The 56101-nt window shown below is 53.7% G+C and carries 57 protein-coding genes, 1 tRNA gene and 1 pseudogene (1 of these 59 cut by a window edge); 28 read left to right on the top strand and 31 right to left on the bottom strand.

Annotated features, from left to right (window positions below; genetic code table 11):
• The 4 genes from citG to BEI65_RS18600 all read left to right on the top strand — a co-directional run.
• Positions 1-755: the 3' portion of a triphosphoribosyl-dephospho-CoA synthase CitG gene (gene citG, locus BEI65_RS18615; RefSeq protein ID WP_099064583.1), read on the top strand. It extends 130 nt beyond the left edge of the window; the window shows 755 of its 885 coding nt (coding positions 131-885); the start codon falls outside the window, past its left edge; it ends in the stop codon at positions 753-755.
• A gap of 28 nt (positions 756-783) precedes the next feature.
• The gene (locus BEI65_RS18610; protein WP_099064582.1) at positions 784-2247 is read left to right on the top strand and encodes an anion permease; all 1464 of its coding nucleotides are present in this window, start codon (positions 784-786) and stop codon (positions 2245-2247) included.
• A 150-nt stretch (positions 2248-2397) separates the two neighbouring features.
• Entirely contained in the window at positions 2398-3627 is a 1230-nt protein-coding gene (gene agp, locus BEI65_RS18605) for a bifunctional glucose-1-phosphatase/inositol phosphatase (RefSeq protein ID WP_099064581.1), read from the top strand.
• A 103-nt stretch (positions 3628-3730) separates the two neighbouring features.
• On the top strand, positions 3731-4426 hold the full coding sequence (locus BEI65_RS18600; protein WP_099064580.1) for a 4'-phosphopantetheinyl transferase: 696 nt from the start codon (positions 3731-3733) through the stop codon (positions 4424-4426).
• Between the two features lie 25 nt (positions 4427-4451).
• On the opposite strand, the gene rarD is transcribed toward BEI65_RS18600, so the two are convergent.
• Entirely contained in the window at positions 4452-5345 is an 894-nt protein-coding gene (rarD, locus tag BEI65_RS18595) for an EamA family transporter RarD (RefSeq protein ID WP_099064579.1), read from the bottom strand.
• A 141-nt stretch (positions 5346-5486) separates the two neighbouring features.
• On the opposite strand from rarD, the gene alkB reads away from it, so the two are divergent.
• Entirely contained in the window at positions 5487-6134 is a 648-nt protein-coding gene (gene alkB, locus BEI65_RS18590; RefSeq protein WP_099064578.1) for a DNA oxidative demethylase AlkB, read from the top strand.
• On the opposite strand, the gene BEI65_RS18585 is transcribed toward alkB, so the two are convergent.
• Positions 6117-7052, bottom strand: a complete 936-nt coding sequence (locus BEI65_RS18585) for a LysR family transcriptional regulator (RefSeq protein ID WP_198404479.1) — start codon at positions 7050-7052, stop codon at positions 6117-6119. The two genes, alkB and BEI65_RS18585, sit on opposite strands and share 18 nt — an antisense overlap.
• Positions 7053-7261: 209 nt before the next feature.
• Between BEI65_RS18585 and BEI65_RS18580 the strand changes: the two genes are divergently transcribed.
• The gene (locus BEI65_RS18580; RefSeq protein ID WP_099064576.1) at positions 7262-7891 is read left to right on the top strand and encodes a hypothetical protein; all 630 of its coding nucleotides are present in this window, start codon (positions 7262-7264) and stop codon (positions 7889-7891) included.
• 27 nt (positions 7892-7918) lie between these two features.
• Here BEI65_RS18580 and idnD read toward each other — a convergent pair whose 3' ends face one another.
• The 3 genes from idnD to BEI65_RS18565 all read right to left on the bottom strand — a co-directional run bounded on the left by idnD (position 7919) and on the right by BEI65_RS18565 (position 11204).
• Positions 7919-8965 (bottom strand): L-idonate 5-dehydrogenase, encoded by a 1047-nt coding sequence (gene idnD / locus BEI65_RS18575; RefSeq protein WP_099064575.1) that lies wholly within the window; start codon positions 8963-8965, stop codon positions 7919-7921.
• Positions 8965-10329, bottom strand: coding sequence for an MFS transporter (locus tag BEI65_RS18570; protein WP_099064574.1), 1365 nt, complete (start codon positions 10327-10329; stop codon positions 8965-8967). Before BEI65_RS18570 ends, idnD begins: the two co-directional genes overlap by 1 nt.
• A gap of 107 nt (positions 10330-10436) precedes the next feature.
• A complete protein-coding gene (locus tag BEI65_RS18565) occupies positions 10437-11204 on the bottom strand; it encodes an SDR family oxidoreductase (protein ID WP_099064573.1) in 768 nt (255 codons plus the stop codon).
• A 337-nt stretch (positions 11205-11541) separates the two neighbouring features.
• Here BEI65_RS18565 and BEI65_RS18560 point away from each other — a divergent pair, with 337 nt between their 5' ends.
• Positions 11542-12795: an enolase C-terminal domain-like protein gene (locus BEI65_RS18560; RefSeq protein ID WP_099064572.1), complete on the top strand. Its 1254-nt coding sequence runs from the start codon at positions 11542-11544 to the stop codon at positions 12793-12795.
• A 42-nt stretch (positions 12796-12837) separates the two neighbouring features.
• Here the strand turns inward: BEI65_RS18560 and BEI65_RS18555 are convergent, their stop codons facing one another.
• A complete protein-coding gene (locus BEI65_RS18555) occupies positions 12838-13554 on the bottom strand; it encodes a FadR/GntR family transcriptional regulator (protein WP_099064599.1) in 717 nt (238 codons plus the stop codon).
• Between the two features lie 301 nt (positions 13555-13855).
• Here BEI65_RS18555 and BEI65_RS18550 point away from each other — a divergent pair, with 301 nt between their 5' ends.
• The gene (locus tag BEI65_RS18550) at positions 13856-15151 is read left to right on the top strand and encodes an MFS transporter (RefSeq protein ID WP_099064571.1); all 1296 of its coding nucleotides are present in this window, start codon (positions 13856-13858) and stop codon (positions 15149-15151) included.
• Between the two features lie 15 nt (positions 15152-15166).
• On the opposite strand, the gene BEI65_RS18545 is transcribed toward BEI65_RS18550, so the two are convergent.
• Complete coding sequence (locus BEI65_RS18545) at positions 15167-15415, bottom strand: hypothetical protein (RefSeq protein ID WP_085117542.1); 249 nt, start codon at positions 15413-15415, stop codon at positions 15167-15169.
• A gap of 241 nt (positions 15416-15656) precedes the next feature.
• Here BEI65_RS18545 and BEI65_RS18540 point away from each other — a divergent pair, with 241 nt between their 5' ends.
• The 8 genes from BEI65_RS18540 to BEI65_RS18505 all read left to right on the top strand — a co-directional run bounded on the left by BEI65_RS18540 (position 15657) and on the right by BEI65_RS18505 (position 25197).
• Complete coding sequence (locus BEI65_RS18540) at positions 15657-17216, top strand: TIGR04028 family ABC transporter substrate-binding protein (protein ID WP_232519119.1); 1560 nt, start codon at positions 15657-15659, stop codon at positions 17214-17216.
• Between the two features lie 10 nt (positions 17217-17226).
• Positions 17227-18171, top strand: a complete 945-nt coding sequence (locus BEI65_RS18535; RefSeq protein WP_099064569.1) for an ABC transporter permease — start codon at positions 17227-17229, stop codon at positions 18169-18171.
• Positions 18168-19058: an ABC transporter permease gene (locus BEI65_RS18530; protein ID WP_085117539.1), complete on the top strand. Its 891-nt coding sequence runs from the start codon at positions 18168-18170 to the stop codon at positions 19056-19058. Before BEI65_RS18535 ends, BEI65_RS18530 begins: the two co-directional genes overlap by 4 nt.
• Positions 19055-20728 carry an ABC transporter ATP-binding protein gene (locus BEI65_RS18525; protein WP_099064568.1) on the top strand — a complete coding sequence of 558 codons (1674 nt, stop codon included), beginning with the start codon at positions 19055-19057 and terminating at the stop codon, positions 20726-20728. The genes BEI65_RS18530 and BEI65_RS18525 overlap by 4 nt, the downstream gene beginning before the upstream one ends.
• A complete protein-coding gene (locus BEI65_RS18520) occupies positions 20718-21764 on the top strand; it encodes a putative FMN-dependent luciferase-like monooxygenase (RefSeq protein WP_099064567.1) in 1047 nt (348 codons plus the stop codon). The genes BEI65_RS18525 and BEI65_RS18520 overlap by 11 nt, the downstream gene beginning before the upstream one ends.
• Positions 21761-22879, top strand: a complete 1119-nt coding sequence (locus BEI65_RS18515; protein WP_099064566.1) for an alkylhydroperoxidase domain protein — start codon at positions 21761-21763, stop codon at positions 22877-22879. Before BEI65_RS18520 ends, BEI65_RS18515 begins: the two co-directional genes overlap by 4 nt.
• A 265-nt stretch (positions 22880-23144) precedes the next feature.
• Positions 23145-24053: a sugar glycosyltransferase gene (locus BEI65_RS18510; RefSeq protein ID WP_099064565.1), complete on the top strand. Its 909-nt coding sequence runs from the start codon at positions 23145-23147 to the stop codon at positions 24051-24053.
• Positions 24031-25197: an O-antigen ligase gene (locus BEI65_RS18505; protein WP_099064564.1), complete on the top strand. Its 1167-nt coding sequence runs from the start codon at positions 24031-24033 to the stop codon at positions 25195-25197. Before BEI65_RS18510 ends, BEI65_RS18505 begins: the two co-directional genes overlap by 23 nt.
• Here BEI65_RS18505 and BEI65_RS18500 read toward each other — a convergent pair.
• Positions 25194-26303, bottom strand: a complete 1110-nt coding sequence (locus BEI65_RS18500; RefSeq protein ID WP_099064563.1) for a glycosyltransferase family 9 protein — start codon at positions 26301-26303, stop codon at positions 25194-25196. The genes BEI65_RS18505 and BEI65_RS18500 overlap by 4 nt on opposite strands.
• Positions 26304-26448: 145 nt before the next feature.
• Positions 26449-27084, bottom strand: coding sequence for a flavodoxin family protein (locus tag BEI65_RS18495; protein WP_099064562.1), 636 nt, complete (start codon positions 27082-27084; stop codon positions 26449-26451).
• 120 nt (positions 27085-27204) lie between these two features.
• On the opposite strand from BEI65_RS18495, the gene BEI65_RS18490 reads away from it, so the two are divergent.
• The 3 genes from BEI65_RS18490 (at position 27205) to BEI65_RS18480 (ending at position 29209) form a co-directional block, all read left to right on the top strand.
• Complete coding sequence (locus BEI65_RS18490) at positions 27205-28086, top strand: LysR substrate-binding domain-containing protein (protein ID WP_099064561.1); 882 nt, start codon at positions 27205-27207, stop codon at positions 28084-28086.
• 86 nt (positions 28087-28172) lie between these two features.
• A complete protein-coding gene (locus BEI65_RS18485; RefSeq protein WP_085117532.1) occupies positions 28173-28760 on the top strand; it encodes a nitroreductase family protein in 588 nt (195 codons plus the stop codon).
• 155 nt (positions 28761-28915) lie between these two features.
• Complete coding sequence (locus BEI65_RS18480) at positions 28916-29209, top strand: DUF2623 family protein (protein ID WP_099064560.1); 294 nt, start codon at positions 28916-28918, stop codon at positions 29207-29209.
• A 27-nt stretch (positions 29210-29236) separates the two neighbouring features.
• Here the strand turns inward: BEI65_RS18480 and BEI65_RS18475 are convergent, their stop codons facing one another.
• A complete protein-coding gene (locus BEI65_RS18475; protein ID WP_099064559.1) occupies positions 29237-29806 on the bottom strand; it encodes an XRE family transcriptional regulator in 570 nt (189 codons plus the stop codon).
• A 39-nt stretch (positions 29807-29845) separates the two neighbouring features.
• Between BEI65_RS18475 and BEI65_RS18470 the strand changes: the two genes are divergently transcribed.
• Together BEI65_RS18470 and BEI65_RS18465 are read left to right on the top strand one after the other, a co-directional pair.
• Positions 29846-30367, top strand: coding sequence for a GNAT family N-acetyltransferase (locus BEI65_RS18470; protein WP_099064558.1), 522 nt, complete (start codon positions 29846-29848; stop codon positions 30365-30367).
• A gap of 22 nt (positions 30368-30389) precedes the next feature.
• Complete coding sequence (locus BEI65_RS18465; RefSeq protein WP_099064557.1) at positions 30390-30833, top strand: DMT family transporter; 444 nt, start codon at positions 30390-30392, stop codon at positions 30831-30833.
• Between the two features lie 55 nt (positions 30834-30888).
• On the opposite strand, the gene BEI65_RS18460 is transcribed toward BEI65_RS18465, so the two are convergent.
• From BEI65_RS18460 to BEI65_RS18450, 3 genes are all read right to left on the bottom strand, one after another.
• Positions 30889-33075: a TonB-dependent siderophore receptor gene (locus BEI65_RS18460; protein ID WP_099064556.1), complete on the bottom strand. Its 2187-nt coding sequence runs from the start codon at positions 33073-33075 to the stop codon at positions 30889-30891.
• A 210-nt stretch (positions 33076-33285) separates the two neighbouring features.
• Complete coding sequence (locus tag BEI65_RS18455) at positions 33286-33885, bottom strand: hypothetical protein (protein WP_099064555.1); 600 nt, start codon at positions 33883-33885, stop codon at positions 33286-33288.
• Between the two features lie 328 nt (positions 33886-34213).
• Complete coding sequence (locus BEI65_RS18450) at positions 34214-35332, bottom strand: NADH:flavin oxidoreductase (protein WP_099064554.1); 1119 nt, start codon at positions 35330-35332, stop codon at positions 34214-34216.
• A gap of 103 nt (positions 35333-35435) precedes the next feature.
• Here BEI65_RS18450 and BEI65_RS18445 point away from each other — a divergent pair, with 103 nt between their 5' ends.
• On the top strand, positions 35436-35810 hold the full coding sequence (locus tag BEI65_RS18445) for a helix-turn-helix domain-containing protein (RefSeq protein ID WP_099064553.1): 375 nt from the start codon (positions 35436-35438) through the stop codon (positions 35808-35810).
• 163 nt (positions 35811-35973) lie between these two features.
• Here BEI65_RS18445 and BEI65_RS18440 read toward each other — a convergent pair whose 3' ends face one another.
• The gene (locus BEI65_RS18440; protein ID WP_099064598.1) at positions 35974-36372 is read right to left on the bottom strand and encodes a MerR family transcriptional regulator; all 399 of its coding nucleotides are present in this window, start codon (positions 36370-36372) and stop codon (positions 35974-35976) included.
• 80 nt (positions 36373-36452) lie between these two features.
• Here BEI65_RS18440 and BEI65_RS18435 point away from each other — a divergent pair, with 80 nt between their 5' ends.
• Positions 36453-36932 carry a DUF2938 family protein gene (locus tag BEI65_RS18435; protein WP_077259153.1) on the top strand — a complete coding sequence of 160 codons (480 nt, stop codon included), beginning with the start codon at positions 36453-36455 and terminating at the stop codon, positions 36930-36932.
• A gap of 47 nt (positions 36933-36979) precedes the next feature.
• Here BEI65_RS18435 and BEI65_RS18430 read toward each other — a convergent pair whose 3' ends face one another.
• Both BEI65_RS18430 and BEI65_RS18425 read right to left on the bottom strand, forming a co-directional pair.
• Complete coding sequence (locus BEI65_RS18430; RefSeq protein ID WP_099064597.1) at positions 36980-37930, bottom strand: GlxA family transcriptional regulator; 951 nt, start codon at positions 37928-37930, stop codon at positions 36980-36982.
• A 25-nt stretch (positions 37931-37955) separates the two neighbouring features.
• On the bottom strand, positions 37956-38732 hold the full coding sequence (locus BEI65_RS18425) for an MBL fold metallo-hydrolase (RefSeq protein WP_099064552.1): 777 nt from the start codon (positions 38730-38732) through the stop codon (positions 37956-37958).
• Between the two features lie 317 nt (positions 38733-39049).
• Here BEI65_RS18425 and BEI65_RS18420 point away from each other — a divergent pair, with 317 nt between their 5' ends.
• From BEI65_RS18420 to BEI65_RS18410, 3 genes are all read left to right on the top strand, one after another.
• Complete coding sequence (locus BEI65_RS18420; RefSeq protein WP_099064551.1) at positions 39050-39505, top strand: GNAT family N-acetyltransferase; 456 nt, start codon at positions 39050-39052, stop codon at positions 39503-39505.
• 35 nt (positions 39506-39540) lie between these two features.
• Positions 39541-39939, top strand: a complete 399-nt coding sequence (gene fos / locus BEI65_RS18415; protein ID WP_099064550.1) for a fosfomycin resistance glutathione transferase — start codon at positions 39541-39543, stop codon at positions 39937-39939.
• 164 nt (positions 39940-40103) lie between these two features.
• The gene (locus BEI65_RS18410; protein ID WP_099064549.1) at positions 40104-40721 is read left to right on the top strand and encodes a dTMP kinase; all 618 of its coding nucleotides are present in this window, start codon (positions 40104-40106) and stop codon (positions 40719-40721) included.
• A 202-nt stretch (positions 40722-40923) separates the two neighbouring features.
• On the opposite strand, the gene BEI65_RS18405 is transcribed toward BEI65_RS18410, so the two are convergent.
• From BEI65_RS18405 to BEI65_RS18370, 8 genes and pseudogenes are all read right to left on the bottom strand, one after another.
• Positions 40924-41640 (bottom strand): antibiotic biosynthesis monooxygenase, encoded by a 717-nt coding sequence (locus BEI65_RS18405; RefSeq protein WP_099064548.1) that lies wholly within the window; start codon positions 41638-41640, stop codon positions 40924-40926.
• Between the two features lie 46 nt (positions 41641-41686).
• A pseudogene (locus BEI65_RS18400) lies at positions 41687-41887 on the bottom strand (flavodoxin family protein); the annotation flags it as partial.
• A 144-nt stretch (positions 41888-42031) separates the two neighbouring features.
• The gene (locus BEI65_RS18395) at positions 42032-42460 is read right to left on the bottom strand and encodes a DUF1330 domain-containing protein (RefSeq protein ID WP_232519117.1); all 429 of its coding nucleotides are present in this window, start codon (positions 42458-42460) and stop codon (positions 42032-42034) included.
• Positions 42461-42562: 102 nt separating this feature from the next.
• Positions 42563-43138: an NAD(P)H-dependent oxidoreductase gene (locus BEI65_RS18390; protein ID WP_099064546.1), complete on the bottom strand. Its 576-nt coding sequence runs from the start codon at positions 43136-43138 to the stop codon at positions 42563-42565.
• A gap of 148 nt (positions 43139-43286) precedes the next feature.
• Positions 43287-44321 (bottom strand): amidohydrolase family protein, encoded by a 1035-nt coding sequence (locus tag BEI65_RS18385; protein WP_099064545.1) that lies wholly within the window; start codon positions 44319-44321, stop codon positions 43287-43289.
• Positions 44322-44405: 84 nt separating this feature from the next.
• The gene (locus tag BEI65_RS18380; protein WP_099064544.1) at positions 44406-45353 is read right to left on the bottom strand and encodes an aldo/keto reductase; all 948 of its coding nucleotides are present in this window, start codon (positions 45351-45353) and stop codon (positions 44406-44408) included.
• Positions 45354-45443: 90 nt separating this feature from the next.
• Positions 45444-46133: a type 1 glutamine amidotransferase domain-containing protein gene (locus BEI65_RS18375; RefSeq protein WP_099064543.1), complete on the bottom strand. Its 690-nt coding sequence runs from the start codon at positions 46131-46133 to the stop codon at positions 45444-45446.
• Complete coding sequence (locus tag BEI65_RS18370) at positions 46130-46453, bottom strand: superoxide dismutase (RefSeq protein WP_099064542.1); 324 nt, start codon at positions 46451-46453, stop codon at positions 46130-46132. The genes BEI65_RS18375 and BEI65_RS18370 overlap by 4 nt, the downstream gene beginning before the upstream one ends.
• A 141-nt stretch (positions 46454-46594) precedes the next feature.
• Here BEI65_RS18370 and BEI65_RS18365 point away from each other — a divergent pair, with 141 nt between their 5' ends.
• Positions 46595-47494 carry a LysR family transcriptional regulator gene (locus tag BEI65_RS18365; protein ID WP_099064541.1) on the top strand — a complete coding sequence of 300 codons (900 nt, stop codon included), beginning with the start codon at positions 46595-46597 and terminating at the stop codon, positions 47492-47494.
• A gap of 48 nt (positions 47495-47542) precedes the next feature.
• On the opposite strand, the gene BEI65_RS18360 is transcribed toward BEI65_RS18365, so the two are convergent.
• The 5 genes from BEI65_RS18360 to BEI65_RS18340 form a co-directional block, all read right to left on the bottom strand.
• A complete protein-coding gene (locus tag BEI65_RS18360) occupies positions 47543-48529 on the bottom strand; it encodes an aldo/keto reductase (RefSeq protein WP_198404481.1) in 987 nt (328 codons plus the stop codon).
• A 261-nt stretch (positions 48530-48790) separates the two neighbouring features.
• Positions 48791-49777, bottom strand: a complete 987-nt coding sequence (locus BEI65_RS18355; RefSeq protein WP_099064539.1) for an aldo/keto reductase — start codon at positions 49775-49777, stop codon at positions 48791-48793.
• Positions 49778-49857: 80 nt separating this feature from the next.
• Positions 49858-50886, bottom strand: a complete 1029-nt coding sequence (locus BEI65_RS18350) for an aldo/keto reductase (protein ID WP_099064538.1) — start codon at positions 50884-50886, stop codon at positions 49858-49860.
• Positions 50887-51048: 162 nt separating this feature from the next.
• Positions 51049-51957 (bottom strand): LysR family transcriptional regulator, encoded by a 909-nt coding sequence (locus BEI65_RS18345; protein ID WP_099064537.1) that lies wholly within the window; start codon positions 51955-51957, stop codon positions 51049-51051.
• Positions 51958-52247: 290 nt separating this feature from the next.
• A tRNA-Asn gene (locus tag BEI65_RS18340) sits at positions 52248-52323 on the bottom strand.
• Between the two features lie 348 nt (positions 52324-52671).
• On the opposite strand from BEI65_RS18340, the gene nac reads away from it, so the two are divergent.
• Positions 52672-53595, top strand: coding sequence for a nitrogen assimilation transcriptional regulator NAC (gene nac / locus BEI65_RS18335; protein WP_099064536.1), 924 nt, complete (start codon positions 52672-52674; stop codon positions 53593-53595).
• A 1-nt stretch (position 53596) separates the two neighbouring features.
• Here nac and BEI65_RS18330 read toward each other — a convergent pair whose 3' ends face one another.
• Positions 53597-55051 carry a heavy metal sensor histidine kinase gene (locus tag BEI65_RS18330; protein WP_157765461.1) on the bottom strand — a complete coding sequence of 485 codons (1455 nt, stop codon included), beginning with the start codon at positions 55049-55051 and terminating at the stop codon, positions 53597-53599.
• Complete coding sequence (locus tag BEI65_RS18325; protein ID WP_099064535.1) at positions 55051-55758, bottom strand: heavy metal response regulator transcription factor; 708 nt, start codon at positions 55756-55758, stop codon at positions 55051-55053. Before BEI65_RS18325 ends, BEI65_RS18330 begins: the two co-directional genes overlap by 1 nt.
• Positions 55759-56101 lie beyond the last annotated feature (343 nt).

Genomic DNA, 56101 nt, shown 5'->3' with positions numbered 1-56101 from the left:
GTCATAACAACGGCGCACACCGGGATATGAACCTCGGTCATTTTTACCGCAGCGCCCGTGCCATTGGCATCTGGCTGCCGCGCTTTATCCGCCAGGGCCGCGACGATGCTTTCCGCCCGGCAGCCGAGCAGTTATTGCGGCTGCGCCCGTTGGGGCTGGCCTGCGAAAACCACATGTTCCAGGCCACGGGCGGCGTCAACACCCACAAAGGCAGCGTGTTTTCACTCGGTCTGCTGTGTGCCGCCTTCGGCCGTTGTGATCAGCAGCAACGCCATATCGACGCCAAAACCTTGTGCGCCGAAGTGGCGACGATGTGTGACGGGCTGGTGGCGCGCGAGCTGCAACAGCACAACGCGCTACAGACTGCCGGTCAGCGGCTGTTTGCTGAGCATGGCCTGAGTGGCGCGCGCGGCGAGGCCGAATCCGGCTTCGAACGGGTGATTAACGGCGCTTTGCCGCTGTACCGACAACGGCTGAACGCCGGTTGTGATGAACAGACCGCGCTGATGGACAGCCTGCTGTGGCTGATGGCCCACAACGATGACACCAACGTCGCTTCGCGCGGCGGCATCGAAGGCCTGCACTGGCTTCAGCAGCGTGCCGCCGGGCTGTTGGCTCAAGGTGGCGCGCAGGGCGAGCAGGGCATACAGCGCCTGCGGCAGTTTGACGCCGACTGCATCATGCGCAACCTCAGCCCCGGCGGCAGCGCCGACCTGTTAATCGTTACCTGGCTACTGGCGCAGTTACCGAACTAAAAACAATATCCCGTCTCTGGAGAAACTTATGTCCGAAACCAAGGAAAAAATCTGGAAAGCGCTGACGCCGTTGCTGGTGCTGGCTATCCTGTTATGGATACCCACGCCGGACGGCATGCCGCCGCAGGCCTGGCGTTACTTTGCCATTTTTGTGGCGATGATTGTCGGCATGATCCTGGAGCCGATCCCGGCGACGGCGATCAGCTTTATCGCCGTGACCCTCAGCGTGCTGAGTGCCAACTGGGTGCTGTTCGGTGCGCAGGAGCTGGCAGAACCGGGCTTTAAGGCCGGTAAAGAAGCGTTGAAATGGGGGCTGGCGGGGTTCTCCAGCACCACCGTCTGGCTGGTGTTCGGCGCATTCATCTTCGCGCTCGGCTACGAAGCGACCGGGCTGGGGCGACGCATTGCGTTGTTCCTGGTGAAGTTTATGGGCAAGCGTACCCTGACGCTCGGCTATGCGGTGGTGATCATCGACATTCTGCTCGCGCCCTTTACCCCGTCCAATACCGCCCGTACCGGCGGTACCGTGTTCCCGGTGGTGAAAAATCTGCCGCCGCTGTTTGACTCCTTCCCCAATGATCCCTCCTCGCGCCGTATCGGCGGCTACCTGATGTGGATGATGGTGGTGGGGACCAGCATCAGCTCCTCGATGTTCGTCACCGGTGCCGCGCCGAACGTGCTGGGGATCGAGTTCGTCAGCAAGATTGCCGGGGTGCACATCAGTTGGATGCAGTGGTTCCTGGCCTTCCTGCCGGTCGGGCTGCTGCTGTTGATTATCGCGCCGTTGATCTCCTATTACCTGTACAAACCGGGCGTGACCCACAGCAGCGAAGTGGCGACCTGGGCCAATACCGCGCTGGCCGAAATGGGCAAGTTGACGCGCAAGGAATACACGCTGATTGGCCTGGTGCTGCTCAGCCTGTGCCTGTGGGTGTTTGGCGGTAAGCTGTTGGATGCCACCACGGTTTGCCTGCTGGCGGTATCCTTGATGTTGGCGCTGCACGTGGTGTCGTGGAAGGAGATCACCAAATATTCCAGCGCCTGGAATACGCTGGTTAACCTGGCGACGCTGGTGGTGATGGCCAACGGCCTGACCCGCTCCGGCTTTATCGACTGGTTCGCCCAGACCATGAGCACCCACCTGGACGGTTTTTCACCGAATATGACGGTGGTGGCGCTGGTGCTGGTGTTCTACTTTGCCCACTACCTGTTCGCCAGCCTGTCGGCACACACGGCCACCATGCTGCCGGTGATCCTGGCGGTGGGTAAAGGGTTGCCGGGGGTGCCGATGGAGCAACTGTCGATGCTGCTGGTGCTGTCGATCGGCATCATGGGCGTGCTGACGCCGTACGCTACCGGCCCTGGGGTGATCATTTACGGCTGCGGCTACGTGAAGTCGAAAGATTACTGGCGCATGGGCGGTATTCTCGGCGTGGTGTATATCGCCGCGCTGCTGTTGATCGGCTGGCCAATCATGCGTTTGTGGCTGTAATTTTTTGAGTTAACGGCGGTCATCTGCGGATGGCCGCTGGGCAGACCTTTCCTTGTGATACTCATCACACACTTTCCCCGTTAACCTCTCCATCATAGCGAAGCAAAAGCTAACACATTAAAAATAATCATTTTCCTGGAGCCTCTGCGGATGAAAAGAAAAGCCTTATTGCTGTGCTTGCCGTTATTAATGACCGGGACTGCCCTGGCGGAAACCAACGACTATCAATTGGATCAGGTGCTGGTGATGAGTCGCCATAACCTGCGTGCGCCACTGGCCAATAACGGCAGCGTACTGGCACAGTCCACGCCTAAAGCCTGGCCGGCCTGGGACACGCCGGGTGGCCTGTTGACTACCAAGGGCGGGGTGCTGGAAGTGTATATGGGCCACTATTTCAATGCGTGGCTGAAACAAACCGGAGTACTGCCGCAGGAAGGCTGCCCAACGGCCGGCAGCGTTTACGTTTATGCCAACAGCCTGCAGCGCACGGTAGCGACCGCGCAGTTCTTTACCAACGGCGCGTTCCCTGGCTGTGACATCAGCGTGCATCATCAGGACAAAATGGGGGAGATGGATCCGACCTTCAACCCGATCATCACCGACAACAGCGACGCTTTCAATCAACAGGCGCTGGGGGCGATGAACAAGGAACTGGCCTCGCTGAAGCTGGATGCGGCCTATAAACAACTCGCGAAAATCATCGATTATAAAGATTCCAGCAGCTGTAAAACCGACAAGCACTGCGATCTGACCAAAGAGGCCAGCAAAATGAGTGCGGTACCGGGCAAAGAGCCGGGTGTCGCGGGTCCGCTGCGGGTGGGCAACTCGCTGGTGGATGCCTTCATGCTGCAATATTACGAAGGCTTCCCGATGAAGGACGTGGCCTGGGGCAAAATCACCACGCCGCAGCAGTGGAAACAGTTGGCGCAGTTGAAAGACGGCTATCAGGATTCGTTGTTCACCTCGCCGGTGGTAGCGCAGAACGTGGCCAAGCCGCTGCTGACCTACATCAACGGCGCACTGATTGGTGAACGCAAACCGGACTCACCGAAAGTGACGGTGCTGGTGGGCCACGATTCCAACATCGCTTCTCTGCTGTCGGCGATGGAGTTCCAACCGTACCAACTGCCGCATCAATATGAGAAAACGCCGATTGGCGGCAAGCTGGTGTTCCAGCGCTGGCACGACAAGAAAAACGATCGCGACCTGCTGAAGATTGAGTATGTGTATCAATCCACCGACCAGTTGCGTAATGCCAGCCCGCTGACGCTGAAAACCCCGCCACAGCGCGTAACGTTGGCGCTGAAAGGTTGCCCGGTAGATAAACAGGGTTACTGCGCCTGGAGCGACTTCGAAAAAACCATGAAAGGCATTCTGTAATCTTGCCGTTCCTCTCCCTCAATGGCGGGGGAGAGGAATAATCATTGTTGCCCATGGATTCGGCGTCTAAAATTAGCGCCTACACACCCAACATGGACGACAAGTGTTCTCTTCTTTTATCCCCAGAATTGAATGGCTGAACCTGGATGATTACCCGGGGCAGATCGCGCGTTGCCACTTTTCTTTGGCCCATTATCAGGACAGCTGTTTTGACGAAATCGGCATGACACTGCCCGATCATCTGGCGCGGGCGGTGCCAAAGCGGCGGGCGGAGTATCTGGCCGGACGTTACCTGGCACGAGAGTTACTGGCGTCGCTGGGGTTTGCCGACTTCACCTTATTACCTGGCGAGGACCGTGCGCCACAGTGGCCGCCGGGCATTGCCGGTGCGCTCAGTCATAATGCGGATACTGCGCTTTGCGCCGTACATCGGGAAACGGGGTTGGGTGGCGTGGGGCTGGACGTTGAAACGCTGATCCCTGCCGCACGGGCGGAGGAGTTGTGGCGCGCTATCGTCAGCGAGGCGGAGTGTGAGCAACTGCGCGCACAGCCACAGGCATTTAACCCACTGTTGACGCTGGTGTTCTCCGCCAAAGAAAGCTTGTTCAAGGCCTTGTACCCACAGGTGCGCAGCTATTTTGATTTTCTTGATGCGCACCTGGTGGCACTTGATCCGCAACAACAGACCTTTGAATTGGAATTGCTCAAACAGCTCACGCCGCATTGCCATGCCGGCCGACGTTTTAGCGGGCGCTACTGGCATGAAAGTGACGACGTCACTACATTTATTTGTTTGTAATCAATGTAATAAATGCGTTGCACTGTCACGTAGTTGATTTTATCCGTTGCCGACGCAATAGATGACCAGCACCTTCTGACACCAACAACAGCACTGCCAGCCAAATTGGAATATAGGTCAGCCATTCCTCCCGGCCGATGCTCTCGCCGAGCAACAGCGCCACGATCACCAGCAGCACCGGCTCCACGTAGCTCAGTAAACCGAACAGGCTGAACGGCAACAGGCGACTGGCCAGGATATAACACACCAGCGCAGCGGCGCTGATCACCCCCAACAGCGGAATTTGCCAATACAGCGTCGGGCTGACGCTCAGCGCGGCCAGCGGCCCGTTCCCCCCGAAGGCAAACCAGGCGGCGACCGGCAGCATCAGCGTCAGTTCACACCACAATCCGCCGAGATTATCGGTGCCGAAACGTCGGCGCAGAATAAAGTAAACCGGATAGCCCAGCGCCACCACCAGCGTGGTCCAGGAGACGCCGCCCACCTGATACAGTTCATTGCCAACGCCGATGATCGCGCAGGCAACCGCCAATTTTTGCAGCAAAGAAAGCCTGTCGCGGAAGATCAAACGACCCGCCAGCACCATAGTTAGCGGCAACAGGAAATAGCCGAGTGAGACTTCCAGCGCTTTGCCGTGCAATGGCGCCCACAGGAACAACCAGAGTTGACCCCCCAGCAGCGCCGAACTTAGCGGCAGAAACAGCAGGCGGCGCGGTCGTTGTTTTATCCAGCACAGGGTCTCGCTGACTTTGCGCCAGTCGGCGGAAATCACCATAAACAGGGTCAAAAATGGCACCGTCAGCAGGGTGCGCCAGCCAAACACTTGTTCGCCGTCGAGCGGGGTCAGGGTGGAGGTGTAGTAATACATCACACCGAACAATATCGAGGCGATGACGGAAAGGGCTATTCCTTTAATCACGGACTGTCCTGAAAAGTGATTGATTTTATTGCCGCCTACTCTAGTGAAGTTTGGTGCCGACAACAATGCCGCGCATCACACTGGACAATCGGCGCTAGCGGGTTAAAATAAATACTGTGTATTAATACAGGTGTTTTTGTGATGACCCTCGATCTTTTTGAAGACGCCGTACCGCCGCCGTGGCGGGAGCAGATTGCCCCAGGGGCGGTGGTGATGCACGGCTTTGTGCGCGATCATGGCCCGGAGTTGCTGGCCGCGGTGAATGGGGTGATCGCCCAGGTGCCCTGGCGGCACATGACCACGCCGGGTGGCCACGTGATGTCGGTGGCGATGAGCTGGTGTGGCAATGGCTGGAGCAGTGACAGCCGGGGCTACCGTTACTCCGAACGCGACTCGCGCAGTGGCAAGCGCTGGCCGCCGATCCCGACGATTCTGATGGCACTGGCGGATGAGGCGGCGCAGCAAGCGGGCTTTGCCCCTTTCGTGCCGGACTCCTGCCTGATGAACCGGTACGATCCGGGCAGCAAGCTGTCGTTGCATCAGGATAAAGACGAGCATGATTTCGGCTCGCCGATCGTTTCGGTCTCACTGGGGTTACCGGCGGTGTTCCAGTTCGGTGGCATGCAGCGCAGTGACCGCGCCCAACGCATTCCGTTGGCACACGGTGACGTGGTGGTGTGGGGTGGCCCGTCGCGGCTGTGCTTCCACGGTATTATGCCGATCAAAGAGGGCTATCATTCGCTGGTGGGCCCACACCGGATCAATATCACCCTACGCAAGGCGCTTTAGCTGTGGCTCTTTCGCCAGACAGGCGACCAGATAGTCGATAAACACCCGCAGTTTGGGCGGCAGATGCTGGTTTGGGCCATACAGCAGCCACAGGCCGCCGTGATAACTGCTGAGAAAGTCCCATTCCGGCAGCACCTGCACCACTTCACCGCTGTCCAGCGCCTGCCGGGCCGTAAAATACGGCAGGCTGCCAATGCCAATGTGCTGTTTCACCGCATCCAGCCGCACGCCAGTGTGGTTGGCGGCATAGCGCCCGTGCACATTCACCGTGACCGTTTTACCGGCGCGACGGAATTTCCAACGCGCGTCGTTGGGCGTTTCCCCCAGATAAATACAGCTGTGCTGCGCCAAGTCCTGCGGATGTTGCGGCGTGCCGTGCTGTGCCAGATAACCGGGGGTGGCGCACAGCAGGTGTTCGATGGTCATCAGCTGGCGGCCGATCAAGCCGGGAGAAGGGCGTTCGGTAATGCGCAGCGCCAGATCGACCCGATCGTCAATCAAATCCATATAGCGGTCTTCCAACCGCAGGCGAACATCTACCTTGGGATAACGGCGTAGAAACTCTGGCATATGCGGGTGCAACACAAAGCGGCCGACGGCTTTGGGCACGCTGATGCTGACCAGCCCCTCCGGTTCTACCGCGCCCCGGCCGCTGAACGCCATCACCGAGTGCGCGGCGTCCAGCATGCTGCGACAGCGCAGAAACACCTCTTCACCTTGTTCACTCAGGCGCAGTTTGCGCGTGGTACGGTGCAGCAGTTGCAACGCCAACGCCTGTTCGAGTTTGGCCACGCTGCGGCTGGCGGCAGATGGAGATGTGCCCAGTTGACGAGCGGCGGCGGAAAAACTGCCGCTTTCCACCACCTGAACAAACACGGCCATTTCGGCCAGCAGTGAATGAGAAAGATTTGTGCTCACAGCGCAAAGGTCCATTGTAAAGTTGATGGATTATGCTTTGATTATGGCATGAATATAATGGGGCCTCTATACCCGTCATCTTTCAAGTTGCAGCGTTGTTACCTGTACTCGTTCACCCCAGTTACTTACTTGAGTAAGCGCCTGGGGATGAACGAGCTTGGCGCCTGGCTGCAACTTGAAAGCTATAGAGTATAACCAGGAGAAAAACCATGACCGAACGACTCTATTTTTACAGCGACGATTTACAGGCTGAAGCGCAGGTGCTGGCCTGTACTCCGGTTGAAGACGGCGGATACGCGATAACACTGAACGCCACGCTGTTTCACCCTCAGGGCGGCGGACAACCGGCAGACGGTGGCAGGCTGGGTGCCATCCCGGTGCTGCGTGTGGCACAACAGGGGGATCAGGTACTGCATTTTACCGCCGACCCCGTGCCGCTTGGTCCGGTCAGCGTGCAGGTTGAGGGCGAGCAGCGTCGGTTACATACCTGCTGGCACTCCGCCGGACATCTGATTGGCTGGCTGGGCGAAACGCGCGGCTGGCAACCGGTCAAGGCGCACCACTGGCCGGGTGAAGGGCGCATTACCTTTGCACCGGGCGCAGAACCCCAAACCCTGGATCAGGATTTTCTGGACGCGGAGCTGGCGCGGCTGATCGCGGCGGATTTACCTCGCAAGCAAGTAGAAGTCGACGGCATGCGTCAGGTGGGGTTCGGCGAGCTGCCTGCCTATGGCTGCGGCGGCACCCATGTCCCCTCACTGGGTGAGTTGGGGGCGGTAAACATCACCGCGCTCAAGATGAAAAAAGGGCAGTTGATCGTGCAGTATGAGCTGGGCTGAGTGCTTTCAGCCCGGCTCGGCAGGGGATCAGAATTTGATCTGCACCTTGGAAGACAACGTTTTGTCACCGGCTGCGATCAGTGCGTTTTCGATGGCTTCCGGTGGATATTCACCGCTGAGCAGTGGCAGTGGATCGATACGGCCGTCCTGTAGCCATTTAACGGCGGTGGCAAATTCGTCGACAAAACGGAATGAACCTACCCAACGGATTTCCTTCACCAGCATCGGCATAACCGGATAGTCAACGTTAGAGGCTCCCATGCCCACCTGCACCACGGTACCGGCAGGGCGGGCCAGCGTCACGGTGGATGCGATGGCCGCCGGGCTGCCGGAGGCCTCAAACACCACGTCGAAATAGCCTTTATTGCTCTGATAAACAGTAGCGCTGCCTTCCTCCAGCGGGTTAAAGGTGTTGGTCGCGCCCATTTGTCGCGCCAGCTCCAGGCAGCGTTCACTGACGTCGGAAGCCACCAGTTCGGCGGCACCGGCACTGCGGGCGGCGGCCAGGATCAAACAGCCAATAGGGCCGGCACCGATCACCAGCACACGTTTGCCCACTAGCGTGCACGCGACATTGACGGCATGAATGGCAACCGCCAGCGGTTCGGCAAAGGCCATGATCTGTGGGGATACGTCATCGCGATAGGGAATGCATTGTTGTTCTGTGGCTACCACGTATTCGGAAAATCCGCCGTCAACGTGCGGATTAAACTGCGCACTGCCCATAAAACGCATAGTGGCGCAGAGGTTCTGTTTGCCTGCCAGGCAGTATTCGCAATGATTACAGGGTTGTGACGGATTGATGGCCACCTTCTGTCCCACCCGCAATGCCGAACCGACCGGCACCTGGCTAAGGGTGCCGACGAATTCATGCCCGACGACTATCGGGTGTTTGAGGATCGACATGCCGGCACGGCCGTGCTGGTAATAATGGATATCCGAGCCACAGATACCGCCGCGTTCGACCTTCACCAGTACGTCATTCTCATCGTATTCCAGCTCGCGTTGCTCAACGCGCACATCTTTTTCACCGTAGGCGAAGCAGGCTTTACAGCTTAGGATCCGTTTGCTCATTATTTTGCCTCAAGTTTGTGGAGATCCGCGTTGGAGCGCGGTGCTAAAGGTTGATCGGATTTCGGGGGTACGATCACTTCAATCTTGCCGACCAGGAAGGTGTAGGCCAACAGACCCATCAGGGCTACGGCGGCGATATACCACATTGCATAGTGGAAGTTATTGGTGCGTTGCAGAATGACGCCAATGACTATTGGACTGATGATGCCGGAAAGGTTGCCGCAGATATTCAGGCAGCCGCCCATAGTGCCGATAAAATTACGTGGGATCACATCGCTCCAGACCACCCAACCCAGATTGGAAAAGGCGTTGGCGAAAAAGGCGATGGACAAGATGGCGATGGCGATCACCGGTTGATCTTCGAAAAAATTGACCAGGCAGATAATCATGGTCAGACACAGGCCGGACATCACCGGCAGTTTGCGGGCAAAGGTGCGGGATTTGCCCTTTTTCAGCAGCAAATCACTCAGCGTACCGCCACACAGTACGCCTGCCATCGCCATCAGATAGGGGAATGAAGCACCCAGCCCGGCTTTGGCGATCGGTAAGTGCAGACCTTTCTCCAGGTAAACAATAAACCAGGTCAGGAAGAAATAGAGTGTGGATGAGCAAGCGAACTGGGCGATGAACAGGCCCCAGACGGTGCGATTCTTCAGGAAAAAGGCGATATCGCGCCAGCGCACTTTTTCACTGACGCAGGCCTGGTTTTTTGAACCATAGCCACCGCCTTCACGAATGTAATCCAACTCCTGTTGGTTGGTTTTACTGCTGTGTTGCGGATCGCGATATTTAACTAACCAGTAAATGCCAAACAGGATGCCAACGCCGCCGGACAGGTAGAATGACATCTCCCAACCGTAATCCGCCACCACAAAGGACAACGCCGGGGTTAACAGTGCCAGCCCGATATATTGTGCGCTGGAATAAATCGCCGTGGCGCGTGCCCGCTCGTGGTCGGGGAACCAACTGGCGATGATCTTGGTGTTGGAGGGGAAGGAGGGGGCTTCGGCAATACCAATCAGCGCCCGACAGGCCAGCAGCATTAAGAATGATGCTGTTGCAGTGGCGAACAAATGATGCGAGGCGAAGCCCATCAGGAAAGTAAAGACGCTCCACAGAATAATGGCGGTGCCGTAAAGTATCCGTGAGCCAATGCGATCCAGTACGTAACCAACCGGGATCTGGCTGGCGGCGTAGAACCAGGTAAACATGGAAAACAGTAAACCCAGTTGGGTGGCGCTGAGATCGAACTCAGACTGAATTTTACTGCCGGCGACGGACAGGTTGGCCCGGTCCATATAATTTATAGCCGTCACAATAAACAACAGCGACAGAATAAAGAATCGCGATTTTGTTGCTTTCATAGTGTTGTCCTGGTCAGGGTGTTTATTTTTATAAATTTTGGCTACAGAGATGCCCCCGTAACAGTCATATGCCACGGGTAAGTAAACAGATTTAAAGCGGGTCAGGGTTACAGTACGGCCAACCAACCGCCATCGACGTAAATAATTTGTCCATTCACGTAGTTGGAAGCATTGGACGCGAGGTACACGGCGGTGCCGATCAGCTCTTCTGGTTTACCCCAGCGTTTAGAGGGATTGCTGGCTTTCACCCAGGCATCGAACTCGGGGTTATCAACCAGCGCGGCATTCATATCGGTCAATATATAACCCGGACCGATGGCGTTGGACTGAATATTAAACTCGGCCCACTCGGCGGCCATTGAACAGGTGAGCATCTTGATGCCACCTTTGGCGGCGGTATAAGGCGCAACCGTGGCGCGGGCGGCTTGGCTGGTCAGCGAACCGATGTTAATGATTTTCCCCCCTTTACCGCGGGCGATCATCCGCCTGGCGGCGGCTCGACCAACGATAAATGCGCTGGTCAGGTTGGTATCGAGCACCCGCTGCCACTGTTCCAACTCCAGGTTGAGCAGGGGGCTACGGTACTGAATACCGGCATTGTTGATCACAATATCAACCTCAACCCGTTCCTCGTCGAGCTGATTGAATACCGCCTCTATGGCTTGTTCATCGGTAACGTCAAAGGCGAAACCGCGCGCCTGCAGACCTTGAGATTGCAGTCGCTCGACCGCGGCCTGTACCGTTGCAGGTTGCGTACCGTTTAAAATGACGCTGGCTCCGGCCGCAGCCAACCCCTCAGCGTAGGAAAAACCTAATCCGCGAGAAGAACCGGTGACCAGCGCCGTTTTCCCCGTTAAATCGAACAGAGCAGACATATCAACCTCTTACTGTTGGTTATAGGATCCTGATTCGGCATGTACCGCTATTGGCATCGTGTTAAGCTTAGTGCTGCTCAACATGTATGACATCATTCATATAAACGTTGCGTTAAGCCTTGGCAGAAATCAATTCTGTTAAATGGTTTTTGAAGCGCGGATCACAAAAGAAAAATTCAACATTAAATAATTGTAATGTAAAACAATTGGTTGAGTTTGTTTTCATGACGCGGCGCACATAATTTTTGAACGACGCTTTAGCCCATGCACTATCGATGATATAAATCTAACCACACCTTGTAGGACAACTGATGAGTTAGCGGCAAAGGAGTTTACAGTGGGTAATCTAAGAATCACCGGCGTGAAAACTATTCTCACCGCGCCAGGCGGTATCGATCTGGCTGTAGTGAAGGTCGAGACGAACCAACCGGGCCTATATGGCCTGGGGTGCGCGACCTTCACTCAACGCATTCATGCGGTGAAAACGGCCATCGACGACTATATGGCACCGTTTCTAATCGGTAAGGATCCATCGCGCATCGAGGATATCTGGCAGTCTGCCTGCGTAAGCGGCTACTGGCGCAGCGGTCCGATCATGAACAATGCCCTGTCCGGTGTGGACATGGCGCTGTGGGACATCAAAGGGAAAGTCGCCGGTCTGCCCGTTTATGAACTCTTGGGCGGCCAATGCCGCGACGGTATTCCGCTGTATTGCCACACCGACGGTAGCGATGAGTTTGAGGTAGAGGACAACATCCGCGCACGTATGGAGGAGGGCTATCAATACGTGCGTTGCCAGATGGGGATGTACGGTGGGGCGGGCACGGACGATCTGAAATTGATCGCCACCCAATTGGCTCGGGCAAAAAACATTCAGCCTAAACGTTCCCCGCGCGGCAATACACCGGGCATTTATTTTGATCCCGATGCCTATGTGAGAAGCGTGCCACGTCTGTTCGAACACTTGCGTAATAAGCTGGGCTTCGGCATTGAGTTTATTCATGATGTACATGAGCGTGTTACGCCGATCGCCGCCGTTCAACTGGCCAAAACGCTGGAGCCATACCAATTGTTTTATCTCGAAGATCCGGTGGCGCCGGAAAATATAGACTGGTTGAAAATGCTGCGTCAGCAATCCTCCACGCCGATTTCAATGGGGGAGTTGTTCACCAACATCAATGACTGGAAGCCACTGATTACTAATAACCTGATCGATTATATCCGTTGTCACGTCAGCACCATTGGCGGTATTACCCCGGCGAAAAAATTGGCGACGCTGAGTGAAATCCATGGTGTGCGTACCGCGTGGCACGGGCCGGGCGACATTTCTCCAGTCGGCGTCGCCGCCAACCTGCACCTGGATATGAGCGTGACCAATTTTGGTATTCAGGAATACACGCCGATGAATGACGCCTTGCGTGAAGTGTTTAGCGGCTGTCCGGAAATTGAGCGGGGTTATGCCTACCTGAGCGTTCGCCCAGGGTTAGGTATAGATATCGATGAGCAAAAAGCGGCGCAGTACCCGTGTATCGGCGGTATCCCGTCCTGGACTCTGGCACGTACGCCGGACGGCACGGCGTCACGGCCTTAACCTCACCTGTGGACGCATTCAATTGCGCCCTTTGAAAGTGCATCACTCGGTGTCCGGTGTGGCCTGTTTGAGTTTTTCGATGGCGGTGACGTTGTCCGCCATCGCCTCGTTGAGTACTGCAACGGCGGTAGAAGAGTCGCGGTTTTTAATCGCCATAAACACCTTGATGTGTGCCTCGACGCTTTCCAAAGAAATCCCCAATGCCCGGTTCAGTTCTTCCAGGTAGTAGTAATAGGTGTCTTTGATTGAGTTCATCACGTTGTAGAACACCTTGTTCTGTGACGCTTTGGCTATGGCCAGGTGAAACTCAAAATCGGCCTGAGAGTACTTTTTGTAATCGTCTTTGTTGATCAGCATGCGGTTCAGGGCTTGTTCCAGCGCGGTAATGTCCTCGGGCGTGGCGTTTAATACCGCCAGCTCCATACATTTGAACTCCACCGTTTGGCGGAACACCATCATGTCGTGAAACTCTTCACGGCTGAGGTGCATGATCGGTTGCTGTTCATTGAACAGGCTCTGTGGATTGAGGTGTTGGGCGACAAAACTGCCTTTGCCCTGATGGGTCACCACGATGCCCAGATCGCGCAGACGCTGCACCGCGCTGCGAATGCTGACCCGGCTGACGTTGAAAGAGGTGGTCAGTTCCGCTTCTGAGGGGAGTTTGCTGCCAGGCGGCCAACTGCCGTCCAACAGTTTTTCCTTTATTTGCTCATAGACCGCGTTGACCACGTTGTGTTTTTGGATTGATTGAAGACTCATGATATCCATCGCATAAGTTGTCCTACAACATGCCTGTGGTATAGCACGCCATGCCGCAGGTGTGAAGCTGTTCGCCACATTTTTGCGTGGCTGACACCAGGTCGGGAGAATAAATTTATTTTGTGATCGTCATTTCAATTCGAAGCACTGGCCATTGAATACGACCGAAATGTGATTCATTTTTAATCTTGAGTGATGTCATACAAGTTAAGGTATGACATCAGATGTTTTAAAGGGGCACCAACAAGCGCGGTCATTAGGTATAAACCGGCATCCATTAAAATTCCTGGGGAAAACGAATATGAGCATCAATTTACCCACCAAGCTGGCACCGATCCGCTGGCGAAAGCTTATTCCGCTGGCTTTCATTACCTATAGCCTGGCCTACCTGGATCGTGCCAATTACGGATTTGGAGCGGCCGCAGGGCTGGCGCACGATCTCAATATTACGCCGGGTATGTCTTCACTCTTGGGGGCGCTATTTTTCCTCGGTTATTTCTTTTTCCAAGTGCCGGGAGGAATTTACGCCGAGAAACGCAGTGCCAAGGGGCTGATTTTTTGGAGCCTGGTGTTGTGGGGCATTTTGGCCACCGCTACCGGTTTGGTCAGCAATGTGGCAACGTTGGCGGCGATCCGCTTCCTGCTTGGGGTGGCGGAAAGCGTCGTGATGCCGGCGATGCTGGTGTTCCTCAGCCATTGGTTTACCAAGCAGGAACGCTCGAAAGCCAATACTTTCCTGTTTCTTGGCAACCCGATTACCGTGCTGTGGATGTCGATACTGTCCGGTTATCTGGTGGACGCCTTTGGCTGGCGTGGCATGTTTATCATTGAAGGGGTGCCGGCCATTATCTGGGCGGCAATCTGGTGGGTGATCTTTGTCGATCGGCCAAAAGATGCCACCTGGCTCAGTGAGCAGGAGAAAGCTGCTCTTGAGGCCGCCCTCGCCGCTGAACAGACCGGTATGCAACCGATTAAAAATTACGGCGAGGCCTTTCGGTCACGCAAGGTATTGGCACTGTCGTTTATTCATTTCTTCTGGAATATCGGTATGTACGGTTTCATTATGTGGCTGCCGTCGATCTTGAAAACCGCTTCCGGCATGGGGATTGTCGCTACCGGCTGGTTGTCTGCTGCACCTTATTTGTTGGCGGTGCCGCTGATGCTTGGTGCATCCTATTTCTCTGATAAGTATCAACAGCGCAAGCTGGTGGTGCTGTTGTTTCTGGGATTGGGGGCGGTTTGCTTCTGCGCGTCTTTCACACTGGGTGCTAACCATTTTTGGTTGTCCTACGTCTTGCTGGTGATTGCCGGCGGAGCTATGTATACGCCTTATGGCCCGTTCTTTGCGGCGATCCCGGAGCTATTGCCACGCAACGTGATGGCGGGGGCGATGGCATTTATCGTGAGTTTTGGCGCACTGGGGTCATTTGTGGGGGCCTGGATTGTCGGCTATCTCAACGGTATTACGCAGGGGCCGCAGGCTTCCTATATCTTTATGGGCACTTCGCTGGTCATCGCGGTGGTACTGACGGCACTGACCCGTTTCTCTAACACACCACAACGAGTTGTGACCCCTGGCGTCGCAGCCTGCCGATAAGCTATGCCGGACCGGTTATTTCGCCGGCCCGGCCTGACGCAGCATGGTGCAGAAAGCACACTGGCATCCGGCCTGCGGCAAGGCGGCGCAGGTGCCGACATTGACCGTTTGCGCATCCAGCGCATGAAAGCCGTAGAACCTATTCTCGATATTATTTTCCGCTGCGCGCGTCTGTTCAGGCTGGGGTTCTGGCACCCTGGATTGAAACGCGGCGGCGCGTCCGGCCAACAGGCCAAGGAACAACAGCGAGAGCTGAATTTTCATTTTGGTCTTCCTGATTTAATTTCTGATACGTTATAACAAAACATCCTTTCTGCCAACCACCGATGCCTTGTGCATTTTCCGCCATTGGTTAGCGAAATTAGTTCGTTCAACTCCCCGCTGATTTGGTTTGTTATCTAACCCATAACATTCCGAAATAAAGAAGGCGTGGCATACGATGTTTAATTTCTCTTTCAATAGATTAACCCGCGGGATAACGGTGGCATTGGGCCTGGCGGCGGTGATGAACCCGGCGCTGGCCTCGGTGCAGGGCGGCACGCTGGTCTACCTGGAACAGCAGGCGCACACCAACCTTTATCCGCCTTCCGGCGGCTTCTATCCCAATGGCGGCATCCTCAATCAAATCACTGACAAACTGACCTACCAGAACCCGCAAACGCTGGAGATTGAGCCGTGGATCGCCGAATCCTGGAACAGCAACGCTGACAAAACCGAATACACCTTCAAGCTGCGGCCGGGTGTGACCTTCTCCGACGGCACTCCGCTGGATGCTAACGCGGTGGCAAAAAACTTCGATACCTATGGCCTGGGCAATAAAGAGAAACGCCTGCCGGTGTCTGAAGTCATCAATAACTACGACCACAGCGAAGTGATCGACCCGTTAACCGTCAAATTTTACTTCAAGCATTCGTCGCCAGGTTTCCTGCAGGGTACCGCCACGATTGGCTCGGGATTGGTTTCGCTCAGCACCCTGAACCGCAACTATGACCAACTCGGCGATGCGCACCATATCATCGGATCCGGCCCGTTTGTGGTCAGCGCCGAGACGCTGGGGCGTGAGGTCAGTCTTAGCGTTCGCAAAGATTACCACTGGGGGCCGGCCAGGCTGGCTCAACAAGGGCGCGCCAATCTGGACGCGATCAAGGTAATTGTTACCGGTGAGGACAGTGTGCGCATTGGTGCGTTGCAAGCCGGGCAGGCGGACTTTATTCGCCAGATCCAGGCCTACGACGAGAAGCAGACTCAGGATCAGGGGTTCACAATCTACGCGGCCCCAACGCGTGGCGTTAATGACAGCATCGCCTTCCGACCGGATAACCCGCTGGTAAGCGATCTGCGCGTGCGTCAGGCGCTACTGCATGCCACCGACAGCAAGCAGATCGTCGATACGCTGTTCTCGGTTAACTACCCACAGGCCAAATCGGTGATTGCCTCTTCCGCCGCCGGTTTTGTCGACTTGTCCGCCAAGCTGAAGTTCGATCCGCAACTGGCCAACCGCCTGTTGGATGAGGCGGGCTGGAAAAAGGGCAGCGACGGCCTGCGTGAGAAAGACGGTAAAAAACTGCTGCTGAATGTCTACGAATCGCTGCCGCAACCGCAGAACAAGGCGGTGCTGCAACTGGTTTCGCAGCAGTGGGGCAAGGTCGGTGCGCGCTTGAATATTCTGGCCGGTGACGCCGGCAGCCGGGTAGCAGATAACCTCGACCCGCAGAAAACCCCGGCGGCGGTGGTGGAGGTGGGGCGGGCCGATCCGGACGTGATTAAAAGCCAGTTCTACCCGACCAACCGCGATGCGCTGTTGCAGCAAGGTGGCTCCGGTAAAAACAGTCAGTTCAGCGACGACAAGCTGAACACGCTACTGCTGGGCATTGCCTCTGAGGTGGATGCGCAAAAACGCCTGCAGATTGCCGGCGAGGCACAAAATTACCTGCTCGATCAGGCCTATGTGATCCCATTCTTTGAGGAGCCGCAGGTGTTTGCCGGCGCGCCTTATCTGAAAGGGGTGAGTTTTGAAGCCGTGGGTCGCCCGAGTTTCTACGGCGCCTGGTTAGAGAAACATTAAGGAGATCATGATGAGCCGATATCTGGCGCGGCGTATCGCACAGGCGCTACTGGTGCTGTGGGCGACCTTTAGCCTGTCGTTTCTCCTGCTGCAGGTGCTGCCGGGTGATGCGATCCTGATTAAGTTCCAGAATCCGGACATGGGACTCAGTCCGGCGCAGATCGCCGATATGCGTGCCGCCTATGGTGCCGATGTGTCGCTGTGGCAGCAGTATCTGCATGCGCTGGGTAACGTGCTGCGGGGGGATCTGGGCTACTCCATTCAGGCCGGGGTACCGGTCACCGAACTGTTGGCCACCAACCTGCCCGCTACGCTGCAACTGGCGGTGCTGGGCTTTACGCTGGCGCTGCTGTTGGCGCTGGCGATTGCCTTTATCTCCAATCTGACCGGTTTTGGCTGGCTGAGATCGGCGCTGCAATCGCTGCCGTCACTGTTCGTTTCGGTGCCAACCTTCTGGCTGGGTATTGTGTTGATTCAGGTGTTTTCGTTCCAACTCAAGCTGATCCCGGTGATCAATCCGGGTGAGTGGCAAGGGCTTATCCTGCCGATTGTGACCCTGGCGGTGCCGATCTCCGCCCCGCTGGCGCAGATCCTGATCCGCAGCATTGACCAGGTGCAGACCCAGCCGTTTGTCGCCGTGGCACGCGCCAAAGGTGCCAGCCGTAGCGGGGTGCTGTGGCGGCATGTGGCGCGCAACGCCATGCTGCCGGCGCTGACCATCGCCGGCATTCTGCTTGGCGAACTGATTGCCGGTGCGCTGATCACCGAAACCGTGTTTGGCCGCAGCGGGCTGGGACAACTGACCCTGCAGGCGGTGCTGAATCAGGACGTGGCGGTACTGCAGGCGATTGTGGTGATCTCCGCCGCCGCTTTCGTCACCCTCAATCTGCTGGTGGATCTGCTGTTCCCGCTGTTGGATCCACGACTGAAAACCCACACAGGAGTCGCCGTATGAGCAGTATCTCCTATGAAAAAGCGGTCGTACCGGAGCGAGATCTGGGCGGCCTGGAAAGTGAAGGAACCTTACCGACCAGCCGTCCACGCCGTCGTCGCGTGCCGTTGACCTTGCTGCTGGCCTGGGCGGTGATCGCCATTGCGGTGCTGTGGGCGCTGGCGCCCCAGTTATTCACTGCCTACAGCGGCACCGAAGGTATCGCCGGTGCGCAGCGGCTGGCGCCGGGCGGCGAACACTGGCTGGGCACCGATCAACTGGGGCGTGACCTGTATGCGCGCATTGTCTATGGTGCTTCGCAGACGCTGTCCGCAGCGCTGGTGGCAGTCGCGTTGGGTTTATTGTTGGGCACCGCGCTGGGGCTGATTGCCGGTGCGGTCGGGGGCATCGCGGACGAAGCGGTGATGCGTTTTGTCGACGTCTTGCTGTCTATTCCCGGCCTGCTGCTGTCGCTGAGCATCATTATTTTACTGGGGTTTGGTACGGTTAACGCCGCCATCGCCGTCGGGATTACTTCGGTCGCCAACTTTGCCCGCCTGGCGCGCGCAGAAGTAGTGCGGGTGCGGCACAGTGATTACGTTGAAGCGGCCTATGGCAGCGGTGGTACCTTCTGGGCGGTGCTGTGGCGGCACATCCTGCCGAACTCGCTGACTTCGGTGATCGCCTTCTCGGCATTGCAGTTTGGCAGCGCTATTTTGGCGATCGCCACCCTGAGCTTCCTGGGTTATGGCACCCCGCCACCGACGCCGGAGTGGGGGCTACTGATCGCCGAAGGGCGCAACTACATTTCCACCGCCTGGTGGCTGACGACCTTCCCAGGGCTGGCGGTGGTGGCGGTGGTGCTGGCGGCCAATCGCATCAGCCGTGCATTGGGGAGAACGCAGCCATGAGTATTCAGACGGCATTACAACGGGCGGCGGCCACGCCGGTGCTGGAGCTGGAGCAGGTGTCGATTGCCTATCAGGGCGCAACCGGCAGCCAGCGGGTGGTGCATCAGGTGTCGTTCGCCATTCAGCCGGGGGAAGTGGTGGCGTTGGTCGGCGAGTCCGGTTCGGGCAAAACCACTACCGCGCAGGCAATCATTGGCCTGCTGACGGAAAATGGCCGTCTGGAGCAGGGCGCAATCCGTCTCAACGGCACCGATATCAGCCATTGGTCGTCACGACGTCTGGATGCGGTGCGGGGCGCACAAATCAGTCTGATCCCACAGGATCCGTCCAGCTCGCTCAACCCGGTGAAAACGATCGGCGAACAGGTGGCGGAGATCCTCAATATTCACCGTCGCCTGCCGCGCAAACAGGTGCAGCAGCGGGTGGTGGCATTACTGACCCGGGTTGGCCTGACCCACCCGGAGCTGCGGGCGCGTCAGTATCCGCATGAACTTTCCGGCGGCATGAAACAGCGGGTGTTGATCGCCATCGCTATCGCGCTGCAACCGACGCTGATTATCGCCGATGAGCCAACCAGCGCGCTGGATGTCACGGTGCAAAAGCGCATTCTCGATCTGATCGACGAACTGCGGCAGGAGTTTGGTACCGCGGTGCTGCTGGTGACTCACGATCTGGCGGTGGCGGCGGAGCGTGCCGACCGGCTGCTGGTGTTTCGCCATGGTCGGGTTCAGGAGCAGGGCGTGACCGCCGAAGTGTTGCGTGCCCCCACCAGCGATTATACCCGCCGACTGTTTGCCGACGTGCCATCGCTGACCCGTGCGGCGCTGTCGCAACCCAGCAACAGTACGCAAGAGCTGGCGATCCAGGTTAATGGGTTGGTGAAAGATTTCCGCCTGGCCGGTGTGGGGGGCAAAACTTACCGTGCGTTGGATCAGGTGTCGTTTAGCGTGCCGCGTGGCACCACCCATGCGCTGGTAGGGGAATCCGGCTCCGGCAAAACCACGCTGGCACGCTGCCTGCTCGGTTTTCAACGGCCGGACGCCGGGCAAATCATTATCGACGGCGTTGACTTCACCCAGTTGAAGGGCGAAGCGCTGCGGCAGTTCCGTCGCCGCATTCAGTTGGTGTACCAGAACCCGTTCGGCTCGCTCGATCCGTCGCAGACGCTGTATCAGGTGATTGAAGAGCCGTTGCTGAACTTTGAACCGCTGGGCAAAGCCGAGCGTTATCGACGGGTACGAGAATTGTTTGAACGGGTGGCGCTGCCGGACGAGTTGCTGAGCCGCAAGCCGCGCGAACTGTCTGGTGGCCAACGCCAACGGGTGGCGATTGCCCGGGCGCTGGTGTTGCAACCACGGGTACTGGTGCTGGACGAAGCGACCTCGGCCCTGGATGTCACGGTACAGGCGCAGATCCTGCGGCTGTTGCAGGATTTGCAGCAGGAACTGGGGCTGACCTATTTGTTTATCTCACACGATCTGGCCAGGGTACGGCAGATTTCACACAGCGTTTCGGTGTTGCACCGAGGGGTACAGGTGGACAGCGGCGCGACCGGTGAACTGTTCGCCATGCCGGGCAGTGATTACACCCGCCAGTTGATTGAGGCCATTCCCGGCCGTCAGTTTTATGCCGAACAGCCCAAGATTAAGGATGCGATTAATGAGCAGTAAAAGACTGGGTTTTTTCACCCGCCTGCTGGATCAGGGCAGTGCACAACAGCGTTACCGGCTGGCAACCGAGCAAATCGTGCATGCCGAACGGGTCGGCTTTGATAGCGCCTGGGTGGCGCAGCACCATTTTCATGAGGATGAGGGCGGCTTGCCTTCTCCCCTGGTGTTCCTGGCTCAGGTGGCGGCACGAACTCGCCATATCCGGCTGGGCACCGGGGTGATCACGCTGCCGATGGAGTCAGCCATTCGGGTGGCGGAGGATACTGCGGTGCTGGATCTGCTGTCTGACGGCAGGCTGGAGGTGGGGATTGCCGCCGGTGGCACGCCGTCATCGTTCAGCGCCTTCGGTTTTGATGCTCAGCAGCGCCACGCGGTGTTTGCCGACAACTTCAACACGCTGCTGCGCGCCTGGCGTGGTGAGGCATTGGGCGGTGAGGATAACCGTTTGTACCCGGCCGCGCCGCAGTTGGCGGAGCGGGTTTGGCAGGCGACCTTTTCGGTGGAAGGTGGTGAACGCGCCGGACGTGCCGGTGACGGCTTAATGCTGTCGCGTACCCAACCGCGCCCGGCGGATGCGCCGGATTTGCCGCTGGACGAATTGCAGAACCCGATTATCGACGCCTATCTGGCGGCGCTGCCGCCCGGCATCGCACCGCGCATTATGGGGTCGCGCACCGCCCTGGTGACCGATAAGAGCCAACAGGCGCGGGACTTTGCCGCGCAAGGGTTGGGCCGTGGGCTCGAACGCCTGCGTGCCAGCGGCCATCGGCCAACGGATGAATCGCTCGATGGGCTGATCCGGGCCTTTGACGTGCATCTCGGTACTCCGGATCAGGTGATCGCCTCGTTGCAGAAAGACAGCGCGTTGGCGCGGGTCACCGACCTGGCATTCCAGGTGCATTCCATCGATCCACCGCACGCCCACATTCTGCGTTCTATTGAGCTGATCGCCCGCCACGTTGCCCCGGAACTGGGCTGGCAACGTCGCACTCCCGCTTCCATCTCCCACGAACATCACGCTGAGGAAAAGGTATGACTGCAACATTGAATAATGACGACCTGCTGGCCGTGCTGGCAGAGATCGCACCCGGTTCCGCATTGGCACAGGCCAGAGTGACACGGCAGGCGGCGACAGACGCGATTCAGGCCAGCTACCTTGCGCTGTTTGCTCCCGCCGATGCCGGCGATTTTCCTGTAGCGCAGCGGTTGCAAGTCGCCCAGCGCATCAGCGAATGGCATGCGGATAGATCACTGGCGGCCCATTATGCGGCGTTGCTGCAACAACAGGGCGGCGCAGAGGATAGCCCGCGTTTGCAGGCGGCGCTGGATCATGCCGAACGGTTGGCGTTCAAACCCGCCAGCGCCGATGCCCAGCATTTGCAGGCATTGCAGCAGGCCGGTTGGTCACTGGACGCTATAGTCACCCTGTCGCAACTGATCGCGTTTGTCAGTTTCCAAAGCCGTCTGTTAACCGGCTATCGGCTGCTTGGCGGTCAGCCGGTTGAGGAGGGCAGCAGCGGCTCACCGGTCAGAGCCGGCAGTTGGCGCACCGAGTCCGTCACCCTGAGTGGCCGCCATGCGCCGCCGGTGTTTACCCGTCAGGAACTGGGGTGGGAGCCGTGGATCGCCGCCAAGCCGCTGGCGGAGTTTGATGCATCAGGTCAGGCGCTGTTGACGCGCTTCGGGCATAGCGACTCGGATTATTTCCGCCTGCTGGCACGTAACCATCCGGTGCTGGAGCAGCGAACGCTGGCGGATCGGGCCATTTTCTATACGCAAGGCGGGCTGGAACGTAAGGATCGCGAACTGGCGGCCACGGTGGCCAGCAAGGTGAATGGCTGCATCTATTGCGCTTCGGTGCATGCGCGCAAGGCGGCACAGTTGTCCAAACAGACGGACGAGGTGCAGCGTCTGCTGGAGGTGGCTCCAGGGGGCGTGTTGAGTGAGGGGCAAGGGGAGCCGTGGCGGGCACAGATAGATTTTGCTGCGGCGTTATCCGCCACGCCGCCGCAGGTTAACGCCGAACATCTGGCAGTGCTGCGCGAGCAGGGGCTGGATGAGCTGGCGCTGCTGGATCTGGTGCAGTCGACGGCGTTCTTTGCCTGGGCAAACCGGTTGATGCTGACTTTGGGTGAACCCTTCGACGATTAATAAGTCTTCCGCCAATAACCGCCGTGTAAAACGGGGCGAAAGTTTTCGCCCCTATGCAATTCAAGATAATAATTACCTTTTAAGGCAGGTTTTTAACGTTATTAACAAATAGACATATCTCTTGTTGTTAATATAACGAATAACTCAAATTGCATAAATTGCTCGCCGTCATGAATGCTCCGATACTCATCCCATCAATGGATTTAATTTAGATCAGACAAATCTTTGTTGGCGTGGATGCATTTTTTGATGGGAAATGGTCTCGATGGGAAGTTTTTTTAAGCAGATATACCGTTATTCACATTCCCGCCCTTATCGGCATAATGAAAACCTCTGGCCTTACGTGAAAATTGGACGTGCGGAAAGTGGCGAGATTGTCGAGTTTCATTATAAAAGCCAGATGATTCCTATAGTGAAACTTTCAGCGTTAAAAAACCGCTTTCAGGGGCCGATATTGCTGACGGCCACCGGGCCATCGGTGAGTTCTGTTTGCTTTAGCGATATTCCTGAAATGCCGGCCATCGGGGTCAATGGGGCCTATTTCTTAAGCCAACAGGTGAGCTTTCGTTTTTACGTCATTGTCGATATGGGATTTATTGATCAACGGCCGGATATTATAGAAGACATTGTTCTGGCAGAGAATCTAATCCTGTTTACGACGGTCCACGGCGTGGCGAAAATCATTGACCGTTTCACGCTGGCAGGCGTGAAGTGCCAGTTTGCCGTCATCGAAGATGCGGCTTTCAAAATTTACAGCCCAAAAATAAATCCTCCGGCATTGTGGGAACATTACCGCCATAACAGTAACGTCTATTTCTCTGCTGTCTGTAAATCCATCGCCTTTAGTCATGATATTCGGCATGGAATTTTTGATGCCGGCACGGTGGTTTATTGGGTGTTTCAGATCATCGCCTTCCTGGGGTTTAAACAGCTCTTTATTGTCGGGCTGGATATGAACAATTTCCATTTGCCACGCTTCTATGAAACGCCAGAAAACAAACTGCCGACATTTTTACCCGAAAAGGTCGAGGATATGATCATCCCGGCTTTTAGCCATGCCGCTGAAAGAATGAAAATCAACAATATCGCCGTAAAGAATTTTTCATTGGCGAGCGCCATAGATACCCGTATTTTTGAAAAGGTTGATTGCAGTGATTTTTTCAAAAAAAACTGATGTAACCACAGCGATCGCTGTTTACGTCTTCCTGGCATTCTGCTTCTTTAGCGCCATTTTTTGCGGCCATACCCGGGTGAATAATCTATTCCATATCTCGGCATTTTTTTTCCTGCTGACGCTGCTCACCCGGCCGGAATTTCGTCAGGCCTGGTTTAGCAGACGTGCTGCGGTCACCGGAATAGCCTTGGCGGCGTATTTTCTGGCGTATTACTCCGCCAGTAATTTCTGGGGAGGCACGCCGGGAGATGCGCTGTCTGCCCTGACGCATAGCGCTTATATCCTGATTTATTTGGGTCTGTTGGTCAGCGTGCTGGATAGCCCCCGGCGCAATCTCTTGCTCTGCTGCGTGATCGCCGGTATCACGTTGCTATGCCTGTATCTGGCATGGAGTGATTACCAAGAAATTTATACCCTCAGAGAAACCTCAGACGCCAATCCCGGCCCGCGTAATGTGATCGATCTCGCCGGTTATGCCGCTTTGGGCATTATTTTAAGCCTGATGGTTTTTCGTGATACCCAACAAAAAAAGGTCCTGCTGACGATCCCACTACTTTTTGCCTTTATGGTACTGACACAAAGCCGTGGGCCTCTGATTGCCTTAGTGGCGGCGCTGGTGTTAACCACGCATTACCGGGCGCTGAATAAAAAATTGGCGATGTTGATTATGGCAATGATCATATTTACCGCAGGCATGGTGCTATGGTCGTCCATCGGGGAAATGCTGATTACGCGCTTTGCCGAGTTGTATCAGCAGAGCTTCGTGCGGATGAGCATTTGGCGGCACAGCCTGGCGTTGATAGAACAGGCGCCGTTTTTCGGCTATGGATTTGATAAAGAACTGACTTTTACCAATTATACCGGCGAGTTTATTCATACCACTCACAGCCTGTATCTGGGGGCATTGCTCAAAGGCGGGTTGGTTGGTTTTTGTTTGTTCGCTGGGTTACTGGCGTTTGGCGCGCAGCTTGCCGCGCGTCACCTCAGGGCCGGGCGGCGGCTGGAGGCGGCTTTATACCTGTTTATGCTGATCTTCTACTGCTCGCAGGGCATGTTTGTCATCGCCAACCCGGCCGAGTTCTGGTACCTGTTCTGGTTCCCATTGGCGATGGTTTTTGCCCAGCCGACCCAAAGGGTTCGTTAGTCAGCCTGCGGGTGCGTGAACTCCAGCGCGCTCGTCACTTTTTCAAACACCTCATTTTCGGTGATGATGCTGAGCGGTTGGCGGCGTTGAGCCGTGGTGAGTTTTTGCGCATCTACCGATACGTTCATCACCTGATGCAGTTCGCTATTTTGATAGGGGCCGGTGTGGTGCGGATTGGCGGTGACAAACAGGCTGATGGTCGGTGTTTTCAGGGCAATGGCCAGATGTAATGGGCCGGTATCGCCGGTCACCAGCACCCGCATGTTTGACATCACTGCCAGCAACTGCGGCAGGGTGGTTTTGCCAATATGGCTGACCACGCGTCGCTGTTCGTCCGCCGTTAGCCCCGCCATAAATTCCTTTTCGATAGCCAGCTCTTTCGGGGAGCCGATTAATTCGATTTGGTGGTGTGGCGACTGTGCCAGCAACAGTTTCGCCAGGCGAATAAACTGACCGACGGGCCAGCAGCGCAGCGTTTCAGAGGCGCCCATTTGAAAACCGATTGGGATTTTATCCGCGGTTTTATTAACCGGCAAAAATTCAACGGGAATAAACATCTCGGTGTTGTCGGTTTTACACCCCAATTGCGCCACCAGATCCAGCTTGCGCTGAATTAAATGCCCGCCGGTACTCTGGCTTACGCCGCTCAGCCAGGTTTCCATGCCGGTGGCTTTATTGCCGTAGACGTCTTTGAAAAGATACTGGCAACCGGCAGTGATGGCGACAATCACATCGTAAGGGGATTTGGAGTGCAGGATGACGGCCAGTTGCGGCTTATGCTTACGCAACTGGTGAATGATACTGAGCATGTCTTTGGCTTTATGATCCCAATAAATAACAGCATTAAAGTAACGGCTGGTCGCGACCAACTGTTTATTCTTATGGCTGGAAATCAGGGTGATATTCGCCATGGGGTAACGTTCACGCACCGCGCGAATGGCCGGCGTGTTAAACATCAGGTCGCCGAGGGCGGTGGTGGAAAAAATAACGATGCGTTCAAAAGTCAGCTCCGGTGTAAAACTGGCCTTTTCTTTGAAGTTGCCGCCCAACCGGGTGTACACCTGCAGACAGGCGTTGGCCGCCGTTATTTTCCACTGTTTTGACATCTTGTTTCGCTTCGAGTTAATGAGTGCGCCAGTCTGGCATCTGCATCATATGATGTTTGTCCTGGTGGGCCAATGGTCGGCAATAGTTTGCTACATATGCTTGCGTAACCTTGATAAAGGGGCAGCAGACCGCCCCTGTGTTGAGTCAATCTTGCCAAACCTGTGTGCTGCGCGGCGTATCCATCCGGTAATCCGAATAGTGGCGAGTGAAAATCTCGCGCCCCAAGTCGCGGGCGGCCTGTAGTGGATTGCGCGGATCGCGGCTGACTTCGCCCCGGTTGTTGCCCGCCCCCTGGACCATCCCGATGAATTCGCAATGCGAGTAGCGGCTGAATTCCTGAATTTGATGCACGATCCCCATTGCCCCACCGGGGTAAGTTTCTTCCGAGGCCACCGTCAGCCCGATGCGTTTGCCGCTCATACGCTGATGCACCTGTTCCGCATCCGGATAGGCGTTGGAGTAATAGCTGAAAGAGCGGTCGAAAAAGGCTTTGGTTTGTGCCGACATGCCGTACCAGTAAAGCGGGGTGCAAAATACCACCCCATCCGCCGGCAAAAAGTGATCCAGAAACAGTTCGCCATAGCGATCGGCAGGCGGCTCGGCATGGCGCCCATCCACCAGAAAACCACTGATGTAGTCATCGAGAAAATGCAGGCTGGCTTCGGTCCCGGCTTCGGCGGCACCCGCCATGACGGCTTGTGCCAGGGTGGCACTGTTGCCGTCGCGGCGTGGGCTGCCCACCAGGACGATAAGGCGTTTGGGTTGTTGAGATGAATTCATGTCACTCTCCGTCTGCTGAGTAGGGGAATACGGCTGTCAATTTACGTTGAATACAGCGCAAGCGACAAATGACGGCTACTCTGTCAGGATGAGATAAATTCATCTGTATGGGTCTTGTTCATGTTTGCCTCGCTTCCCGTAACTGCATTGCGAACTTTCGAATCCGCTGCCCGCCTGCGCAGTTTCAAACAGGCGGCGCAGGAGCTGGCGGTTACGCCGACGGCGGTATCACATCAGATCAAGGCGCTTGAGCAGCAGTTGGGTTTTGCTTTGTTCGAACGGCTGCCGCGTGGCGTTAGATTGGCGCAGAAGGGCGAGCGTTTGTTTGCAAGAGTTCACACTGCGCTGCTTGATGTCGCCACCATGTTGGATGCTTTGCGGCCGGTGCCCAGCGCCGGATCATTGAGTGTTTCCGTCACCCATTCTTTTGCGGCCTTATGGCTGGTGCCGCGCCTGGGACGTTTTTATCAGGCCCATCCGCATTATCTGGTACGGCTGGAGGCTTGCGGCGAGGTGATTGATCTGCAACAGGACGCCAGCGTGGACATTGCCATTCGCTACAGCAGCGCAAGCTACCCGCAACTGCATCAGGCGGCGCGGCTGGAGGAGAGCTTTGGTGTCTACGGTGCCCCGGATTTGTGTGCAATGGAGCAACCCGCGCCCACGCTGATCACCGTTCATTGGCATGACTCCACCCTGTATGAAACTGGCTGGCGTGAGTGGTGCCAGGCTGCGGGAGTCGACTGGTGGCAGCAGCATGCCGCATTGCGGGCTTATGACGAAGAGCATTACGCGCTGCAGGCGGCAGTAGCCGGGCAGGGGCTGGTGCTGGCCAGCTCGGTAATGGTGTCCGATCTGGTGCGTAACGGTTTGCTGGCATCTTATCGACCGGACATTTGCGTGCCGGGTGCGGCTTATACTGCGCTGTGCGTGCCTGGCCGCGAACGGCACCCGCCGGTGCGGGCGTTTCTGGACTGGCTGCAACAGGAGGTTCGGCGCTGAGCCAGGGCACAACATAAAAGTTTTTCTGGCGTGAGACATGGGAATATCAGATAACTTTGTTATCCATTCCCATGAGAGAGATGTCCATGAGCCAGCCAAGAGTTTCTGATTACCCGATTGATGCGCAGTTTATTGAACGTTGGTCGCCGCGCGCGCTGGCCAATGATGCTATCGACGATGAGACCCTGCTGAGCTTCTTTGAAGCGGCGCGTTGGTCACCTTCGGCCTATAACATTCAGCCATGGCGTTTTGCCTACAGCAAACACGGCTCGGCCAGTTGGGACAGCTATCTGGATTTCCTGATTGAGTTCAACCGCGGTTGGGCGCAGCACGCTTCGGCGCTGGTGGTGGTGATCTCTAAAACCACCAGTCTGAACGGTGAGAAGGAAGTCAGTAACCCGAGTCATGCCTTTGATGCCGGTGCCGCCTGGGCGAACCTGGCGCTGCAGGCGCATCTGAAAGGTTGGCTGACCCACTGCATGGGCGGTGTTCACCATGACAAAATCAAGGCTGCGTTGAACCTGCCGGATAACTATCAGGTGCACGGCATGGTGGCGATCGGCAAAGCGGGCGACAAATCCCTGCTGCCGGAATTCCTGCAGCAAAAAGAGATCCCTTCAGGGCGCTTGCCGCTGGAGCAGACGGTGGTAGAAGGGCTGAACTTTACCCTGTAATTATCCTGGTCTAAATGTTTATCCGCCCGCAGGGTTTTCGCTCTGCGGGTTTTTTTATGCGCTCAGGTAACCAGGTAAAACTTTGTGAGTATGTCCATGCACGCAATGATCGTTATATAATATTTTATATATCGATTAATGATAGAGGAGGTGCCATGAACAATCACTTCGGTAAGGGGCTGATGGCCGGTTTGGCTGCACAAAACGCCGGACCGGCTTCGGAACTTACCCGGTTCTGCTGTGACTACAAGCGTGGCTTTGTACTGGGTTATGCTCACCATTTGGCCCAAAGCCTGGGTGATGAAAACCAGGCGGCATTCGAAGCCGGGTTGCTGTGTCGGGCGTACAGTCTCAATGGGGAAGTGATGAGCGAATTCTTTTCTGGCGGCACAAATCGCCTGGCCGAAAAGTTCTTCTGCGCAGGATATAACCGCGATCGGCAAAACTGAGCGCCGCCATCATATGGCTTGACGGGCTCAGGCCTTATTCATCACCACCACCAGATAAATGCAGGTTTCGGCGCTCTCATTTTTGAACACGCAGTCCGTGGGGGGCCCGAGTTCCAGGCAATCGCCCTCGGCCATTTCATGGCGGGTTTCACCCTCCTGAAATACCAGCGAGCCGGACAACACCCAGATTAATTGCCGCATTAAGGCATAGGCCGAAGCCGGCATAGGGATGGCGGCACCGGCGGGCAGTTCAATGCGCACCAGATCAAGCGGGATATCTGACTGCGGTGACACATGACGACGCACATAGCCGCTGTCGGGATCGACCCACAGCGGTTGGTCCTGGCGGCGCATCAACCGGCCTTCCTGCGTTTCCGCCCGGGCGATCAGTTTGGACATGCTCAGGCCAAACGCGCCGGAAAGCCTGCCCAGCAACATCGCCGTTGGGCTGCTGTCACCGCGCTCAATTTTGTGCACCATCGCCCGCGAAACGCCGGCCCGTTCGGCCAGATCGGACAACGACCAATGGCGTGCTTCACGTTCGATGCGGATCCTCGCACCGATGCGCTGATTTAGGTTGTCTAATTTATTATTCATATCGTAGTATGATAGTAGACGGTCAACCAAGAGGTCAACATGCTTATCCGTAACGCGACTATAACCGATAGCGCAGGCATTGCTGCTATCTATAACGACGCGGTGCTTAATACCACCGCGATCTGGAATGAACTTAGTGTCGACGAGGCAAACCGTGCCGCGTGGATGGCGGAGCGGCAAGCGGCAGGCTATCCGGTGCTGGTGGCGAGCAATGAGGCAGGCGAGGTGATGGGTTACGCCTCGTTTGGCGATTGGCGGGCATGGGACGGTTACCGTCACACGGTGGAGCATTCGGTTTATGTTCGGCAAGACAGCCGTGGCGACGGGGTGGGGAAAACGCTGCTGATTGCGCTGATTGAACACGCCAGGGCGATGGGCAAACACGTGATGGTGGCGGGCATTGAGTCCGGCAACCAGGCTTCTGTACAGCTGCATATCAATCTGGGTTTCGAAATGGTCGGTCGGATGAGTGAAGTGGGGGCCAAGTTCGGCAAATGGCTGGATTTGACCTTCCTGCAGTTAAAACTAGACGACAGCAACGCACCGCCAGCCCGCCAATGACGTTGCAAAGAACGGAACCTCTATGAATATCATGCTATTGCTGCTGGTGGCGGCCGGGGTCAGCCTGGTTATCCAGAATCTGTTGATGGTGCGTATCACCGAAAGCGTTTCGACGGTGCTGATTACGCTGGTGATCAACTCCAGCGTTGGTCTGGTGTTGCTGATGGGGCTGCTGTTCGCCAAAAATGGCGTCAGCGCCCTGGCGGAGGTAACGGGCACCCTCCGGCCGTGGATGTTATTGCCCGGCCTGCTGGGTTCGTTCTTTGTCTTCTCCGGCATTCTGGGGTACCAGAAACTGGGCGCAGCAACCACCATTGCGGTACTGGTAGCCAGCCAACTGGTGGCGGGCTTGATGGCCGATATCTACAAGGCCGGCCCGGAGGCACTGCGCGAAAACCTGCCGGCACTGCTGGGCGGTATATTGTTGGTGATTGGCGCTTTTCTGGTGGCCAGAAGAAGTTTTTGAGCGCTAAAAAGCCCGCTCAGGTTTCTCTGAACGGGCTGGTCTGCATTTTAATCGATCAGAATGACAGGGTCATGCCGGCGTAGTAAGCGCGACCGGGCTCGTTATAGGTCGATGCCCCTTCGTTTTCACGATATAGCTGTTTATCAAACAAATTACTGATGCCCGCATTCAGGCGCAGATTCTTGGCCAGATCATAATTCACGCCAATGGCTGCTACCGAGTAAGCTCCGACTTCATTGGTCGCCAGCGAGCCCACTTCATTGCGGATTTCGGCATACTCACGCGGTTTTTGCCGGCCGTAAAAAGTCCAGGTGAGGTTGGTGGAAAGCTTATCGGTTACCTGATAATCCAGCATGGTATTGACGGTGTATTTAGGGATCACCGAAAGCGGGTTACCGGTGTCCTTGTTCTCTGATGTGACCATGTAAGTGGCATTGGTGCGCCAGCTAAACCGGTCTTTGACCACCGGGATCACCAGGCTGCCTTCAAGACCTTCTACCACCGCTTTACCGCCGTTTTCCCAGCGCAAAATGTTGTAGCCGTTAGAGGCATAGCCCATCAGATCGGTGCCTGAGACGATCTTGTTTTTATAATCGTTACGGAAATAAGTGATGCCGGCGTTGAACCCCTCATAGGCAAACTCCAGACCGATCTCTTTGTTAATGCTGACCTCAGGATCCAAATCGTTGTTACCCATCAGGTAGCAGCTTCCCAAGGAAATATTGTTCGGGCAGCCGTTACCCCGGGTGGAGAGCAGATAACCTTCGCTGGATTGGTACAGGTTGGGGGCTTTAAACACCCGTGCTATCCCGGCTTTCAGTTTGAAATAGTCACCCAGTTCCTGCGAAGCATTCAGGCTCGGGCTCCAGTTACTGCCGAATTTACTGTGATAATCAAAACGCAGGCCAGGGATCAACAGCGCTCCCGGTACGGCCTCGATATTATCTTCAAAATAGAGGGCACTTAGGTCGGCGCTGTTTTTGGCGCTGCGATTGCTGGGATCGCCGGAGATATCACCAATGGTGATGCCGCTGGCGTCGGTGACCTGCATCGAAGCCGGGTCGTTGAGCTGTTCGCGGTTCCACTCTGCGCCGAGCGTCATGGTTTGTTCCAACCACAGATCTAGCGGCAGTGTCACCTCACCTGTGGTTCTGACATTTTGCAGTCGGCTGGTGTTGTATTGGTCGCTATTAATCATCCCTTCAACACGCCCGGTAGAGCCTTCCTGAAGGCGGGTATTATTGGTTTTTTCGTAGTAGACGCCGACGCGTGACTGGCCCCAGTCCCAGATACCGTTATGGGTAACACCATAAGTCTGGCGATAGAGGCGGTTGGTTTCCTGTCCGTAAAGTGATGACACCAGGTCATTCGGGCTGAGGTTACCGTTGCTGTACTGGGTATCGCCGGCATAGATATTGCCCTGACGGCTGTAACCCAACTCAAAGTCGACAATTTGCGTGGGGGTCATTTTCCAGGAGAACAGGGCGTTGATATCTTTATTACGCACCCCTTCGTTGCCTGCGGCATAGGAGCCGTTTTGTGCCGTGTTGATATCAGCGGCATCGGCGTCGGTCTTATTGAAATTTCCGTACAGCCGCATGGTGAGCGCATCACCGGCCAGCGGGCCGCTGAGGCTAAAGTTAGTGCGTTTGGTCGCCCCTTCTTTGTCATTTTCAGGCTGGTTGGTAAACAGCGATAAGCTGCCGTGCCAGTCTTTGGTAGGGCGCTTGGTGATGATATTTATCACGCCGCCCGCCGCACCTGAGCCATAACGCGCCGCGGCAGGGCCACGCAGAACTTCAATGCGCTCAACCATTTCTGCCGGTACCCAGTTGGTATCGCCCCGGGTATCTCTCTCGCCGCGCCAGCTGTAACGAACTGAGTTGCGTGAGGTCGTGGGCACGCCGTCGATCAGGATCAGCGTATTCTCAGGTCCCATGCCACGAATATCGATCTGACGGTTGTTGCCGCGGCTGCCGCTGGCACTGTTGCCGGTCAGATTCACGCCGGGCATTTTGCGAATGATGTCAGATAGATCGTTGACCGGCGGATCCTTGGCGATATCCTCGGCGGTTATGATGGATACGCCAGGCTGTTGTTTTAATTGTTCTTCTGCCGGTGCCAAAACGACCATTTCTTCACTTTCACCCGCCAGGTCATCGGCGGCATAGCCGTTTGCGCTAATTAACCCTGCCAACAGGATCGCGCCCGGTCTCAATTTGAAAAATTGTGTGTAAGTCATGCATCTTGTCCCTGAAAGTGTGTGCAAATGTTTTTGAATGATTATGGTAACGATAATCATTTACATTCACTGTAAGGAAAGTGCAAATTCACAATATCTCCACATTTTTACGTCATGTGGGTAAGGCATTAATGTGATTGATAATATTAAGTTTCAACTGGGACTGGGGGCGATAGTGACCCGGATATGGCACTCAGGTGAGTGGACTACTTAGGAAAACGCGGCGGCGACATTGCGTAATTCCGGCAATATGCCTAAGTTTTTTTCCTGCACCAGGTCCTGATAAATTTTAAGGATCACCGCTTTTACCACATCAGAACTTCGAGTCAGGCTCTGCTGTTCCATTATGCTGTTTAATTCTTCCAGCTGCTTTTTACTTACTTTCATCGACAGGCGTTTCGACGATTTGGCCTTCGCCAGTTCACTGCCCAACAGCGTTTTCAGTTCTTGCTGCTGATAGCGGCCGGTGGTTAGCGCATGGAGATAGTAAAGGATCAGTATCTTATGAAAATCTTCGTCCAGCGAAGCATCTATTTTCTGCGTGGCAACGTTGAGAATATCGAGATAGTGCGCCGGAACTCTGACTTCCAGCGCTGACTTTGTTTGTTCAAACTCGCTTTTAACACGTGGCGTAGACTGGGCGGGAATACTGACTACCGCATCACACTGGTTGCAGACGGCAGCCAGTATGTTCTTTACCGTGCCGCGACGATCGCTGAACTCCACATCGCGTAAACGATAAGTCGCCATTGATTTTCCGCAGTGTTGACACAGAACGGTGCGCGTATCGCCTTCTTTGACAATTCTCATTGTGAGCCCCTTGCTGAAGACAGCATATAGCGAGTTGTTTTACGTCCCTGAACCCCATACCATCTCCTTATATTGTACGCTATTTATCGTACAGTAAAGCTGTCTGAAGAATTTCATGATAGACAAGTCTACTGGGGGAGGTGGCTGGGAAGCCAAGTGATATGGGGGGAGGGCCGGGGCAAAAGATGAAAAGGCGAGATGTCTCGCAGACTAATGTAACGGGCTTGGGTTTTCAGATGGAGCTCAAGCGTCCAGACGGGTAATAGCCTACGCAACTAACGGCATTCGCCAGGCGGCCCTGCTTCACAGGGCCCGCCTTATGACAGCCCTAAACCAATTCGGCCAAGGATGCTGGGTTAAATCCACTCAAAGCCGTGAACTCGCCATTCTCCACCTTGGTTACCCAATCTTGATCACTCAGCAGGGCACGGCCAACGGCGATCAGATCAAACTCTTCGCGCTCCATGCGCTCAATGAGTCGATCCAGGCTCGCTGGCGCCGATCCTTTTCCGGAGAAAGCATGAGTAACATCATTATCCAGGCCAACCGAACCCACGCTTATTGTCGCGGCCCCGGTTACTTTTTTCGCCCAACCGGCACAGTTAAGGCCGTTTTCGCCGTCAATCTCCGGGAACTCAGGCTCCCAGAAGCGACGTTGCGAACAGTGCAGCACATCAACACCCGCCTCAACCAAGGGTAATAACCAGTCTTCCATAACAGCGGGTGTTTCGGCAATGCGTACCCCGTAATCCTGCTGTTTCCATTGGCTTACACGCATGATGATAGGGAATTCAGGGCCGACCGCATGACGAACGGCCGTCACGATTTCACTGGCAAAGCGTGAACGCTCCCTGATCGTTGGTCCACCGTAGCGATCGGTGCGCAGATTGGTCCCAGACCAAAAGAACTGATCGACCAAATATCCATGGGCACCATGGATTTCGACCGTGTCGAATCCCAAACGCTTGGCATCTGCCGCCGCTTTTGCGAACGCTGAGACGGTATCAGCGATATCTTCTTCACTCATCGCAACGCCGCGTGGATCCCCGGGTGCATCAAAGCCGGAGGGACTCTCGACCGGTGCATCAGGTTCCCAGCCGTTGATGTAACGTGCTGCACCGGTATGCCAGATCTGCGGTGCCATGCGACCCCCCGCATGGTGAACGGCATCAATGATGTTTTTCCAGCCTGCCAGTGCCGCTTGCCCATGGAAAAAAGGAATGCCGGAATCGTTACGTGACGCAGGGCGATCAACGACGGTGCCCTCTGACAGGATCAGACCGACTCCCCCTTCTGCCCGGCGCTGGTAGTAGGCAGCATTATTTTCACCAGGGATACCGTCCGGTGCAAAAAGCCGCGTCATGGGGGCCATCACGATCCGGTTTTTAAGCTGAAGAGAACGGACGGAAAAAGGACTGAATAAAATACTGGATTTATTTTGTGACATACAAATCGACTCCATTGCGTTAGGAGTCCTATTAGGTATATTTTATATACCTGCTGTCAATTAGGCACCTTGAGTAGCCCAGGTATACCAAAGGAAACCTCGTATGCTGACTTTACACCCACAATGCTTTTCGGCGGATTGCCCCAGTCGGGCATTGTTTGATCAAATTGCAGACAAGTGGTCGATGATGGTTTTGGTCGCGCTTGATGACGAACCTCAGCGTTTTAACGCCCTCAGGCGCCGACTCGAGGGCGTGACTCAGAAAGCCCTGACGCAATGTCTGCGGCGGCTGGAACGCAATGGTCTGGTATTGCGACAGGTTATCTCGTTCTCGCCTGTGGCGGTGCAATACGAAATCACGCAACTGGGTCGGACCTTGCTGCAGCCGTTTCGTGCACTACACCTGTGGACGCTCGATAAATTACCTGAAGTCGAAGCTGCCAGGTTGCAGTTTGATCAGGCTGCTGAGGTGAAATGAGAAGAGGGGGGGTCTGCCCGTCGTGGGGCTGTTTCCAAAGCGATCTGACAGTTTGCTCAGTGCCAGAAGCGGACGTTTTGGGTTGAGACGTCGTGAAGATATGGTTGTATACGCACATCCGGATACGGCTCCTCTTAGAGGATTAAGTGCGACAAAAGACTAACTACCTGATGAGTCTCAGTCCTCTCGCAACGACATTGTTGAACTCTTCACAATGGGCATGCTCCGGTTCTGTACAGCGGGCAGCATGCTTCAACCCCTTGCTTAAAAGTTGCAACCTACGGATTGTGCCGTCAATTTCCTTGGCACGATGATAAAGAAGCTCACGGTCGATTACTGTCCGACCTTCCGTATTGAACATCACTGCCATTTCATCCAGAGTAAATCCGGCAGCCTGCCCCAGTACTATCAGCTGCAGTTTATTCAGCACACTTTTGTGATACTGCCTTCTCAGGCCGTTACGGCCAACAGGTTTGATTAGTCCTTTCGTCTCGTAAAACCGTAACCTTGATGGCAGAACGCCGGAAAGATTAGCCACTTCTCTTATATCCAGTTCTTCAATCATTGACTTAAACCTGACTTTAAGTTGCACACTGGTGGCCAGCTTAACATTTTCTAAAAATAAGGACGAAAAAATTGGATATGGTTACTGTTTTTCAAGCGGTCATTACAGGTATCTGTGCAACACTAGTTATGGATTTATGGTCACTCTTCCAGAAGCACATCATTAACGTACCGCCTTTGAATTATGCACTGGTTGGGCGCTGGGTTTTATGGATGCCCAGAGGAAAACTCCGACATAAAACGATAGTTTCAACATCATCTGTGCGTAAAGAATTTTTAGTTGGGTGGGTGTTTCATTATTTGACCGGGATACTGTTTGCCTTTATACCCTTTGTCCTGGAGGGGCCAACCTGGATCAGTGAACCTTCTTTCACGACGGCTCTGCTTGCAGGACTGTTAACTTTATTTGCGCCCTTCCTGATCCTGCAGCCCGCCTTTGGTTTTGGCATAGCTGCTTCCCGTACGCCCCGCCCATGGCTGGCTCGGCTGTTGAGTGTGCTAACACATCTGGCGTATGGGTTAGGACTTTATATCGCAGTTCTTGTTATAAAATCTTGAAGGTAAAGCTGTTGAGACAGACCCTGCAATTGGCGTTCTTGTGTTAGTTATGCATTACGGAATGTTTTTCGCCACTCTCTGGGGCTGACACCGAATTTTTCCCGAAACTGCAGCCTGAACGTTGCAGCAGACTGAAAGCCCGCTTTCTCAGCGACCTGTTCTACAGGAAGATCCAGGTTCTCCAGCAACTCCTGACTCTTATGTAACCGTGCTGCTGTAATCCACTCAACGACGGACATACCGGTCGCTTTCGTGAAGTGTCGCGTCAGCGTCCTGCGGCTCATTGAGGCGTATTCGGCCAGAGAATTAATATCGTGCGGCTCCTGAAGGTTCTGTAGCAGGTAATCAAGCACCATATTAATTCTACAGTCGGCAGTCTTTTGCGTGACGTGATGATTAATATACTGTGCCTGACCACCTTCACGGTGGGGAGGCGTGACCATCCTGCGGGCAATGCTATTAGCAGCCAGACTGCCAAAATGTTGACGAATAATATACAGACAGCAATCCATCGCCGCAGCCGTTCCCGCCGATGTAGTCAGTCCATTGTCATCAACATAGAGTTCATTAAGGTTTAAATGAACGGATGGAAACAGCTCCCGAAAATCATCCTCATATTCCCAGTGAGTTGCTGCCATATGCCCATCCAGCAAGCCCGCATAAGCCAATACGAAAGTGCCCAAGCACAATCCCACGATCTGGACTCCCGCTTCGCGGGCTTTGACCAGAGCGTCAAGCAGAGGGCGGGATGGTCGTTTCCGCACATCTCCCCAGAAGGGCACAATGACGATATCAACCTGCGTTAGCACCTCCAGACCATGTTCGGCCTGTATTGCCGTTCCTTCCTCAGACCAGACGAGACCCGGCTTTTCAGCGCATATCAGGCGGGTAAAAAGCGGTTGGTCCGTGACGGTCTCACCAAAAAGAATCAGCGGAACTGATACGTGATACGTACTGAAGCCCTGGGTAACAAGAATGGCAACTGAGATCACAGATATTGTACTCCCTGAGGATCGGTTGGTGTCAGAACGTGACAGCTTCGCCGTCAGCAGGCGCTGAAACGTAGCTCTGAATATGGTTAACGCATGCATAATCCAGGACTTCCTGTCGAGTGACCAGACAGTGGTTTACAGCTTCCATGTGGGTGGCAACAATTTGGGCTTCAGGCAATACAAAGTGTGCCTTCAAAATATCTTCTTTACCAAAGATGATTGCGCCATAGCCCAGAACATGAGCCCAACCGGTATTCATAATCAACACACCCGGCATATATTTGCGCATGTTTTGTTCAATGGCCTTCACCCAGATAGAGTCACCAACAAGATATAAGGTTTTTTCTGCTGGATGACGGAACACAACGCCACTGGCATCGCCAAGAATTTCGGCCATCTGCGGGTTGGCATAGGCTTCATCTGAACCGTGCTGGCATGCTGTCTTAATCAGTTCAATATCTTCAAAGCGGCTGGTTTCGCTAAGAATAACCAGATTAGTAAAACCCTGAGCACACAGCTGTGCTTTATCGTTCTCATTCTGGACGTAAATCAACTTATCTTTCGGCACAATATCTGCAGCGGCCAGATCCCAGTGATCCGGGTGCGTATGGGTAATTATAATTGCATCCACATCAAGCAGTGAGCTTATATCCAGAGGCAATTCCACCATAGGATTACGAATTTCTGAGCGAGCCGTTCCCTCAAAACCATCCCATGCATCTTTATCAGAAAGCATGGGATCGATAAGGAACTTCTTACCTGCATATTCTAGGATCTGGGTCGCATTACGGATCTGAGTAATTTTCATTTTGTGTTCTCCCGAACGCTATTTAACTTGGTAAGAGCCACGGCAACCATGGCCCGATAACAAATTGTAGTGATTATCGGGCAACCCTACTATGTCCTAAAGGCCAAGTTTCGCGCATATCGGGTCAAAATATTGCCGGTGAGGTCAGCAGCATAAGCCAAATCTTTTATGTCCGCTGTTCGCTCATCACAGACCATTAGGTCACTTCTGTTTGACCACTTTGTGCCAGCCGTGGACGTAGCTGACATCAATGGTGAGCAGGCCAATTAGAAAAGATATGGTAGATTTAAAAGCTAAAAATAAATCAGGGGTAGCTGATGTTTCACATTTCAGAAGTTGATAAGGGCGACCTTGAGTTAGGGTGCCTAATCGGTGAGCTTGATGCCTTTCAGAGCGAACTTTATCCCGCAGAAAGTAATCACTGCCTCAACCTTTCAACGGTCAGCAATGAACAGCTCCGGTGTGTCATCGCACGCGATGAGAAGGGTACTCCTGCAGGATGTGGAGCCTTGGTCTTTCAGGGCGAGGGTTCAGCTGAGATTAAGCGGGTTTACATTCGCCCGGAATTTCGGGGCCTGAAGCTTGGAGAGCAGATTGTTAGCGCAATTGAGAGTATTGCTTCAGTAAACAGCTACCGCCTTTTGCGTCTTGAAACAGGGGTTTACCAGCAACCTGCCATAGCACTGTATCGCAGATGCGGGTATGAGATTTGTGAGGCCTTTCCCCCTTATGCTGCAGACCCATTAAGTGTCTTTATGTGCAAAGAAATATAAACTAAATCCCTCTGCGCCTTGCTAAAGAGTTCTGCATGCTGACCGGAATAAATCACATCACCCTTGCAGTGAGTAACGTAGCAAACAGTCTGAATTTTTATGTTGAGACGCTTGGGTTCACACCTAAAGCCAAATGGGCTCATGGAGCTTATCTTTCGCTGGGTGAGCTCTGGCTGTGTCTTTCAGTGGATAAAGTCTCTGTTGGTGATGACTACACGCATTATGCATTCAGTATTCCTACCGAAGAATTCGATGTGTTTGTTGAACGGTTGAGAGCGTCTGGTGTTACAGAATGGAAAACTAACAAGAGCGAGGGAAAGTCCGTCTACTTTTTAGACCCCGATGGCCACAGGCTTGAGATCCATGATGGAGACCTTGAGAGCCGCATCCGTGCTTGCCGCACTCAGCCATATGAAGGAATGGAGTTCTTCTGAATGTTCATCAATGTCTGTTTATAAGTGCTCTCGATTAGGTTCGCGCTGACGTGCCAAGCGGCTCCAACGAACGAAGAGGGGGGCAGCTATTCATACGAAGGAAATAAGATGTTTTTGCCAGATGCAAGCTATACAAAAAACCTATATCAATCGTCATTTCAAGCATGAGTCGTCAGCTGTTTGTTTCTCTGGATGGGCCCAAAGGAGCCGGTAAAACCACACTGTTGGAGGCCATGACGAAAGTACTAAGGGCAGACAACAAGAAGGTGGTCCGACTTTGCGAGAAAAAAAGCGATCCCTACAGGGGGGAAACAATGGCCCTCGTTAACCAGCTCGCCAGAAATCCCACCCTGGATTTGGAATTGGAGGTTTGTGAGCGCCTTGCAGATAGCCGTGCCTGGATTTCCCAGCAAGTGCTGACTAAACAGCCACCGGACAGTATTATCTTGATGGATCGTTGGTACCCGTCGGACGCCGCGTTTCGCCGGATGGTGCCATTTGCAGAGATTTTACAGCTTAACATGGAACGAAACGTGCGAACGCCAGATCTGCATGTCGGGGTGGTTACTGCGCCTGATATTTCATGGGCGAGGGCTGCGGCCCGATCGCGTGGGCTAAGTAGTACGGTGATTTATAAGCTGGAAGAACAAGTCGCTTGTACCAAGGCGTTCGAGCGAGAAATTGCCAATCACGGCTGGGTTTTATGCCGTAATGAAGGAACCATCGAAGACGCAACGATGCAGGTGATCACTGAGATCTACAGAGTGCTTGGATGCCCATAGGCACCGGTTTTGCGGGCAGAGTTTGACCTGCCATAGCCTGTGGCTGAATTCCAGAATCCGGTTTAATCGGATGAAATCCGCTGTCTGCCACAAAAGGCAGCGCTTCCAACGGGTTCTGACTCAAAGGGTGCCCCTGCTCTTGCTTAAGGCAGTTAATTTGACATCTTTGCTAATCTGGATCCTCATATTATCTACAGAATCTTTAATCGACATGCAGAATGCCTTTATTTTTCAGAAAGACCGGCACAATAGGGATTGACTCCTTCCCGGTTGTCATTGCTGCCGTTTGTTCTATATACTCCTGAAAGTGCGGCGTCTCTCTGTGCCGTTGATAATCAACCGCACTGGCGTAAATTTCATAGAAGTACCAGCGGTTTTCATTATTTACCTCGATTGCGGCATACATGGCCAGCACACCATTTTCAAGCCTCAATGACTCAGCCATTTCCGTCAAGACGATTTTTTTGAACGCTTGCTGGTACTCGGGTTTTACATCGACAATCACCAGGTTATTTATCGTTGTTGCGTTTTGTACGATTCTCTTATCGCCGATAAATTGTGGTATGACATCAATTTTTCGTTTATGGCTTATAATTTCAGGAGCATGATAAATAAATTCCTTGTACTGCTCTGAATTTAAATGTTGATTGTGCTCTGATTTGTTTTTATATATTTCAATCATATATGCATGGCTGAGATCATCCTTGCGTTTGAGTGAGTACATTGCCAGTGTGCCGCTTTCATTCGCAACAGATTTGGAAATATTGTTTCTGGCTATTTCATCATATTGTTGGTCTTTCCCTGTTTTGATGCCAAGTTCAAAAATGTTCATAACGGTTTTATCCAGTAAGATCGAACTGTTTGCAAATGCGGGGCTACCTATCATCAGACAGAGTGTCATGGTTACGATGTTTTTCATAAAATACCTTTTTCTATTATTTTGTTATAGAGTAATCGGTTGTTGATTACATCTTCAGACGCTCAATAAGCTGGCGCTGATATTGAGGTAACTTATCGCTACTGGCTCCCTGGAAGACAAGCGGAGGGAGGTAAGTCATACCGGCATGGAGGGCGCTGGCTTTCATAGGCAGGAAGACATCGGCAAGCGTAACACCAATTCTACCTTCATTTCCGTAAGTTGATGCTCCTCCAGAGGCAGTGCTGATAGCTTTGCAGACCGGTACCGTAAACATAAAAAATAACGTAATGAATTTTGCAAACTTGCCTGGTTCAATCCAGTTCATTCCCTTCTCCTTTAACTTTCTGGGTGAAATAAACGACTCGAACTGGTGATATTTCTATGGTTTATCTCATTCATGCTCAGGTAAACCTTCAACGATATAGGTACGAGAATTCCCTGAACGATGACGTATTGGTATGAGGTTCTGATACTCTGGAGAGTTGTACCAATCCTGAGCGCGTTTCAAACTGTCAAATTTAATAATTACCAGCCTTCCTTGTGCGCCAAACCCTTCCTTAATGTCAGGCTCGCCTCCACGAACGATAAAACGTCCACCGTAGGGACTGAAAGTAGATTCAACCTGAGCACTATAGGGCTTGATCGCTTCTCGATCGGTAGACTGAAATTCTGCAACATAGTAGGCAGGTGTCACTGCCAGCGCAGATGAAATCCCGCTAAATACTACAAGGCAAGCCAGTATCATTTTTTTCACTATATATCCTCCTGCCTTATTACGAAATGCCATTAAGGCACTTTTACCCAGTTGCATATATTGCATTGTATTTCCACCCCTTAAATATGTCCAGACAGAAGGCATACTCGCTAAGCATTGCAATGTTTTCCCCTCACCGAGTGATAATTAATAATCGGCACCGCTCCTTTACAGGGCCAGTTTTAATTCCCGGGACGATTTTTTCAAAAGCGCTATCAATCTGGATGCATGTTCCTTGGCCATTATTCTTTGTTGCGCTATTTTATTTTCATCCCTGTCTGCGTAACTAATGCCACAGGTATACACAGGTTTTTGCAAATCCAGACTGCAAAGTTTGGCGGTGGTTTTAAACTGGGTAAGGTAATCATCAACGTCATGGTCAAATAATCCATTCGATGAATAGAGAGACTGTGGTGCACCGGTAGTAAATGAAAGAATAAGTTTTTTACCGCCAAGTTTGGCCGTTGAACCGTGTGCGAATCCGTGAACAAAAACCTCATCCAGCCATAGCTTCATTATTCCTGGAAGTGAATACCAGGAGAAGGGGAATTGCCAGACGATCACGTCAGCTTTCAGCAGGCTCTCCTGCTCTTCGTTAACATTAATTTTGTAGTCAGGATAGAGCCAGTCCAGACGGCGAATTTCAGCCTCTGGTAGCGCCGAGGCAACCTCGTTGAGGATAGTTGCGTTACCAATTGACTCGCTCAGATTCGGATGACCGGAGATAATTAGAATATTTGTCATTTTTAATTAATTAAAGGTTAAGTGTTTAACAGGTATCCAGTATAGAACGACCGTATTTTGTTTTTTAGGGTATTAATAGCTCAATGACTTTTAGCTAAAAGCTAATAATTAACCCTGATGGCGCAATGCTCATGCAGGCCCGTTTTCATCAAGATCTTAATCCGAGCAATTGCTCAGCATTGCGGAAGGCTATCGCTTCTTTATCCTCTTCTGAAACGGGCAAGCTTTGGATAAATGTCTTCACGCCATCCAGCGTCTGGTAGGGATAATCGACAGAGAAAAGGATCCGCTCGGTCCCCATCAACGCATGGATAAATTGAAAATAGGGCAACGTCAGCATGCCGGATGGCGTCACATAAACCTGTTCTTGAAAGGTCTGGGTAATGGTGCGTCGTAATCCCGTAGCGGCCTGTGGGATGCTGTCATCCAAACGCTGTAACCAGAATGGCAGCATCTCTCCCCAGTGACCGCTGATGACCTGCAGATTTGGATATTTATCAAAAGCGCCAGACAGGATTAACCGAAGCAGGTGAATGCCCGCTTCGTGATGCCAGCCCCAGCCAAACATCGATAACCTGGCGGTGACTTCATCACTGAAGCCGCAGTAATAAGCCTGTTGCACACTGCTAACGGGAAGTCCGGGGTGAAGATAAAGCGGGACGCCCAGAGTGTTGAATCGGGCCAGCAGTCCGTCGAAATCCGGATGGTCGAGAAAATTGTCTGATGGCCTGCCATTCAGCAGAGCGCCTTTAAAGCCTAACGTTTTAACCGCTCGTTCAAGTTCTTTCTCTGCCGCATCGGGCTGAGTCCATGGAAGTGTGGCGAATGCAGCAAAGCGGTCTGGATGTTCGTTAACTGCAGTAGCGAGACGATCGTTAGCCACGCGGTTTAAATCTACCACCTCAGTGGCTGGAGCCAAGTGCGGAAATCCTCCCACCGAAAGAACCTGCATGGTGATGCCGGCCTTGTCCATATCGTCCAGACGCCCACTGCCGATGTCTGTGCCTTTAATGTTAATCCGATCGTTTTGTTCAATTTGGGGTCGACTTCGGTCCAGATGATTGCCATCAGTAACCGTCTTTCCCCAGTCGCTCAGAAAGGGAGCCTGTGCAAGTGCTGCGGGCATGGATGCCATACCCAGCGCTTTATCCAGAGTATGTTCTTCAAGGCAAATAATTTTCATCGCTTGCTCCTGTTCACGGCTTATTTGGACGGCGTAAAGCCGACAGGTAAAGGTGCAACCTGACGGCCTTCTCCGAGCCGCTCGCTAGACCATAGGTTTTTCCCATGCCCCGCGTGTATCCACACCTGCTTCTTGAGCAAGGCGTTCCAGCGTTACCATTTCCTCAGCGTTAAGCTGAATTTCCACTGCGCCGGCAGCGTCCAGGACATGATGAACCTTGGTCGCACCTATGATCGGCAGGGTGCCCTTGGCTATTGCCCATGCGATGGCAACTTGTGCCACGCTGGCGTTTCTGGCATTCCCCATCGTCTTCATCGCCGTCGTTAATTTTTCCAACTGCGGTAAAACGTTGTTATAAGTTTCAGCACGCCCACTGCCAGCGGGCATAGGATTTTGCGAGTTATAACGACCACTCAGCGCACCTTGCTCCAGAACCATATAGGCAAAAAAGGTGATATTGTTTTTGTGGCAATAGTCGAGGATCCCGGCATCTTCCGAGGTTCGGTAGAGCAGGCTGTAGTGATTTTGAACGGCACTCACAGAGAAACCGGCCGGTTTCAAGATCGCATTTGCACGCTTTATTTGTTCCAGGCTGTGATTGGATACCCCAACCTGTTTAACCCTGCCGCTCTGCAAAAGCGGAATAAGATCTGGCGTCCATTTTTCCACGTCGGAAGGATTATGGATCCAGTAGATATCAATTTCTTCCACGCCCAGACGCCCGAGACTTTCCTCAAGCATGTCACTCACAGGCATAGCTGACTGCTTGTCGGCTATTTGTGGCGTAAACTTAGTAGATAAGATTATCTCTTCACGCGGATACTGGCTGATTAACTTACCCAACGCTGTTTCGGAACTTCCCATTCCGTAGACGGCGGCGGTATCCCACAGATAAAGTCCTTTATCCATGGCATTGTTGAAGACCTGCTCCATCTGCTGGTCGGAAAGGTGGTTTCCGAATACGGTATCTCCACCCGCAAATCCCACTCCCCAGGACCAGGTTCCTAAGGCTATTTTGGGTAATTTTTTCATTATATCCTCCTGAAAAAAGGGCCGGAGGAAGCACTCACCGGCCGGCCAGAATGAGGTTTAACCCGCGATGACAAAATGTAGTGTCCGCCGTCAAACTACCTGGCGCAGCGCGTTTACCAGCGCTATGCCAACGCCGTGTGCTGAAGTTGGGTTCTGACCGGTGATCAAACGGCCATCTGTCACCACGTTTTCAGACCAGTTGGGTGCTTCATGATGAAGTGCACCATGTTCTCGCAGGGCGGTTTCCAACAAAAAGGGAACCACAGTTGTTCCCTGAACTTCGTCTTCCTCTTTATTAGTGAAGGCAGCCAGATTTTTGCCGTTCACGAGGTATTCACCGTTGCTGAGTTTTGCGTCAACCAGCGCTGCAGGGCCATGGCATACCGCTGACACGATCCCACGGTTTTCGTACACTTCCCGGATGATGCGTTGTGCATCCAGGTTATCTCGGAAGTCCCACATAGTGCCGTGCCCGCCAGCAAAGAAGACGGCGGAATAATCGACACCGTTCAGCTCAGATAATGGCGGCGTGGTGGCGAGGCGATGCTGGAAATCAGTCTCGTTCCAGAACCAGGCATTAACGGGATCGCTGAGATCGAAACCGTCAACCGGCGGCTGGCCCCCGCGAATGCTGGCGATGACTGTTTCTAACCCGGCCTCCTCAAGTACCTTCAGAGGGTGGGTGAGTTCGGCCATATAGAAGCCAGTGGGGACACCTGAGGCTCCTTTGATAGGATGGCTGGTGACGATGCACAGTACGGGTTTATGATCTGATTTCATTTAATTGTTTCCTCTGACTGACTCTTGAACTCTTCAGCAAAGAGGTTTTCCCAGTTGGTAAATGAATCTAGGGGAATACACTCAAAGGCAAGCAGACCGGCTTTTGCCAGCGGGAAGTCAGCCATCACCGTGCGGGCAGTTTCAACAGAGTCACACTCTAGAAAAATCGCTACGCCCGGTCGATCCTGACGAAAATAGATATCCCGAATAACGCCGGATTTATATAAACCCCAGGCATGTAATGCTTCTGAATTTAGATGGGGAGCGTATTTTTCCAGCGTGGCGTCGGAAGTGGGAATATCCAGACACAAAATTCGCATTTCAGTCTCCTGTATTTAACTACTCGTTGGGAACAGACAAGAAGTATAAGCACGAGATTTAGATAAGATTAGGTCATCCTTGACTCAAGGATTTTTAGCCTGTAGTTAATAATCAACAGGCCATTGCTTAAGGATGATGTGATGAATAACGTGATTTACAACCAGCTACGCATCTTTCAGAGCATTGCCCGCGAAGGCAGTATCACTGCTGCCGCCAGAAAGCTCGAGATTACTCCTCCCTCCGTCAGCAAGGCGCTTAAGCAGCTTGAGCAACATATCGGTCACCCGCTTTTTGTGCGTACAACACGGCGTATTGAACTGACGGATGCCGGGCAACAGCTGCTGGAACAGACTACAGCGGCGGTGGACTCGCTTGAAAAATCGCTGGAAAATATCCGCGATCAGAGCCAGGAGCCATCAGGCCTGGTCAGAATTACGCTTTCTCGTTTTGCTTACCTGCTTATACTCAAACCGGTTATGGCGGCCTTTTGTCAGCAATTTCCAGGCGTTCAACTTGAAATTTCTGTCTACGACGGCACAGTTAAAATTATTGATGACCGTTTCGATCTGGGGATCCGCTTTGGCGATATTCTGGAGGGCGGCGTGGTGGCCCGCCAGTTGATGAAGCCGTTTCGGGAAGGGTTGTATGCGTCATCGTCCTATCTTAAGGAATTCGGTACCCCAACGATGCCCGCCGAGCTCTATCAGCACAACCTTATCGGTTATCGATTCATCACCAATAACCGCATTCTTCCACTGATTCTGGATCACAATGGGGAACAGCTGACTGTTGAAATGCCTGGCCAGTTAATTAGCAACGATATTGACGTTATGGCCGATGGAATACGTAGCGGACTGGGTATCGGAAGATTGTTTGAACCCATTCACAGCTTACAGCCGGATAAAGAGCAATTTATTCCCGTGATGGAGAAATACTGGAAAACATACCCACCCGTTTATCTCTACTATCCTAAAAACGCGGGCAAGACCAAAAGAGTGAAGACATTGATTGATTTTCTAATCAAAAGAACCGCCGCTTAAAATGAAGATCGCTCACTAAAGTTTCAAACGTGAGCGACGATTTTTCGTTCAGCTTTTATCAAACTGACTCTCTGTAAAGGGATCTGCTCGCTCTCCCGTAATGTCTATGCGTGCAAGTCCCGCATTGAATTCGCGAAGTTCATTACTGGTAAAAACGACATGAGCCGCACCTGCATTTTCTATCAGGTGTGGATATTGCGTAGTCCCTGGAATCGGCACTATCCACGGTCTTTGCGCCAGCGTCCATGCCAGAGCGAGTTGTGCGCTGGTCGTGTTTTTTTGCGTCGCCCAATCCTGAACATACTGCAAGAGAGGGCGATTAAAGACCATTGCCTCCGGGGTAAAACGAGGTAGATTATGGCGACGATCGGTTTTATCAAAACGCTGACGGGAATTAACTGCTCCGGCAAAGTAACTCCGTCCTACCGGACAGTAGGGGACGAAACCTATACCCAGTTCTTCAAGTACCGGAAAGATTTTGGTTTCAGATTCACGCCACCACATGGCGTATTCACTCTGAACTGCTGTAAGAGGGAGAACCGCGTGGGCCCGACGTATGGTGCTTGCACTTGCCTCAGAGAGGCCCCAATGTAAAACTTTCCCCTCTTTGATGAGTGCCATGACCGTTTCGGCGACCTCTTCAACGGGTATTTTGGGATCAGGCCGATGCTGATACAGCAAATCGATACGATCTGTTTTTAAGCGTTTCAAAGACCCTTCCACGGCCCGACGCAGGTGACCTGGTTCGCTATTAAGAGCGGTTGGATGATTTTCCTCAACGCCAAATCCAAATTTTGTGGCAATGACAACGTTGTCGCGTATGGATTTCAGCGCCTCACCTGCATATTCCTCGCTAAGGTAGGGGCCATACACTTCCGCCGTATCAAAAAAAGTCACGCCATTGTCTGCCGCAGCCCGTATCAGTGACACCATGGCTTGGCGGTCTCGCGGTCCCCCGCCGTAATATCCCACCATCGGCAGGCATCCCATTCCAATCGACGACACTTCCAGGGAACCGAGTTTTCGCCGGGGCAGCCGCCGTTCGGAATGGATATCTTGCTGTCCGACAGAATTCAAAGACGGTGAAGCTTGGGCAAACGCTCGATTGATAGTCGACATTGATACTATTGCCATACCCGTCATAAGTCCTGTTCCAATAAACTTACGACGGCTTAAGGAATGTAGATTTTCTGTGGATGTTTTATTTTCAGAATTATTTGGCATTGAGCTTTTCCCCATTCTTAAGTATCTCTATTAATTCGCGTCAAACGAGTCCTGCCTTTTGCTAATACACGCCTACCATGCATAGGCTTCGGGAGCCTCACCTCCGGGCCCGGGCCAGATTTTATCAATACAGCGCAAGGTATCTTCGGAGAGAGTAATTTCAACAGCACGTAAAGCCAGGGTAAGTTGTTCCCGTGTCCTTGGGCCGATAAGAGGCGCGGTAACTGAAGGATTGTGCAGCAGCCAGGCTAAAGCCACATCTGCCGGCTTTTCACCCAAGTCCAGGCAAAGTGTTTCCCATTTCTGCAATGCTTCAAAATGGTGAGTGATATTATTCTTCATTTCTGGCGTGGCTCGACGCCCGGTTCTGGCCTTTTCTAGCACTCCACCCAGCAAACCACCACTCAATGGGCTCCATGGGATAAGACCCATACCGTAATGGCGTAGAGCAGGAATCACTTCCAGTTCAATCGCGCGCTGGGCGAGATTGTAAATACTCTGCTCAGATGACAGTCCCAGCAGATGGCGTGACGCTGAAGCGGACTGAGCGCAGGCGATATGCCACCCGGCAAAGTTACTGCTACCTACGTAAGTAATTTTTCCTTCGCGGATCAGCTGTTCCATCGCCTGCCATATCTCATCCCACGGTGTCGCTCTGTCTACGTGATGCATTTGATAGATATCAATGTGATCGGTTTTGAGACGTTTCAGACTCGCGTCACAGGCGCGACGAATATGATATGCCGATAAATACTTATCATTCGGCCCGGTTGCCATTGGTTGATAAACTTTGGAAGCGAGTACAATTTTGTCTCTGTTGCCGCTTCTGGACAGCCACCGACCAATGATCTCTTCCGATAAGCCGTTTCCCGAAGTAATGTCAGGAGACTGCGGGCAACCATATACATCCGCCGTATCTATAAAATTGATGCCAGCATCTAATGCAGCATCCATAATGTTATGACTTGTTTTTTCATCGGTCATGTCACCGAAATTCATGGTGCCGAGACAAAGTCGACTGACCTTTAAGCCTGTGCGGCCAAGATGGGTGTATTGCATGTCATTATCCTGTTTACAGATGAGAAGTTCAGTCAGAATTAAAAATTGAAAAGATAATGTTTGCCTTCCGTGGCAGCGGCTTAATTTGAGCGGGTTATAGAAAGGGTTGGCTGCTCCCCGGGCAGCGGCGGCACAATGCCATCAACAGGATGTGGCATGTAGAGCGCTTCGAGTGCCACTATTTCGTCAAATGAAAGCGTAAAATCGAGCGCGTCAATTGCTGTTGCAAGATGCTCCGCTTTTGTCGCGCCAACGATAGGTGCCGTTACCGTCGATTTTGAAAGCAGCCATGCCAAGGCAACATGAGCGCGCGGTACGTTCCGTTCGGCCGCGATGCGCGCGACGACTTCGACAACCTTACGATCCAGTTCAGCGGTGTTTTGATACATTTTGAGCGCATACGCATCATTCTGCGTTCGCGGGGTGGTTTCGCTCCAGTCACGTGTCAACCTGCCGCGCGCCATTGGACTCCATGGGATCACACCAACACCCTGATCTTCACACAAGGGGAGCATTTCCCGCTCTTCTTCCCGATACAGGAGGTTGTATTGCGGTTGCATGGAGATAAATTTCGTCCAGCCGTTACGGTCAGCGATATGCTGCATTTTAGCGAAGCGCCAGGCTTCCATTGATGAAGCACCCAGATAGCGAACCTTTCCTGCTTTCACCAAATCATGCAGTGTCTCCATGGTTTCTTCCACTGGGGTGCCAGGGTCGAAGCGATGAATCTGATAAAGATCCACATAATCCATACCTAACCGGTTCAGGCTGTCGTCGATGGACTGAAGCAGAGCTTTACGGGAAAGAAACCCGGTGTTTGGTGAGTTTCTCCATGGGAAAAATGCTTTCGTAGCAACGACAATCTCGTCACGGCGGGCCATCTCTCTCAATGCCGTACCCACAATTTCCTCTGAGCTACCGCCGGAGTAAATATTGGCTGTGTCAAAAAAATTTATACCGGCTTCAAGTGCCTGGCGAATCAGAGGCCGTGAAACCTTTTCATCCAGAGACCAGGGTTGAGGAAGACGCTCTGGTTCACCATAACTCATGCAACCGAGGCAAAGTCGTGACACTTTCAACCCACTTCGGCCAAGATTCACATATTGCATATTCCTCTCCTTACAACCTGGCTGTAGGTCGCGAACCTAAACAATGAAAGCGCTATCAGCCCAATGATTTATTAGAGGTAAGGTTAAGGCAGCGGTAGCGACTGAACCAGTAGCCGCCGTCGAATGGAGCAGTGAGCTTTTTACATAAATGGGTCTAATTCGCTAAAGACCCAGGGGTTTTAACTCTTTCACCAGGTCAATTAACAAACGAAGACCGGTAGGAAGCTGATGTCGGCTGGAATAATAGATATGAAATCCTGGCCCGAGAGAGGCCCATTCAGTAAGAACCAGACGCAATCGCTCTTCTTTAAGGTATTGAGAGATGAGAGGTTCAGGGCAATACATCAGACCCAATCCGCCGAGTACAGCCACTAAACCCGTTTCAGCTTGGTCGATGGTAAGCAGAGGTGGAACTTTTATCGTAATTTCTTCCTCTCCTCGCTCAAATTCCCACTGGTAGATTCTGTTATCGCCGAGTCGGTTGCTGATACAACGATGATTCATTAAGTCGTTAGGATGTTGAGGTGTTCCAAATCGGTTGAGATAACCCGGAGATGCGGCCACAACCCAACGAATATCGGCTGAAAGACGTTGTGCGATCATATCTTCCGGTACAGTCCCACCATAACGAATTCCTGCATCGAACCGTTCTTCAGTGACATCAACAATACGATTAGTCGCTGCGATATCCAGCTCAATATTGGGATAACGTTCAAAAAAAACAGGCAGGACGGGCCCAAGTAATAACGTCGCGGCTTCGACTGCAACATTGAGCCTTATCCTTCCTGCTGGAGCATCGCGATAAAAGTTTAATTGTTCCAGTGCAGAGTCAATAGTTTCTAATGGCAAACATATTGTGGTGGCAAGACTTTCCCCAGCAGCCGTCAGGGTAACGCTTTTGGTTGTCCGGTTCAGAAGCCGGACACCCAATCGTGCCTCAAATCCCTTCAGGGCGTGGCTCAGCGTGGAAGCACTAACGCCAAGCTCAATAGCCGCTTTGGTAAAACTGTGATGTCGTGCAATGGCCAAAAAATAGATCAGGTCTGCCATGTCGGCACGATTTAAATTCATACAGCCTCTGGGTCTAAAGAGAGATACGCAAGATTTTTTATGATGGCTCCTCCAGGGACTGCATGCAATCACGATATTAACTTCTACCACTCGGTAATAAATATCGATGTTGTTCATCCCCTATATCACTACAGCCTGTAATGAGACACTGAGCGCCAGCCCATGGAATATTAGAAACGGTACAAGATCCTGATGATTACGTTGTCTCAGCTTCACGCTCTTGGTGGTCTTCCAGCAAAACCCAAAAGCAAAAAGCCCGCTCAGGTTTCCCTGAGCGGGCTTCTCTAATTTGGCTCCTCTGACTGGACTCGAACCAGTGACATACGGATTAACAGTCCGCCGTTCTACCGACTGAACTACAGAGGAATCGTGTGAACGGGGCGAATAATAACGGGGTGGCCTGGGCTTGTAAAGCCTGAAAACGCCTTGTCGTTTCGTTTGCTGCAAGATTATTCAACCTGCTGCTTTTTATGGCTTTTATTGCTGCACTGCTGCGCAGTGGTTCAGCTCCTGCCACTGGGTCGCGTCAGCATGCCTTATGCTGGTGCAAGCTTGGGCTATTCTCGCAGGTTGTGGAGAGAGCCATTAAATCGGCCACTATCATTTTTTCTTATTTTTCCGTCGATTAGTTCAGGCTTTCTCTTATTCCGTCGCTCTGGCCCGGATCTTGCTGCTGTTTAGCGATACGCAGTTAAGTGGCACGACGGAGGCAATATGAATTTCAGACGTCTTAAGTATTTCGTGAAAATCGTCGATATCGGTAGCCTGACGCAGGCAGCAGAAGTGTTGCATATCGCTCAACCGGCGCTCAGCCAACAATTGGCCACGCTGGAAGGCGAGCTGAAACAGCAATTGTTGATCCGCACCAAGCGCGGCGTAATGCCGACCGAGGCCGGTAATATTCTATATGCCCATGCCCAGACTATTCTGCGCCAGTGCGAACAGGCGCAAAGCGCGGTCAATAGCGCCGGGCAGGCAATGAGCGGCCATGTGTCGGTCGGGTTGGCGCCGGGGAGCCTGGCGTCGCAGTTGGCTTTGCCGCTGTTGCAGGCGGTGCGCGATCAGCATCCGGGGATTTTGCTCAGCCTGAATGAAAACATCGGTTCGACGCTGGCCGGGCAGGTCGCCAACCAGAATTTGGATATGGCGGTGATCTACGGCGCTAAAATGCCTGCCGGTTTGCAGGCCACGGCGTTAATGCGGGAAGATCTTTATCTGGTGGCGACGCGTGCGGTACCGAATCCCGGCAACAGCGTTGAACTACTGGACGTTGCGCGACTGAATCTGTTCCTGCCGCGTGAGGGGGACGTAGTACGTAGCCAGGTGGATGAAGCCATGGCGGTGCGTAAATTGGCCGCTAACGTGATTGGTGAAATTGAATCACCCGGCACGTTGAGTGCGGCCATCGCCAGCGGCCTGGGCGCCACCATTTTGCCAGAGTCGGTGGCCCGCGCGATGATTGGCCCGGCCAAGGCATGGATGGCGCGGATCAATGTTCCGTCATTGAGCGTGCCGCTTTCGCTGTGCATTTCCGGCCAGCAATCCCTGTCGGCCCCGGCGCTGGTGGTGAAAGAGATCCTGCTGTCGATCGCCGCCAGCCGCAGTCAGGAAAAACGCGTGCTGGCGCTGGTGCAGTAAATCAGGACAGACTTTCCCGCTTAATCTTGCCGATGGCGGGGATGACCTGCACTGGCCCGGAAGTCGGGGGGCCAGGATTTTCTTCGGGAAGTGACAGTGCCAGTGAGAAACCGAAGGTATTGACGCCATCGACGCTGCGGACGAATGCTTCGCCATGGTGCATTAACGCGATAGCACGAACGATGGACAACCCCAGACCGTGGTGCATATCGCTGCGCACGCGCGAAGAATCAACGCGATAGAAGCGTTCAAATAACCGCGTCAGATGCTCCGGGGCGATAGCCTCTCCCTGATTGGCAACCGCCACCACGGCAAACCCACGTTGTTCTTGTAGACGTACCGACACCGCGCTGCCTGTCGCCGCATGGCGCGCGCTGTTTTCTAACAGATTGGCCAGCGCACGATGAAACAGCCGCCGATCGACCTGCGCCCGCACCTCCCCGGAAATCTCAATAACCAAATCCTTTTCCATAAACGAGGGTTCGACATATTCGGCGGTTTTCAGTGACTCCTCGCGCAGTGACACCTCACTCAGTTGGGTGGCGTATTGGCCCGCCTGCGCGTGAGATAAAAACAGCATGTCGTTGACGATAGAAGTCATGCGATCCAGTTCTTCCAGGTTCGATTGCAGCAGTTCTTCCAGTTCATGCACGCCACGTTCCCGCGCCAGTCCCAACTGAGTTTGGCCGATCAAATTGGTGAGCGGAGTGCGTAATTCATGCGCCACGTCGGCGTTAAAGCTCTCCAGTTGCCGCCACGCGATTTCTTGCCTTGCCAGCACGCCATTGAAGGATTCTGCCAGATTGCGCAATTCGGCGGGCAACGCGGCGCTGTCCAGCCGTTGGCCGCTGGTGCCGGGCACCAGACTGTGTGCTTGTTCACTGAGATTAAGCACCGGGCGCATGCCGATGCGTGAGATGGCGTAACCCAGCATGGCCGCCAGCCCAATCCCCAGCAGTGAAATGACCATCAGCGCCCGGGTAAACTCGTTCAAGGTGCCCATGTAGGGGGTGGAATCAATGGCCACCACATAGCGTACTTCAGGGCGATCCCCTAACGACGGCAGGGTAGCGATCAACATATACAGCGGACAGCCGCCCTGCGGATCCGGCGCGGTAGCGAAACCGTCCGGCAGTTTCGACCAGTGGGTGCCTGCCGGTGGGGGGCCGCCGATACGGTAGCGAGGATCGTTACTGATCACCCAGTATTTCACCTGGTTGCCTTCGCTGTTGGACAGAGTATTGAGCTTTTGCTGCACCATCGGCCAATCGCGCGCGGTGCCTTTGGCTTCGATAAATGGCGAGATCAGCGAATGGCGAAAATGCAGTTCGTTGTGCATCTGGTTTTGCAGTGAGGCCAGCAGCGAGCTGCGCAGAAACAGTGCCAGCACCAGCATGAGCAGCGCCATAGTCAGCGCAAACATTAAGGCCATGCGGCTGGAAATAGAAACTTTCATTAAGGGGTGATCCGTGGGGCATCATGCCGCAGCGGGCGATTTTCCAACACATAGCCCATGCCGCGCACCGTGTGCAGCAGCTTTTGCGGATAAGGGGCGTCAATTTTGGCGCGCAGCCGCTTAATCGCCACTTCAACCACGTTGGCATCGCTGTCGAAATTCATGTCCCACACCTGTTCGGCGATCATCATTTTGGAGAGGATCTCCCCCTGATGGCGGGCCAGCAGGCTGAGCAGGGCAAATTCTTTGGCAGTCAGATCGATGCGGTCTCCGTCGCGAGTCACCCTACGCGCCAGCAAATCCACATGCAGATCGTCGATCTGTAATTGGGTCACATCAATGCCGTCGCTGGTACGGCGACGCAACAGCGCCTGAATGCGGGCGACCAGTTCGATCAGCGAGAAGGGCTTGGGCAGATAATCATCCGCCCCGTGGCGCAGGCCCTTGACGCGTTCGTCTACCGAACCGCGAGCAGACAGCATCAGCACCGGCGTTTGTTTGCTGGCTCGCAGGCCTTCCAGCACCGCGTAACCGTCCTTGCCCGGTAACATGACGTCCAGGATCACCGCGTCATAATCCTGTTGCACCGCCAGGTGCAAGCCTTCAATCCCGTCCCCGGCGACGTCCAGGGTATAGCCCAGTTCGCTTAGCGCGCGGTTAACGTAGGACGAAGTCTTTTCCTCGTCCTCAACCAACAGTAATCGCATGGCCACTCCCGTCATGGTTGCCTGGGGTTTAATTAATCATGAAACCTGCAGCCATACCACAAGGCATCACGTTCTGTGATGAGTTTATGACAGCCATAGGGTCGTCAAGCTGACGGCTGGCTGACATTTCTGTCAGTTAAGGACGCGGCTGGGGGAAAAACCGGTTAACTGACATGAATGTTATCTGGCGGTCACGTTGAGGTCAGTTCCCCGCTCGTACAGTAACCTTTGGCTGCCGGGTGGTGTGCCGCAAAACTCCAGACCCAATACGCAAAAGGAAACGCATTCTTGACTGCTCCCCGCCCTAAAGGGCGAGGATTCTCACTTCACTGAGTCGAACCTA

It is taken from the genome of Serratia sp. BW106, from assembly GCF_002607755.1.
Classification (GTDB): Bacteria; Pseudomonadota; Gammaproteobacteria; order Enterobacterales; family Enterobacteriaceae; genus Serratia; species Serratia proteamaculans.
This window is presented reverse-complemented; position numbering and strand designations above follow the sequence as displayed.

Excerpts from the sequence above, each read along its gene's own strand:
- BEI65_RS18610 (WP_099064582.1), top strand. The coding sequence starts at position 784 with ATGTCCGAAACCAAGGAAAAAATCTGGAAAGCGCTGACGCCGTTGCTG.
- agp (WP_099064581.1), top strand. The coding sequence starts at position 2,398 with ATGAAAAGAAAAGCCTTATTGCTGTGCTTGCCGTTATTAATGACCGGG.
- alkB (WP_099064578.1), top strand. The coding sequence starts at position 5,487 with ATGACCCTCGATCTTTTTGAAGACGCCGTACCGCCGCCGTGGCGGGAG.
- BEI65_RS18580 (WP_099064576.1), top strand. The coding sequence starts at position 7,262 with ATGACCGAACGACTCTATTTTTACAGCGACGATTTACAGGCTGAAGCG.
- idnD (WP_099064575.1), bottom strand. The coding sequence starts at position 8,965 with ATGAGCAAACGGATCCTAAGCTGTAAAGCCTGCTTCGCCTACGGTGAA.
- BEI65_RS18570 (WP_099064574.1), bottom strand. The coding sequence starts at position 10,329 with ATGAAAGCAACAAAATCGCGATTCTTTATTCTGTCGCTGTTGTTTATT.
- BEI65_RS18565 (WP_099064573.1), bottom strand. The coding sequence starts at position 11,204 with ATGTCTGCTCTGTTCGATTTAACGGGGAAAACGGCGCTGGTCACCGGT.
- BEI65_RS18555 (WP_099064599.1), bottom strand. The coding sequence starts at position 13,554 with ATGAGTCTTCAATCAATCCAAAAACACAACGTGGTCAACGCGGTCTAT.
- BEI65_RS18550 (WP_099064571.1), top strand. The coding sequence starts at position 13,856 with ATGAGCATCAATTTACCCACCAAGCTGGCACCGATCCGCTGGCGAAAG.
- BEI65_RS18545 (WP_085117542.1), bottom strand. The coding sequence starts at position 15,415 with ATGAAAATTCAGCTCTCGCTGTTGTTCCTTGGCCTGTTGGCCGGACGC.
- BEI65_RS18540 (WP_232519119.1), top strand. The coding sequence starts at position 15,657 with ATGAACCCGGCGCTGGCCTCGGTGCAGGGCGGCACGCTGGTCTACCTG.
- BEI65_RS18535 (WP_099064569.1), top strand. The coding sequence starts at position 17,227 with ATGAGCCGATATCTGGCGCGGCGTATCGCACAGGCGCTACTGGTGCTG.
- BEI65_RS18530 (WP_085117539.1), top strand. The coding sequence starts at position 18,168 with ATGAGCAGTATCTCCTATGAAAAAGCGGTCGTACCGGAGCGAGATCTG.
- BEI65_RS18525 (WP_099064568.1), top strand. The coding sequence starts at position 19,055 with ATGAGTATTCAGACGGCATTACAACGGGCGGCGGCCACGCCGGTGCTG.
- BEI65_RS18520 (WP_099064567.1), top strand. The coding sequence starts at position 20,718 with ATGAGCAGTAAAAGACTGGGTTTTTTCACCCGCCTGCTGGATCAGGGC.
- BEI65_RS18515 (WP_099064566.1), top strand. The coding sequence starts at position 21,761 with ATGACTGCAACATTGAATAATGACGACCTGCTGGCCGTGCTGGCAGAG.
- BEI65_RS18510 (WP_099064565.1), top strand. The coding sequence starts at position 23,145 with ATGGGAAGTTTTTTTAAGCAGATATACCGTTATTCACATTCCCGCCCT.
- BEI65_RS18500 (WP_099064563.1), bottom strand. The coding sequence starts at position 26,303 with ATGTCAAAACAGTGGAAAATAACGGCGGCCAACGCCTGTCTGCAGGTG.
- BEI65_RS18495 (WP_099064562.1), bottom strand. The coding sequence starts at position 27,084 with ATGAATTCATCTCAACAACCCAAACGCCTTATCGTCCTGGTGGGCAGC.
- BEI65_RS18490 (WP_099064561.1), top strand. The coding sequence starts at position 27,205 with ATGTTTGCCTCGCTTCCCGTAACTGCATTGCGAACTTTCGAATCCGCT.
- BEI65_RS18485 (WP_085117532.1), top strand. The coding sequence starts at position 28,173 with ATGAGCCAGCCAAGAGTTTCTGATTACCCGATTGATGCGCAGTTTATT.
- BEI65_RS18480 (WP_099064560.1), top strand. The coding sequence starts at position 28,916 with ATGAACAATCACTTCGGTAAGGGGCTGATGGCCGGTTTGGCTGCACAA.
- BEI65_RS18475 (WP_099064559.1), bottom strand. The coding sequence starts at position 29,806 with ATGAATAATAAATTAGACAACCTAAATCAGCGCATCGGTGCGAGGATC.
- BEI65_RS18470 (WP_099064558.1), top strand. The coding sequence starts at position 29,846 with ATGCTTATCCGTAACGCGACTATAACCGATAGCGCAGGCATTGCTGCT.
- BEI65_RS18465 (WP_099064557.1), top strand. The coding sequence starts at position 30,390 with ATGAATATCATGCTATTGCTGCTGGTGGCGGCCGGGGTCAGCCTGGTT.
- BEI65_RS18460 (WP_099064556.1), bottom strand. The coding sequence starts at position 33,075 with ATGACTTACACACAATTTTTCAAATTGAGACCGGGCGCGATCCTGTTG.
- BEI65_RS18455 (WP_099064555.1), bottom strand. The coding sequence starts at position 33,885 with ATGAGAATTGTCAAAGAAGGCGATACGCGCACCGTTCTGTGTCAACAC.
- BEI65_RS18450 (WP_099064554.1), bottom strand. The coding sequence starts at position 35,332 with ATGTCACAAAATAAATCCAGTATTTTATTCAGTCCTTTTTCCGTCCGT.
- BEI65_RS18445 (WP_099064553.1), top strand. The coding sequence starts at position 35,436 with ATGCTGACTTTACACCCACAATGCTTTTCGGCGGATTGCCCCAGTCGG.
- BEI65_RS18435 (WP_077259153.1), top strand. The coding sequence starts at position 36,453 with ATGGTTACTGTTTTTCAAGCGGTCATTACAGGTATCTGTGCAACACTA.
- BEI65_RS18425 (WP_099064552.1), bottom strand. The coding sequence starts at position 38,732 with ATGAAAATTACTCAGATCCGTAATGCGACCCAGATCCTAGAATATGCA.
- BEI65_RS18420 (WP_099064551.1), top strand. The coding sequence starts at position 39,050 with ATGTTTCACATTTCAGAAGTTGATAAGGGCGACCTTGAGTTAGGGTGC.
- fos (WP_099064550.1), top strand. The coding sequence starts at position 39,541 with ATGCTGACCGGAATAAATCACATCACCCTTGCAGTGAGTAACGTAGCA.
- BEI65_RS18410 (WP_099064549.1), top strand. The coding sequence starts at position 40,104 with ATGAGTCGTCAGCTGTTTGTTTCTCTGGATGGGCCCAAAGGAGCCGGT.
- BEI65_RS18405 (WP_099064548.1), bottom strand. The coding sequence starts at position 41,640 with ATGAAAAACATCGTAACCATGACACTCTGTCTGATGATAGGTAGCCCC.
- BEI65_RS18395 (WP_232519117.1), bottom strand. The coding sequence starts at position 42,460 with ATGCAATATATGCAACTGGGTAAAAGTGCCTTAATGGCATTTCGTAAT.
- BEI65_RS18390 (WP_099064546.1), bottom strand. The coding sequence starts at position 43,138 with ATGACAAATATTCTAATTATCTCCGGTCATCCGAATCTGAGCGAGTCA.
- BEI65_RS18385 (WP_099064545.1), bottom strand. The coding sequence starts at position 44,321 with ATGAAAATTATTTGCCTTGAAGAACATACTCTGGATAAAGCGCTGGGT.
- BEI65_RS18380 (WP_099064544.1), bottom strand. The coding sequence starts at position 45,353 with ATGAAAAAATTACCCAAAATAGCCTTAGGAACCTGGTCCTGGGGAGTG.
- BEI65_RS18375 (WP_099064543.1), bottom strand. The coding sequence starts at position 46,133 with ATGAAATCAGATCATAAACCCGTACTGTGCATCGTCACCAGCCATCCT.
- BEI65_RS18370 (WP_099064542.1), bottom strand. The coding sequence starts at position 46,453 with ATGCGAATTTTGTGTCTGGATATTCCCACTTCCGACGCCACGCTGGAA.
- BEI65_RS18365 (WP_099064541.1), top strand. The coding sequence starts at position 46,595 with ATGAATAACGTGATTTACAACCAGCTACGCATCTTTCAGAGCATTGCC.
- BEI65_RS18355 (WP_099064539.1), bottom strand. The coding sequence starts at position 49,777 with ATGCAATACACCCATCTTGGCCGCACAGGCTTAAAGGTCAGTCGACTT.
- BEI65_RS18350 (WP_099064538.1), bottom strand. The coding sequence starts at position 50,886 with ATGCAATATGTGAATCTTGGCCGAAGTGGGTTGAAAGTGTCACGACTT.
- BEI65_RS18345 (WP_099064537.1), bottom strand. The coding sequence starts at position 51,957 with ATGAATTTAAATCGTGCCGACATGGCAGACCTGATCTATTTTTTGGCC.
- nac (WP_099064536.1), top strand. The coding sequence starts at position 52,672 with ATGAATTTCAGACGTCTTAAGTATTTCGTGAAAATCGTCGATATCGGT.
- BEI65_RS18330 (WP_157765461.1), bottom strand. The coding sequence starts at position 55,051 with ATGAAAGTTTCTATTTCCAGCCGCATGGCCTTAATGTTTGCGCTGACT.
- BEI65_RS18325 (WP_099064535.1), bottom strand. The coding sequence starts at position 55,758 with ATGCGATTACTGTTGGTTGAGGACGAGGAAAAGACTTCGTCCTACGTT.